This is a genomic window from Blastococcus mobilis (genome assembly GCF_900188025.1).
Taxonomy (GTDB): domain Bacteria; phylum Actinomycetota; class Actinomycetes; order Mycobacteriales; family Geodermatophilaceae; genus Blastococcus_B; species Blastococcus_B mobilis.
Genome location: NZ_FZNO01000002.1, coordinates 114,759 through 170,763, shown reverse-complemented (window position 1 = coordinate 170,763; position 56,005 = coordinate 114,759). Strand labels below are relative to the sequence as shown.

Annotated in this window: 57 protein-coding genes (2 of these 57 only partly in view); 27 read left to right on the top strand and 30 right to left on the bottom strand. The window is 72.8% G+C overall.

Annotated elements, in window-relative coordinates:
* Positions 1–22 carry the end of an inositol monophosphatase family protein gene (locus tag CHB94_RS02580; RefSeq protein ID WP_254920347.1) on the top strand. It extends 809 nt beyond the left edge of the window, so the window shows 22 of its 831 coding nt (coding positions 810–831); the start codon falls outside the window, past its left edge; its stop codon occupies positions 20–22.
* A gap of 24 nt (positions 23–46) precedes the next feature.
* Here CHB94_RS02580 and CHB94_RS02575 read toward each other — a convergent pair whose 3' ends face one another.
* Positions 47–583, bottom strand: coding sequence for a LytR C-terminal domain-containing protein (locus tag CHB94_RS02575; protein ID WP_089335150.1), 537 nt, complete (start codon positions 581–583; stop codon positions 47–49).
* A gap of 122 nt (positions 584–705) precedes the next feature.
* Complete coding sequence (locus CHB94_RS02570; protein ID WP_089335019.1) at positions 706–1,752, bottom strand: phosphotransferase family protein; 1,047 nt, start codon at positions 1,750–1,752, stop codon at positions 706–708.
* A gap of 355 nt (positions 1,753–2,107) precedes the next feature.
* Here CHB94_RS02570 and CHB94_RS02565 point away from each other — a divergent pair, with 355 nt between their 5' ends.
* The 6 genes from CHB94_RS02565 to CHB94_RS02540 all read left to right on the top strand — a co-directional run bounded on the left by CHB94_RS02565 (position 2,108) and on the right by CHB94_RS02540 (position 6,465).
* Complete coding sequence (locus CHB94_RS02565; RefSeq protein WP_089335018.1) at positions 2,108–2,410, top strand: DUF4193 domain-containing protein; 303 nt, start codon at positions 2,108–2,110, stop codon at positions 2,408–2,410.
* A 186-nt stretch (positions 2,411–2,596) separates the two neighbouring features.
* A complete protein-coding gene (locus CHB94_RS02560) occupies positions 2,597–3,502 on the top strand; it encodes a hypothetical protein (protein WP_089335017.1) in 906 nt (301 codons plus the stop codon).
* A gap of 45 nt (positions 3,503–3,547) precedes the next feature.
* Entirely contained in the window at positions 3,548–4,063 is a 516-nt protein-coding gene (gene dut / locus CHB94_RS02555; RefSeq protein ID WP_176445377.1) for a dUTP diphosphatase, read from the top strand.
* A gap of 1 nt (position 4,064) precedes the next feature.
* Positions 4,065–4,787, top strand: a complete 723-nt coding sequence (locus tag CHB94_RS02550) for a DUF3710 domain-containing protein (protein WP_089335016.1) — start codon at positions 4,065–4,067, stop codon at positions 4,785–4,787.
* Positions 4,788–5,160: 373 nt separating this feature from the next.
* The gene (locus CHB94_RS02545; protein ID WP_089335015.1) at positions 5,161–5,538 is read left to right on the top strand and encodes an OB-fold nucleic acid binding domain-containing protein; all 378 of its coding nucleotides are present in this window, start codon (positions 5,161–5,163) and stop codon (positions 5,536–5,538) included.
* 66 nt (positions 5,539–5,604) lie between these two features.
* Positions 5,605–6,465, top strand: coding sequence for a DUF3159 domain-containing protein (locus CHB94_RS02540; protein WP_089335014.1), 861 nt, complete (start codon positions 5,605–5,607; stop codon positions 6,463–6,465).
* Between the two features lie 59 nt (positions 6,466–6,524).
* Here CHB94_RS02540 and CHB94_RS02535 read toward each other — a convergent pair whose 3' ends face one another.
* Together CHB94_RS02535 and CHB94_RS02530 are read right to left on the bottom strand one after the other, a co-directional pair.
* Positions 6,525–7,202: a potassium channel family protein gene (locus CHB94_RS02535; RefSeq protein WP_089335013.1), complete on the bottom strand. Its 678-nt coding sequence runs from the start codon at positions 7,200–7,202 to the stop codon at positions 6,525–6,527.
* Positions 7,203–7,227: 25 nt separating this feature from the next.
* Positions 7,228–7,896, bottom strand: a complete 669-nt coding sequence (locus CHB94_RS02530) for a potassium channel family protein (protein WP_089335012.1) — start codon at positions 7,894–7,896, stop codon at positions 7,228–7,230.
* Positions 7,897–8,067: 171 nt separating this feature from the next.
* Between CHB94_RS02530 and CHB94_RS02525 the strand changes: the two genes are divergently transcribed.
* From CHB94_RS02525 to CHB94_RS02500, 6 genes are all read left to right on the top strand, one after another.
* Positions 8,068–10,110 (top strand): APC family permease, encoded by a 2,043-nt coding sequence (locus CHB94_RS02525; protein ID WP_089335148.1) that lies wholly within the window; start codon positions 8,068–8,070, stop codon positions 10,108–10,110.
* Complete coding sequence (locus CHB94_RS02520) at positions 10,103–11,383, top strand: class I SAM-dependent RNA methyltransferase (protein ID WP_089335011.1); 1,281 nt, start codon at positions 10,103–10,105, stop codon at positions 11,381–11,383. Before CHB94_RS02525 ends, CHB94_RS02520 begins: the two co-directional genes overlap by 8 nt.
* A 73-nt stretch (positions 11,384–11,456) precedes the next feature.
* Positions 11,457–11,687, top strand: coding sequence for a DUF4177 domain-containing protein (locus tag CHB94_RS02515; protein ID WP_089335010.1), 231 nt, complete (start codon positions 11,457–11,459; stop codon positions 11,685–11,687).
* A 48-nt stretch (positions 11,688–11,735) separates the two neighbouring features.
* Complete coding sequence (locus tag CHB94_RS02510; RefSeq protein WP_089335009.1) at positions 11,736–12,104, top strand: hypothetical protein; 369 nt, start codon at positions 11,736–11,738, stop codon at positions 12,102–12,104.
* Positions 12,105–12,210: 106 nt separating this feature from the next.
* Entirely contained in the window at positions 12,211–14,127 is a 1,917-nt protein-coding gene (gene dxs / locus CHB94_RS02505) for a 1-deoxy-D-xylulose-5-phosphate synthase (RefSeq protein ID WP_089335008.1), read from the top strand.
* A gap of 84 nt (positions 14,128–14,211) precedes the next feature.
* Entirely contained in the window at positions 14,212–14,490 is a 279-nt protein-coding gene (locus CHB94_RS02500; protein WP_089335007.1) for a thiamine-binding protein, read from the top strand.
* Positions 14,491–14,661: 171 nt separating this feature from the next.
* On the opposite strand, the gene CHB94_RS02495 is transcribed toward CHB94_RS02500, so the two are convergent.
* The 7 genes from CHB94_RS02495 to CHB94_RS02465 all read right to left on the bottom strand — a co-directional run bounded on the left by CHB94_RS02495 (position 14,662) and on the right by CHB94_RS02465 (position 22,378).
* A complete protein-coding gene (locus CHB94_RS02495; protein ID WP_089335006.1) occupies positions 14,662–16,749 on the bottom strand; it encodes a 3-hydroxyacyl-CoA dehydrogenase NAD-binding domain-containing protein in 2,088 nt (695 codons plus the stop codon).
* Complete coding sequence (locus CHB94_RS02490; RefSeq protein WP_254920346.1) at positions 16,746–18,023, bottom strand: thiolase family protein; 1,278 nt, start codon at positions 18,021–18,023, stop codon at positions 16,746–16,748. Before CHB94_RS02490 ends, CHB94_RS02495 begins: the two co-directional genes overlap by 4 nt.
* A gap of 167 nt (positions 18,024–18,190) precedes the next feature.
* Positions 18,191–18,589, bottom strand: coding sequence for a hypothetical protein (locus CHB94_RS02485; protein ID WP_089335005.1), 399 nt, complete (start codon positions 18,587–18,589; stop codon positions 18,191–18,193).
* Positions 18,586–19,674 carry a hypothetical protein gene (locus CHB94_RS02480; protein ID WP_089335004.1) on the bottom strand — a complete coding sequence of 363 codons (1,089 nt, stop codon included), beginning with the start codon at positions 19,672–19,674 and terminating at the stop codon, positions 18,586–18,588. Before CHB94_RS02480 ends, CHB94_RS02485 begins: the two co-directional genes overlap by 4 nt.
* Positions 19,671–20,240, bottom strand: coding sequence for a SigE family RNA polymerase sigma factor (locus CHB94_RS02475; protein ID WP_089335003.1), 570 nt, complete (start codon positions 20,238–20,240; stop codon positions 19,671–19,673). The genes CHB94_RS02480 and CHB94_RS02475 overlap by 4 nt, the downstream gene beginning before the upstream one ends.
* A gap of 119 nt (positions 20,241–20,359) precedes the next feature.
* On the bottom strand, positions 20,360–21,583 hold the full coding sequence (locus CHB94_RS02470) for a ribonuclease D (RefSeq protein WP_254920345.1): 1,224 nt from the start codon (positions 21,581–21,583) through the stop codon (positions 20,360–20,362).
* Positions 21,584–21,736: 153 nt separating this feature from the next.
* Positions 21,737–22,378 (bottom strand): DUF3000 domain-containing protein, encoded by a 642-nt coding sequence (locus CHB94_RS02465; RefSeq protein ID WP_089335001.1) that lies wholly within the window; start codon positions 22,376–22,378, stop codon positions 21,737–21,739.
* Positions 22,379–22,508: 130 nt separating this feature from the next.
* On the opposite strand from CHB94_RS02465, the gene hemE reads away from it, so the two are divergent.
* The 3 genes from hemE to hemQ all read left to right on the top strand — a co-directional run bounded on the left by hemE (position 22,509) and on the right by hemQ (position 26,072).
* A complete protein-coding gene (gene hemE / locus CHB94_RS02460) occupies positions 22,509–23,612 on the top strand; it encodes a uroporphyrinogen decarboxylase (RefSeq protein WP_089335000.1) in 1,104 nt (367 codons plus the stop codon).
* Positions 23,609–24,982 carry a protoporphyrinogen oxidase gene (hemG, locus tag CHB94_RS02455; protein ID WP_089334999.1) on the top strand — a complete coding sequence of 458 codons (1,374 nt, stop codon included), beginning with the start codon at positions 23,609–23,611 and terminating at the stop codon, positions 24,980–24,982. Before hemE ends, hemG begins: the two co-directional genes overlap by 4 nt.
* A 358-nt stretch (positions 24,983–25,340) precedes the next feature.
* On the top strand, positions 25,341–26,072 hold the full coding sequence (gene hemQ, locus CHB94_RS02450; RefSeq protein ID WP_089334998.1) for a hydrogen peroxide-dependent heme synthase: 732 nt from the start codon (positions 25,341–25,343) through the stop codon (positions 26,070–26,072).
* Positions 26,073–26,227: 155 nt separating this feature from the next.
* Here hemQ and msrB read toward each other — a convergent pair whose 3' ends face one another.
* Entirely contained in the window at positions 26,228–26,647 is a 420-nt protein-coding gene (msrB, locus tag CHB94_RS02445) for a peptide-methionine (R)-S-oxide reductase MsrB (protein ID WP_089334997.1), read from the bottom strand.
* Between the two features lie 64 nt (positions 26,648–26,711).
* Here msrB and CHB94_RS02440 point away from each other — a divergent pair, with 64 nt between their 5' ends.
* Complete coding sequence (locus CHB94_RS02440; protein WP_089334996.1) at positions 26,712–27,191, top strand: hypothetical protein; 480 nt, start codon at positions 26,712–26,714, stop codon at positions 27,189–27,191.
* An 80-nt stretch (positions 27,192–27,271) separates the two neighbouring features.
* Here the strand turns inward: CHB94_RS02440 and CHB94_RS02435 are convergent, their stop codons facing one another.
* Positions 27,272–27,475, bottom strand: a complete 204-nt coding sequence (locus CHB94_RS02435; RefSeq protein ID WP_040339721.1) for a cold-shock protein — start codon at positions 27,473–27,475, stop codon at positions 27,272–27,274.
* Between the two features lie 149 nt (positions 27,476–27,624).
* A complete protein-coding gene (locus tag CHB94_RS02430) occupies positions 27,625–27,906 on the bottom strand; it encodes a YciI family protein (protein WP_254920344.1) in 282 nt (93 codons plus the stop codon).
* A gap of 136 nt (positions 27,907–28,042) precedes the next feature.
* Between CHB94_RS02430 and CHB94_RS02425 the strand changes: the two genes are divergently transcribed.
* Entirely contained in the window at positions 28,043–28,285 is a 243-nt protein-coding gene (locus CHB94_RS02425; RefSeq protein ID WP_089334995.1) for a hypothetical protein, read from the top strand.
* Position 28,286: 1 nt separating this feature from the next.
* Here the strand turns inward: CHB94_RS02425 and CHB94_RS02420 are convergent, their stop codons facing one another.
* Together CHB94_RS02420 and CHB94_RS02415 are read right to left on the bottom strand one after the other, a co-directional pair.
* Positions 28,287–28,682: a hypothetical protein gene (locus tag CHB94_RS02420; RefSeq protein ID WP_089334994.1), complete on the bottom strand. Its 396-nt coding sequence runs from the start codon at positions 28,680–28,682 to the stop codon at positions 28,287–28,289.
* Between the two features lie 89 nt (positions 28,683–28,771).
* Positions 28,772–29,212, bottom strand: a complete 441-nt coding sequence (locus tag CHB94_RS02415; protein WP_176445376.1) for a response regulator — start codon at positions 29,210–29,212, stop codon at positions 28,772–28,774.
* Between the two features lie 267 nt (positions 29,213–29,479).
* Between CHB94_RS02415 and CHB94_RS02410 the strand changes: the two genes are divergently transcribed.
* From CHB94_RS02410 to ftsH, 4 genes are all read left to right on the top strand, one after another.
* On the top strand, positions 29,480–29,647 hold the full coding sequence (locus tag CHB94_RS02410) for a PspC domain-containing protein (RefSeq protein ID WP_254920343.1): 168 nt from the start codon (positions 29,480–29,482) through the stop codon (positions 29,645–29,647).
* Between the two features lie 92 nt (positions 29,648–29,739).
* Positions 29,740–30,921 (top strand): TerC family protein, encoded by a 1,182-nt coding sequence (locus tag CHB94_RS02405; protein WP_089334991.1) that lies wholly within the window; start codon positions 29,740–29,742, stop codon positions 30,919–30,921.
* Between the two features lie 121 nt (positions 30,922–31,042).
* The gene (locus tag CHB94_RS02400) at positions 31,043–32,098 is read left to right on the top strand and encodes a S1C family serine protease (protein ID WP_089334990.1); all 1,056 of its coding nucleotides are present in this window, start codon (positions 31,043–31,045) and stop codon (positions 32,096–32,098) included.
* A gap of 121 nt (positions 32,099–32,219) precedes the next feature.
* The gene (gene ftsH / locus CHB94_RS02395; protein WP_089334989.1) at positions 32,220–34,205 is read left to right on the top strand and encodes an ATP-dependent zinc metalloprotease FtsH; all 1,986 of its coding nucleotides are present in this window, start codon (positions 32,220–32,222) and stop codon (positions 34,203–34,205) included.
* Positions 34,206–34,374: 169 nt separating this feature from the next.
* On the opposite strand, the gene CHB94_RS02390 is transcribed toward ftsH, so the two are convergent.
* Entirely contained in the window at positions 34,375–35,286 is a 912-nt protein-coding gene (locus CHB94_RS02390; protein ID WP_176445375.1) for an LLM class flavin-dependent oxidoreductase, read from the bottom strand.
* 77 nt (positions 35,287–35,363) lie between these two features.
* Between CHB94_RS02390 and CHB94_RS02385 the strand changes: the two genes are divergently transcribed.
* Positions 35,364–36,080 carry an SDR family NAD(P)-dependent oxidoreductase gene (locus CHB94_RS02385; RefSeq protein WP_089335146.1) on the top strand — a complete coding sequence of 239 codons (717 nt, stop codon included), beginning with the start codon at positions 35,364–35,366 and terminating at the stop codon, positions 36,078–36,080.
* 90 nt (positions 36,081–36,170) lie between these two features.
* Here the strand turns inward: CHB94_RS02385 and fdxA are convergent, their stop codons facing one another.
* The 5 genes from fdxA to boxC all read right to left on the bottom strand — a co-directional run bounded on the left by fdxA (position 36,171) and on the right by boxC (position 42,604).
* Entirely contained in the window at positions 36,171–36,503 is a 333-nt protein-coding gene (gene fdxA / locus CHB94_RS02380; protein WP_089334987.1) for a ferredoxin, read from the bottom strand.
* Positions 36,504–36,550: 47 nt separating this feature from the next.
* Positions 36,551–37,615, bottom strand: a complete 1,065-nt coding sequence (locus tag CHB94_RS02375) for an NAD(P)/FAD-dependent oxidoreductase (protein WP_089334986.1) — start codon at positions 37,613–37,615, stop codon at positions 36,551–36,553.
* Entirely contained in the window at positions 37,612–39,297 is a 1,686-nt protein-coding gene (locus CHB94_RS02370; protein WP_254920342.1) for a benzoate-CoA ligase family protein, read from the bottom strand. Before CHB94_RS02370 ends, CHB94_RS02375 begins: the two co-directional genes overlap by 4 nt.
* Positions 39,298–39,383: 86 nt before the next feature.
* Positions 39,384–40,865 carry a benzoyl-CoA 2,3-epoxidase subunit BoxB gene (gene boxB / locus CHB94_RS02365; RefSeq protein WP_217899137.1) on the bottom strand — a complete coding sequence of 494 codons (1,482 nt, stop codon included), beginning with the start codon at positions 40,863–40,865 and terminating at the stop codon, positions 39,384–39,386.
* Between the two features lie 2 nt (positions 40,866–40,867).
* A complete protein-coding gene (gene boxC, locus CHB94_RS02360) occupies positions 40,868–42,604 on the bottom strand; it encodes a 2,3-epoxybenzoyl-CoA dihydrolase (protein ID WP_089334985.1) in 1,737 nt (578 codons plus the stop codon).
* A 164-nt stretch (positions 42,605–42,768) separates the two neighbouring features.
* On the opposite strand from boxC, the gene CHB94_RS02355 reads away from it, so the two are divergent.
* Positions 42,769–43,419 (top strand): GNAT family N-acetyltransferase, encoded by a 651-nt coding sequence (locus CHB94_RS02355; RefSeq protein WP_089334984.1) that lies wholly within the window; start codon positions 42,769–42,771, stop codon positions 43,417–43,419.
* Positions 43,420–43,555: 136 nt separating this feature from the next.
* Here CHB94_RS02355 and CHB94_RS02350 read toward each other — a convergent pair whose 3' ends face one another.
* From CHB94_RS02350 to CHB94_RS02330, 5 genes are all read right to left on the bottom strand, one after another.
* The gene (locus CHB94_RS02350) at positions 43,556–44,257 is read right to left on the bottom strand and encodes an ABC transporter ATP-binding protein (protein WP_089334983.1); all 702 of its coding nucleotides are present in this window, start codon (positions 44,255–44,257) and stop codon (positions 43,556–43,558) included.
* Positions 44,257–45,048 (bottom strand): ABC transporter ATP-binding protein, encoded by a 792-nt coding sequence (locus tag CHB94_RS02345; protein WP_089334982.1) that lies wholly within the window; start codon positions 45,046–45,048, stop codon positions 44,257–44,259. Before CHB94_RS02345 ends, CHB94_RS02350 begins: the two co-directional genes overlap by 1 nt.
* Positions 45,045–46,082, bottom strand: a complete 1,038-nt coding sequence (locus tag CHB94_RS02340; protein ID WP_176445374.1) for a branched-chain amino acid ABC transporter permease — start codon at positions 46,080–46,082, stop codon at positions 45,045–45,047. The genes CHB94_RS02345 and CHB94_RS02340 overlap by 4 nt, the downstream gene beginning before the upstream one ends.
* A gap of 88 nt (positions 46,083–46,170) precedes the next feature.
* Positions 46,171–47,055, bottom strand: a complete 885-nt coding sequence (locus CHB94_RS02335; protein WP_089334980.1) for a branched-chain amino acid ABC transporter permease — start codon at positions 47,053–47,055, stop codon at positions 46,171–46,173.
* 89 nt (positions 47,056–47,144) lie between these two features.
* A complete protein-coding gene (locus tag CHB94_RS02330) occupies positions 47,145–48,308 on the bottom strand; it encodes an ABC transporter substrate-binding protein (RefSeq protein ID WP_176445373.1) in 1,164 nt (387 codons plus the stop codon).
* 256 nt (positions 48,309–48,564) lie between these two features.
* Here CHB94_RS02330 and CHB94_RS02325 point away from each other — a divergent pair, with 256 nt between their 5' ends.
* The gene (locus tag CHB94_RS02325; RefSeq protein ID WP_089334978.1) at positions 48,565–49,410 is read left to right on the top strand and encodes a PaaX family transcriptional regulator; all 846 of its coding nucleotides are present in this window, start codon (positions 48,565–48,567) and stop codon (positions 49,408–49,410) included.
* Between the two features lie 9 nt (positions 49,411–49,419).
* Here CHB94_RS02325 and CHB94_RS24900 read toward each other — a convergent pair whose 3' ends face one another.
* Both CHB94_RS24900 and CHB94_RS02315 read right to left on the bottom strand, forming a co-directional pair.
* Positions 49,420–49,977 (bottom strand): DUF6158 family protein, encoded by a 558-nt coding sequence (locus CHB94_RS24900; RefSeq protein ID WP_176445371.1) that lies wholly within the window; start codon positions 49,975–49,977, stop codon positions 49,420–49,422.
* Positions 49,978–49,987: 10 nt separating this feature from the next.
* Positions 49,988–52,435: a bifunctional salicylyl-CoA 5-hydroxylase/oxidoreductase gene (locus CHB94_RS02315; protein ID WP_254920341.1), complete on the bottom strand. Its 2,448-nt coding sequence runs from the start codon at positions 52,433–52,435 to the stop codon at positions 49,988–49,990.
* A 162-nt stretch (positions 52,436–52,597) separates the two neighbouring features.
* Between CHB94_RS02315 and CHB94_RS02310 the strand changes: the two genes are divergently transcribed.
* Positions 52,598–53,374, top strand: a complete 777-nt coding sequence (locus tag CHB94_RS02310) for a cyclase family protein (RefSeq protein WP_089335143.1) — start codon at positions 52,598–52,600, stop codon at positions 53,372–53,374.
* Positions 53,371–55,008 carry a thiamine pyrophosphate-binding protein gene (locus CHB94_RS02305; RefSeq protein ID WP_089334977.1) on the top strand — a complete coding sequence of 546 codons (1,638 nt, stop codon included), beginning with the start codon at positions 53,371–53,373 and terminating at the stop codon, positions 55,006–55,008. The genes CHB94_RS02310 and CHB94_RS02305 overlap by 4 nt, the downstream gene beginning before the upstream one ends.
* A 3-nt stretch (positions 55,009–55,011) precedes the next feature.
* On the opposite strand, the gene CHB94_RS02300 is transcribed toward CHB94_RS02305, so the two are convergent.
* Positions 55,012–56,005, bottom strand: the 3' portion of a protein-coding gene (locus CHB94_RS02300) for an AMP-binding protein (RefSeq protein ID WP_089334976.1). The gene runs 632 nt beyond the window's last position; only the last 994 of its 1,626 coding nucleotides appear in the window; its start codon lies off the right edge, out of view; its stop codon occupies positions 55,012–55,014.

The following is a 56,005-nucleotide window of genomic DNA, read 5'->3' as shown; positions in this document are numbered from 1 at the left end:
GGAGGAGCTGCACGCCGCCTAGGAGGACCGTTCTGCAGGCGGGTCGTCAGCAGTCGGCTGCTGCGCTGGTCGCCGGGGCCAGCGCGGCAGCCACCTCCTCGGCGGAGGCCAGGGCGGTGAACTCCGGGCCGATGACGACGTCGACCACTGCGGTCGCTCGGGTGTCGAGGTAGTCGCCGGCCTGCGGGAGGAACAGCCGCACGTACTCCGCCGCATCGGATCCGCGGGCGCCGTGCCGGAGTTCGCCGACGCCGGTGACCTCGCGGCCGCTCGTGTCGTTGGCCACCTCCTCGACGACGAAGCCGCGGTTCTTCAGATCGGTGGCCACGGTCTGTGCGAGGCCGGCCGTGTCGGTGGCGTTGAAGACGCGGAGAGTGATCGAGGCCGGGTCCAGGGTGGTGGGGGGTGCCTCCTCGGAGGCCGAGGCGCACGCCTCGGCCTCCCGCTCAACCTGTTGCGTCTCCTGCCGCAGCACGTACCACCAGACGCCGAGAGCGGCCAGGGCGAGCACCAGCAGGAAGATCAGCGGCGGCAGTGGGCGGCGGCCGCTCCGGGGGCGCACCGGGGGGCGGTCGGTACGCATCGTCACGGTCACTCCTCGGCGAGACCCGGCGGTCCGCCTCCGGCCGAGGGGCCCGACAGGGCCGCGGCCGGCGGCGTGCCGGGAGGGGGCGGTCGGCAGGAGTTTAGGGGCGCGAGGGGGTCCTAGATCGCACCGTCGTCCAGCGCGGCGCGTCCCAGTTCGACACACGGGTCGATGCGCTCGGCGTACCCCGAGGTGTCCTTGCCCGCCATGGCACCGGCCGCGGAGCGGGCGACGATGCCGGCGATGATCGCCGCGAACTTGAAGAAGGCGAACCCGACGTACCAGTTGAGGTCGGAGAGGTCCGCGCCGGTGCGTCGCGCGTAGCGCTCCGCGACCTCCGACCGGGTCGGGAAACCGGGCAGCGTGGTCACGGGGCTCAGCGTCGACGGCCGCTCCTCACCGGGCTCCGGCCAGTAGACGAACATCATCCCGATGTCGGTGAGCGGGTCGCCCAGCGTGGACATCTCCCAGTCGAGGACCGCCCGGATCCGACCGGGCTCGGCCGGGTCGAGCAGACAGTTGTCCAGCCGGTAGTCACCGTGGACGATGCTCGACCGCTGCGTGGAGGGCACGGTCTCGGCCAGGCGGGCGGCCAGTGCATCCAGGCCGGGGCGGTCCCGGTCGCGCGTGGCGTCCCACTGCTTGGTCCAGCGCCGGACCTGGCGGGCGGCGAACCCCTCCGGCCGGCCGAAGTCGGCCAGCCCCACCGCCTCGTAGTCGACCGAGTGCAGGTCGGCCAGCACGTCGATGAGCCCTTCGCCGACCGCGCGGCGCTGAGCGGGCTCGTCGGCGTAGCCGGCCGGGAACTCCCGGACCACGTGCACGCCGACCACCCGCTCCATCACGTAGAACGGTGCGCCGAGGACCGAGTCGTCGGTGCACAGGTGCAGCGTGCGGGGGACCGGGACGTCGGTCGAGCCGAGCGCGGAGATGACCCGGTGCTCGCGGGCCATGTCGTGCGCGGTGGCCAGCACCGCCCCCGTCGGCGGCCGCCGCAGGATCACCGCGTCGTCCGCAGTGCCGCCCTCCGGCGTCACCACATAGGTGAGGTTCGACATGCCCGCCGCGATGAGCTCGATGTCCACCGAGCGCCAGCGCTGGTCGTTCAGGGCGGAGGCGAGGTACGGCCCGACGACGGCTGGATCAGCACCCACAGGAGTCGACACGGCGGCAGGGTAACCTCTGGCGCTCCGCGGCCAGGGGGTCCGCACGGAATTCGTTTCCGGAGGCGGGCACAAACCGGGGCCGCGCCGCGTTGGGGGGCTCGCCGGTCCATCCCACCCACCGTCCAATCGACGGTGGGAGGGGGTCCGGCCCGGACAGGAACCGGTCGCCCCCCGTACCCGCGGAAGCCGGCACCGGACCTGTCCCGGAGCAGCACCGGTACCGGGAGCCCAGCAGCGGGCTGCCGGTTCCCGATCCACCGGTCGCCACCGCGACCGGCCAGGACGACGGCGCTCACCCTGCGCCGCGTCAGACGAGCGGGCACGACACCCGCGAGAACAGAGGGAGGGGCACCCCATGGCCACCGACTACGACGCCCCACGCCGCAACGAGGCCGACGAGCTGGGTGAGGACTCGCTCGAGGAGCTCAAGGCGCGACGGGCCGAGGCGCAGTCCGCCTCGGTCGACGTCGACGAGACCGACTTCAACGAGAACCTGGAGCTCCCGGGCGCCGACCTGTCCGGTGAGGAGCTCACCGTGCGCGTCCTGCCCAAGCAGGAGGACGAGTTCACCTGCTCGCGGTGCTTCCTGGTGCAGCACCGCAGCCGGCTCGCGGCGACCAAGGGCGACCAGCTCTACTGCCGGGACTGCGCAGCCTGATAAAGGACCCCCCTGCCCCCCGCCACTCGCAGGCTCGCGGCGGGACCCTGCAGGGGGGCCGCCCCTGCCCCCGCCACGCGGACTGGCGGCGGGACCCTGCAGGGGGCCCCCGTCCTCCCCACCCTTCGCAGGCGCAGGGTGGGCGGACGGGGCCGAGAAAGGGCATCCGACCGAGGAGGGCGACCGATGGCTGATCACTCGGCGCGGACCGGTGCGCCACGGGACGTCCCGCCGCCGCGTCCGGTGGCGTCCCCTCCGCCGGTTGCCGAGGACACCGGCCTCGGCCGGGCGGCGCGTGCCGTCGCCGAGGCGGTCGCCGGCCTGGTCGGCACTGCCGCCGGTCGCCCCGACGAGCCGGTCGGCACGGCGCGTCGGCCGGCGGCATCCGGCCTGCGGGACGTCGTGGGCGCCGTGGCCGGAGCCGTGGGCGCGGCGTTCCGGCCGGAACGGGAGGCCGCGACGCCACCGGCCGGCGCCGCGTCTCCCGGGGACCGGTCTCCGGGGGCGCTCCTCAGCGAGCTGCTGTCGGCCGCAGCTCCGCGGTTGCCCATCCGCGACCGCGCGCGACTCCGGCAGGCTCATCCCGGCGCCTCCGACGCCGAGATCGCCGACGCGCTCGTCGCCCGGGCGGCGCGGTCGACCGCCACGATCGGGGCGGCCGGCGGGGGGCTCTCGGCGGCGCACTGGTTCGCACCGCCGTCGCTGCTCGCGTTGCCGCTCGAGCTCGGGGCCGAGACGGTGCTCGTCGCCGGCGTCGAGATCGTGCTGATCGGCGAGCTGCACGAGCTGTACGGCCGCCCCGCGGCCGGTGACGCACGCGCCCGGGCCGGCGCCTACCTGGCCAGCTGGTCGGCGCAGCGGTCGATCGACCGCGCCGGGGTCGCGGGCATCAGCTCGCTGCTCGGCGGACCGGGGATGCGGGCGCTGCAGCGGAGGATGACCCGCAGGGTGGCCCGCGCCGTCCCGACCGCGGCCCCGTTCCTGGTCGGTGCCGCTTTGGCCGGACGGATCAACCGCCGGGCCACGGAGACCCTCGCCGAGCAGGTGCTGGCCGACCTGCGTGCGACCCCTCCGCTCGACCCGGACGCCTGACCCGGGCGCCGCGCGCCCACCCGGTCCGCGGCTAGGGTCGCCGACGTGCCCGAGTCCCCCCTCCCGCAGCTGGACGTCCCGGTCCGCCTGACCTCGCCGGAGGACGTCCCGCCGCGCTATGCCCTCCCAGGCGACGCGGGCGCCGATCTCTCCCTCGCCGAGGACGTCGACCTGGCTCCCTTCCAGCGCGCGCTCGTCGGCACGGGGGTGGCCGTCGCCATCCCCGAGGGGTACGCCGGATTCGTGCACCCGCGGTCGGGCCTGGCCCATCGGCTCGGCCTCAGCCTCGTCAACGCGCCCGGGACCATCGACGCCGGTTACCGGGGGGAGATCAAGGTCAACTTGATCAATCTCGACCCGACCACCCCACTCCACCTGCGGCGTGGGGACCGCGTCGCGCAGCTCGTCGTCCAGCCGGTGGTGCGGGCCCGTTTCGTGCGGGTCGACGAGCTCCCGGACACCGAGCGGGGCACTGGTGGTCACGGTTCGACCGGGGGTCACGGGGCGACGGTGACAGTGGCTGACGACGGGGCTGCAGCGACTCGGGAAAGGCAGGCCTGACATGCCGTTCGGACGGCGGCGCAACCGGATCGACCGCAGCCTGCGCGAGCGGGGCGTTCCCCCGGAGCCGCAGCACCGGGAGCGGGAGGTGGCGGAGACCACGGGGCCGTGGGACGCCGCGGACGCGCCCCAGGACGGCGTGCCGCGCATCGACCTCGGCTCCATCCGCCTGCCCGCGATCACGGGCACCGACCTGCGGGTCGAGCTGAACCAGCAGCAGAAGGTCATCGGGGCGACGTTGCGCTCGGGTGACTCGCTCCTGCAGGTGTCGGCGTTCGCGGCGCCGCGGGCCGGTGGCATCTGGGACGGCGTCCGCGAGGACCTAGCCAGGAGCGCCTCGGGCCAGGGCGGTTCGCTGCGGGAGGTCGAGGGCCCGTTCGGCCCCGAGCTGGCCGGCACCATCGTCGCGGCCCCCCCCGCGCAGCCCGGCCAGGCCACTGCGCCCCAGCCGGTGCGCCGGCCCGCGCGGTTCCTCGGCGTCGACGGCCCCCGCTGGTTCCTGCGCGGGCTCATCACCGGCCCGGCGGCCGAGAGCCCCGAGGCGGCGGCGGTCCTGGAGGCGGCCTTTCGCGGCATCGTCGTCGTCCGGGGGGCCGACCCCATGCCGGTCCGCGAGCAGCTCCCGCTGACGCTGCCCCCGCAGGCGGCCGCGCAGCTGGCCCAGCAGCAGCAGGCGGCGGTCCGTCCGCCGGCCACCCGGCCGGCGACACCACCGGCAGGGTGACCTCCGCGCCGAGCGCCTGCGAGCTAGGGGACATCGGCACGCCCGCGGTCGCGAACGCCGTACGCTGGGACCGGTGACCGAGCGTGCGAGGTCACGCAGGGGGCACAGCACGTCGGCACGTGCCGACGAGCGCCAGCGAGGAGGGCCCGTGACCGAGCTTGCGAGGTCACGCAGGGGGCACAGCACGTCGGCACGTGCCGACGAGCGCCAGCGAGGAGGGCCCGTGACCGAGCTTGCGAGGTCACGCAGGGGGCACAGCACGTCGGCACGTGCCGACGAGCGCCAGCGAGGAGGGCCCGTGACCGAGCTTGCGAGGTCACGCAGGGGGCACAGCACGTCGGCACGTGCCGACGAGCGCCAGCGAGGAGGGCACGTGACCGAGACCCGATCACCCGGTTGGTTGTCCCGCACCCTGCAGCGGCTCACCGCGGACGACCAGACCATCGACGCGCAGGAGCTGCGTGCCGAGTCGGCCAGCGCCGGTTGCGAGCCGGTGGGGTCCTGCCGCAAGGGCGCCGTCGTGACCGTGACCGGCCGGCTCAAGTCGGTCGTCTACACCCCGCGCGAGACCGTCCCGACGCTGGAGGCCGAGCTCTTCGACGGCTCCGGGTCGGTCACCCTCGTCTGGCTCGGCCGCCGCCGGATCGCCGGCATCGAGCCGGGCCGTACCCTCACCGCCCGTGGCCGGTTCGCCGCCTTCGACGGCAAGCGGGTCATCTACAACCCTTGGTACGAGCTCGGCGCCGGCTGATCCGCCCGACGACATGGACACCGCCCGGGGAAGGTCCCGGCGACCGAAGGACCGGGGGAGTGGGCGATGAGTGCACCGGGGGACCGGGCAGAGGGGCCGGCGCCCACGGCCCCTGATCCCGGCGGGGAACCGGCGGACGCGCCGCTGACCTTCGACCGCCACCTCGTGCTCGAGCAGCTGGGCGGCTGGCGCGGCATGGTGGACGCCTCTCTCCCGACCGTCGCCTTCATCGTGGCGAACTCCCTGGGCGGACTGCGCACCGGCGTCTGGTCGGCGCTCGGCGCGGCGCTCCTGGTGTTCCTGCTCCGGCTCCTCCGCCGCGAGAGCGTGCAGCAGGCGGTCAGCGGGCTGTTCGCCGTCGGCGTCGCGGTCGCCATCGCCGCGGCTTCCGGGCAGGCCCGGGACTACTTCGTGCTGGGCATCGTGCGCAACGCCGCCCTCGGCGGCGTGCTGCTCGCCTCCATCGCGTTCCGGCGCCCCCTGGTGGGGGTCGTGGCGGAGTTCCTGGCCCCCAGCCACCTCGGCGCCATGGCAGGCCACTCGCTGCCGCTGCTGCGTGGGCGGATCGACCGGGCCCGCGCCACCCTGCACCCCGGTGCGGCACAGGACGCCGTCGAGCCGGCCGGCGGCCGCCGCGACCCGGACCCCGAACCCGAACGGCACTGGCGCGACGACCCGCGGATGCTGCGGGCCTACAGCTGGCTGACGGTGCTGTGGGGCGGGGTGTTCGCCATCCGCGCGTTCGTGCAGTGGGTGCTGTACCGGATGTCGGAGGACGACGTCACCGTCCTGGGCACCGTGTCCCTGCTGCTCGGGCTCCCGGTCACCGCCGTCGAGATCGTCATCACGCTCTGGGTGGTCTCCCGGCTGCACCGCCACCGCAGCGCCGACCTGCGCGGAGTGCGGAGGCGGCGCCCCGCGGCGTGACGGCCCCGTCCATGGCACCGCCCCGAGCCTGCGAGGGGCGGGGAGGACGGGGTCCTCTTTCAGGCGGGGCCCATGGCGCTCTCGGGTGCGAGAACCGTCTTCAGCTGCTCCTCCACGTCGGCGTGGGTGACGAACAGCAGCTCGTCCCCGGCCTCGAGGGGTTCATCCGGCGTGGGGGTGATGACCCGGTCCCCGCGGAGGATGGCCGTCAGTACCGTCTCGCGGGGCAGCGGGACCTCGCGCAGCGGGCGGCCCACCCACGGGGTGTCCTCGGCCAGGGTGATCTCGACCAGGTTGGCCGCGCCCTTGCGGAAGCTCATCAGGCGGACGACGTCGCCGACGGTCACGGCTTCCTCGACCAGCGCCGCGAGGACGCGCGGGGTGGAGACGGCGACATCGACCCCCCAGGCCTCGGTGTAGAGCCACTCGTTGCGCGGATCCTTCACCCGGGCCACCACCCGGTTCACCGCGAACTCCGTCTTGGCCAGGAGCGAGACGACCAGGTTGGCCTTGTCGTCGCCGGTCGCGGCGACCACGACGTCGCACGTGGCCAGCTGCGCCTCCTCGAGTGAGGACACCTCGCAGGCGTCGGCCTGGACCCATTCGGCGCCGGGCACCGAGCGGGTGCGCACCTTGCGCCCGTCCTTCTCGATGAGCATCACGGTGTGCCCGTTGCCCAACAGCTCCCCGGCGATGGACCGGCCGACGGCCCCGGCGCCTGCAATGGCGACTCTCATGATCGGTCCCCTCGTGCCGTGCGCATCAGCGCCTGTCTCCCTGATGCCCCTGCTCGACGGCCTCGTGCACGCGGGCGGTGATCTCGTCGGTGACGGCGACGACCAGCTGGTCGCCCTCCTGCAGCACGGTCGCCGACGTCGGCAGCTGCGCCTCACCGAAGCGGACCAGCCAGGCCGCGCGCGCACCCGAGACGCTCTCGAGTTCGTTCAGTTTCCGCCCGACCCAGCCCTCGGTCACGGTGATCCGCATGAGCAGGACCTTGCCGGTGGGCTCGCGCCACAGCTCGCTGACCTTCACGCCGAGGAGTTCCCGGAGCAGGCGATTCACCGTCCACGGGACGGTCGCGACGCTGGGGATGCCCATGCGTTCGTAGACCTCGGCCCGCTTGGAGTCGTAGATGCGGGCGACGACGTGCTGCACGCCGAACGTCTCGCGCGCCACGCGGGCGCTGATGATGTTGGAGTTGTCACCGCTGCTGACCGCGGCGAACGCTCCCGCGGAGTCGACTCCGGCGTCCAGCAGCGTCTGCCGGTCGAAGCCGAGACCGGTGACCTGGCGACCGGCGAATTCGGGACCGAGCCGGCGGAAGGCCGCCGGGTCCTGGTCGATCACGGCCACGCTGTGCCCGACCTCCTCGAGCCGGCGGGCGATGGCGGAGCCGACGCGTCCGCAGCCCATCACGACCACGTGCACGTCGAGCTCCCAGGAATCCGTCGCACCGGCGCCGTCCGCCCGCGCGTCAACGGGCGCGAAGCTACACCCGGTACGGCCGGGACCGGTGCCCGAAGCCCCGACATCCCCTCCCGGGCGGGACGCGCCGAGCGTGGCGGCGCGCGGGCCCCCGGCGTCCGTACCATCGCCGCCGTGCCAAGCCTGTCCGACCTCGGACAATTACCGAAACGACTCGTCCTCGGCCGCCCGGTCCGCAGCGACCGCGCCGGCGAGTCCCTGCTGCCCAAACGGCTGGCCCTGCCGATCTTCGCCAGCGACCCGCTCTCCTCCGTGGCCTACGCCACGCAGGAGATCCTCATCGTGCTCACCCTGGCCGGGACGGCGTTCCTGTACCTGACGCCGTGGCTCGCGGTCGGCGTCGTCTTCCTGCTGGTGACGGTCGTGCTGTCCTACCGCCAGGTGGTGCGGGCCTACCCCTCGGGCGGTGGCGACTACGAGGTCGCGATGAAGAATCACGGGCAGTTCGCCGCACTCGTGGTCGCCAGCGCGCTGCTCACCGACTACGTGCTGACCGTGGCGGTGTCGGTGTCGGCCGGGACCGACAACATCATCTCGGCGTTCCCTCAGCTCCACGAGCACCGCGTGGCGATCGCGGTGGGGCTGGTGGCCCTGCTGGTGGCGATCAACCTGCGCGGCGTCCGGGAGTCGGGCAGGACGTTCGCGGTCCCCACCTACCTGTTCATCTCCGGCATCATGGTGATGATCGTCACCGGCCTCGTCCGGTACTTCTTGACCGACGCCGGGCTGTCCGCGGAGACCTCGCGGTACACGGTGACGCCCGAGCCGGGGTACGAGCAGCTGGCCGGGTTGGCGCTGCTGTTCCTGGCGCTGCGGGCCTTCGCCTCCGGCTGCACCGCGCTCACCGGCGTCGAGGCGATCGCCAACGGCGTCCCGGCGTTCAAGCCGCCGAAGAGCCGCAACGCCGCCACCACCCTCGCCCTCATGGGCGGCATCGCCGCGACGATGTTCTCGGGGGTGACCGCGCTGGCCCTGCTGTCCGGGGTGAAGTACACCGAGAACCCCTGCGACCTGGAGGGGTTCGCCAACTGCGAGAACGAGCCGCAGCGCACCGTCATCGCGCAGCTCGCGGCGGCGACGTTCGGCGGGGACGGCTCGCTGGGGTTCTTCTACATCCAGGGCGCGACCGCCCTCGTGCTCATCCTCGCGGCCAACACCGCCTTCAACGGCTTCCCGCTGCTGGGCTCGGTCCTCGCGCAGGACCGGTTCCTGCCGCGGCAGCTGCACACGCGCGGCGACAAGCTGGTCTACAGCAACGGGATCCTGCTCCTGGCCGGCTTCGCGGTGCTGCTGATCGTCGCGTTCGACGCCGACGTCACCCGGCTGATCCAGCTCTACATCATCGGCGTCTTCACCAGCTTCACCATCGGCCAGTGGGGCATGGTGCGGCACTGGAACCGGGAGTTGCGCCTGGAGACCGATCCGGCCCGCCGCCGGCAGGCCCGCCGCTCGCAGGTCATCAACACCATCGGCGGCACGCTCACCACCGTCGTGCTGGTGATCATCGTGATCACCAAGTTCACCCACGGCGCATGGCTGGTCATCGTCGCGATGCCGGTGATCTTCGCCCTGATGAGGTCGATCCACCGGCACTACGACCACGTCGCCGAGCAGTTGGTCCCCGACACCGATGCCCGCATGCTGCCGAGCAGGGTGCACGCGATCGTCCTGGTGGCCAAGGTGCACAAGCCGACGCTGCGCGCGCTGGCGTTCGCCCGCGCCACCCGGCCCGACGTGCTCACCGCGCTGACGGTCAACGTCGACGACGCGGAGACGCGTGCCCTGCAGAGCGACTGGGAGCGCTACGACATCCCGGTGCCCCTCACGGTGCTCGAGTCGCCCTACCGCGAGATCACCCGCCCGGTCGTGGACTACGTGAAGGACGTGCGGCGGGAGAGCCCCCGCGAGCTGGTGGTCGTCTTCGTGCCGCAGTACGTGGTCGGCCACTGGTGGGAGAACGTGCTGCACAACCAGAGCGCGCTCCGGCTGCGCGCCCGGCTGCAGTTCCAGCCCGGCGTGATGATCACGACCGTGCCGTGGCAGCTGGAGAGCTCGGTCGGGCGCGACGACGGCGACGGACGCCGGGGCGGACCCGCCCCCGGTGACCTGCGCCGCGGGTTGGCCAGTGACGAGGTCGAGGTCACGCCCTATGGCTGAGAGAGAACAGCGGGGCCGGACCAGGGACGGAGCCGCGCGCGGCGGAGGCTGGACCGGGAAAGAGTTCGACGTCACCGTGGGCCCGGTGGCCCACGGCGGTCACTGCGTGGCCCGGCACGAGGGCCGGGTCGTGTTCGTGCGGCACAGCCTGCCGGGGGAGCGGGTGGTCGTCCGGGTGACCGAGGACCGGCACCCGGGGTTCTGCCGCGCCGACGCCATCGAGGTGCTGGAGGCCTCGCCCGCCCGTGTGGAGCGGCCTTGCCCCTACAGCGGCCCCGGGCGCTGCGGGGGGTGCGACTGGCAGCACGTCGACCCGGCCGAGCAGCGTCGGCTCAAGGCCGCGGTGGTCCGGGAACAGTTCACCCGCCTCGCGGGCCTCGACGTCGCCGTCACCGTCGAGGAGCTCCCGGGTGGACCGCTGCGCTGGCGTTCGCGGGCGCGGTTCGCCGTCGACCGCTCCGGGGCGCCCGGGCTGCGCCGCCACCGGTCGCACGACGTCGTCGTCCTCGACGACTGCCCGATCACCGTCGAGCCCGCGGCGCAGGCGGTGCTCGGCCGGCGCTGGCCCGGCGCCGGCGCCGTGGACGTCTCGGTCGACTCCGCCGGCGCGATCACCACGACCCGGCTGGACCGGCAGGGCCGGGCCACGTCGAGCCGGGTTCTGCGGCCCGGGGGAGACCTGCCGGAGGAGCCGTCGGCGCGGGCCGAGCGGCGGGCGGGGGGCCGCGACTGGGAGGTCGAGGGCACCGGGTTCTGGCAGGTGCACCCGGCCGCCGCCGACGCCCTCGTGGCCGCCGTCGCCGGGTACGCGGAGGTGCGGCCGGGGGAGACGGTCCTCGACCTGTACGCCGGGGCCGGGCTGTTCGGCGGCGCCCTGGCCCCGGGCGTGGGCGCCGAGGGCCGCGTCGTCTGCGTGGAGTCGGACCCCGGGGCCTGCGCGGCGGCCGACGCCAACCTCGCCGACTTCCCGCAGGCCGAGGTGTGGGAGGGCGACGTCGACGCCGACGGACTGGCCGGGCTGCTGGGCGAGCTCGGCCGGCCCGACGTGGTCGTCCTCGACCCGCCTCGGGCCGGTGCCGGGCAGGCCGTCAGCCGGCTGCTGGCCGGCACCGGAGCGCGGGCCGTCGTCTACGTCGCCTGTGACCCCGCGGCGCTGGCCCGCGACACCGCGGCCTTCGGCGCGGCCGGATACCGCCTGGCTGGGGTCCGTGGGTTCGACGGCTTCCCGATGACCGCGCATGTGGAGTGCGTCGCGCTGCTGGTGCCCGCCTGAGCGGCTGCGGCGCGGTGGGGCCGGCGCCCGGGCGAGCACGCGGTGGCGTCCGGCCACCGGCTAACGTCTGGGTGTGCCCACGTGGGAATACGCCTCCGTCATCACCGCCAACGACGCCGAGTCCCAGCGCGCCGGCGTCAGCATCAAGCTCCCCGGTGGACAGTCGGAACGTCAGCAGGGTGACACCAGCTCCGTCCTCAACCGGCTCGGTTCGGAGGGGTGGGAGCTGGTGAGCTATCACTCGAGCGGCGCCGGGACCTGGGGCTTCGAGCAGTTCTGGCTGAAGCGCCAGTCCAGCTCCTGACGGCTGGGCCGGTCCGGGACCGTCCCCGGCCCAGGGCAGACTGGCGGCGTGGACGGGACCCTGCCGCCGGGATGGCCGGAGGAGGTGCGGCCGCCGGGTGCCCCGGACTGGGAACGGACGGCGGTGGCCTGGCTCTTCGACCTCGTCCCTCCGGACTACCGGGCGCACGAGGTGCTGCGCCGCTATCCGGTCCTGCTCGCCCGCTTCGCCGACGACCACGTCGCCGCGGGACTCGAGGCCGCGCGCAAGGGCTGGCGCACGGTGCGGGTGGAGCTGGCCGACCAGCTGCCCGCAGAGGCGATCGAGGCCGCCATGACCGCTTACGAACGCGAGGGCGCGCGCCTTGCCGCCGCGGCCCGTGGCGTGGAGGTGGTGGCTGGAGCGTTGCGCGGTGAGCGGTGGGTCCCACGGCTGTGACCTGCATCCAGATGATGCTCAGGATCGGAAGAGCGGAAAGAGCGCAGCTACAGTTGACCGGCGGCTGCCGAGCAGCTGCCGCCGACCGAGAGGACACCGCCGAGCCGTGCCGCTCCTGCGATCGCTCCTGGGTCCTGAGGACCTTCGGGCCCTGCCCGCTGACCAGCTGCCCACCCTGGCGGCCGAGATCCGTGACGCCCTTGTCAACAGCGTCGCGAAGACCGGCGGCCATCTCGGCCCGAACCTGGGCTGTGTCGAACTGACGATCGCCCTGCACCGGGTGTTCGAGTCGCCGCGCGAGCCGATCGTGTTCGACACCGGGCACCAGGCCTACGTGCACAAGATGCTCACCGGCCGGCTCGAGGGCTTCGGGCGGCTGCGCCAGCGCGGCGGTCTCTCCGGCTATCCGAACCGGTCGGAGAGCGAGCACGACTGGGTCGAGAACAGCCACGCCTCCACGTCGCTGTCCTACGCCGACGGGCTGGCCAAGGCCTTCGCCGTCCGTGGCGACACCCGGCCCGTGGTGGCCGTGATCGGTGACGGTGCCCTGACCGGCGGCATGGCCTGGGAGGCGCTGAACAACATCGCCACCGCCGAGGACCGGCCGGTGGTCATCGTCGTCAACGACAACGGGCGGTCCTACTCGCCGACCATCGGTGGGGTCGCCGATGCGCTGGCCACGCTCCGGCTGCGACCCGGCTACGAGGATGCACTCAACGCGGTACGGCAGGCGCTGCACCGGGCGCCGGTCGTCGGCTCGACCCTGTACGACGCGCTGCACGCGATCAAGAAGGGCCTCAAGGACATCCTCTCCCCGCAGGGCATGTTCGAGGACCTCGGTCTGAAGTACGTCGGGCCGGTCGACGGGCACGACATCGAGATGATGGAGTCCGCGCTGCGGCGGGCCCGCTCCTTCGGCGGGCCGGTCATCGTGCACGCCGTCACCACCAAGGGGTTCGGCTACCCACCGGCCGAGACGGACCAGATCGACGCCTGGCACGCGACCGGGATCTTCGACCCCGACAGCGGCACGAGCACCGTGGCAGCCCGCGACTGGACGACGGCGTTCTCCGACGAGTTGGTGCGGATCGGCGCCGAGCGGGCCGACGTCGTCGCGATCACCGCTGCCATGCTCCACCCGACCGGGCTGGCGGCCTTCGCCGAACGGTATCCGGAGCGGACCTTCGACGTCGGCATCGCCGAGCAGCACGCGCTGACCTCGGCCGCCGGGCTGGCGATGGGTGGGCTGCACCCGGTCGTCGCCGTCTACTCGACCTTCCTCAACCGGGCGTTCGACCAACTGCTGATGGACGTCGCGCTCCACCGGCAGCCGGTGACCGTCGTCCTCGACCGGGCCGGCGTGACCGGGACCGACGGCGCCTCGCACAACGGCATGTGGGACATGTCGATCCTGTCGGTGGTTCCGGGTGTGCGGGTGGCGGCGCCGCGGGACGAGTCGACGTTGCGAGAGGCACTGCGTGAGGCGGTCGCCGTCACCGACGGGCCGACGGTGGTGCGCTTCCCGAAGGGGGCGCCACCGGTGGACATCGCTGCGCTGGAGCGGCGGGGGACGGTCGACGTGCTTCGCCGGGGTGGACGGCCGGACGTGCTGCTCGTCGCCGTCGGGGCGATGGTGCCGATGTGCCTGGCCGTCGCCGAGCGCGCCGCCGACCAGGGCATCGAGGTGACGGTCGTCGACCCGCGGTGGATCCTGCCGGTCGCCTCGGAGCTGGTCGACCTGGCTGCCCGCCACAAGCTGGTCGTCACCGTCGAGGACGGCGGCCGGGCCGGCGGGGTGGGGACGACGCTGACCCAGGCGCTGCAGGACCGCGAGTGCGACGTGCCCGTGCGGTCGGTCGGCCTGCCGCAGACGTTCTTCGAGCACGGCAGCCGCGGCCAGGTGCTGGCCGACGCCGGGCTCACCGAGCAGGACGTCGCCCGCCGGATCGCGGAGTGGGCCGCGACGCTGGGCGAGCGGACGGACGACCCCGTGATCGAGCCGGTGGACGGCGGTCGGCAGTAGGAGGACCCCGTCCCCCTCACCCTTCGCACGCTCAGGGCGAGCCGCCGGACGGGGCCATGGGGCCGCCGAGGAAGGGAAAGCACTGTGATAGCCGAGATCCAGGTGGCTCCGTCGCCGCCGGGTACCGCGGACGACCCGCACGCCTACGTGGAGGCCGCGATCGCGGTGCTCCAGGCGTCGGGGCTGCGCTACGAGGTCGGCGCGCTCGGGACCACGCTCGAGGGCGAGGCCGACGAGGTGTGGGCCACTCTCCGTGCGGCGCACGAGGCGATGCTGGCCGCCGGTGCCGCCGGCGGGCTCTCGCACATCAAGGTCGCCTCGGTGAACCGCACGATGGACAGCCTGACCGCGAAGTTCCGCTGACCGGCCCGCTCCGCCACCGTCACCCGAGGCCTGTGGGCGCGACCGCAGCGTCGTGACGCCGGGGTCGCGGCGACAAGGGTGGGAGGACGCTCCGCCCGGCGGCGGCACCTCAGGACGACGAACGGCCCGGCTCCCTCGTCGTCGAGGGGAGCCGGGCCGTCGTCATCGCCCTCAGGCCGGGAGCGAGGCCACGCCCTTCGGCAGGAACCGCTCACCGGTGACCTTCTCCGAGACGCCGGCCCGGTCCAGGTAGGCGGAGATGCCGCCCAGCCAGAACGGCCAGCCGGCGCCCAGGATCATGCACAGGTCGATGTCCTGCACCCCCTGGACGACGCCCTCGTCCAGCATCAGCCGGATCTCCTCGGCCAGCGCTCGCTCGGCCCGCTCGCGGACCTCGTCCTCGGTCAGCGGCGAGTCGCCGGCATCGATGCCCTGGAGCTCGGGGTCGACGACGCCCGGCTCGCTGTACACCGACGACTTGCCCAGCTCGACCATCTTCCGCAGACCCTCGCCGACGTGGAAGCGGTCGGGGAAGGTTTCGTGCATGCGCTCGGCCACGTGCAGCGCCACCGGCGGGCCGACGAGCGTGAGCAGCTCGAACGGCGTCATCGGCAGGCCCAGCGGGTCCAGGGCGCGGTCGGCGACAGCCACCGGGGTGCCCTGCTCCACCGACGCGGTGACCTCACCGAGGAAGCGGGTGAGCAGCCGGTTGACCACGAACGCCGGGGCGTCCGCGACCAGCACGCAGCTCTTCTTCAGCGACTTGCCGACCGAGAACGCGGTGGCCAGCGTGGCGTCGTCGGTCTGCTCGGCGCGCACGACCTCCAGCAGCGGGAGGACCGCCACCGGGTTGAAGAAGTGCAGGCCGACCACGCGCTCCGGGTGCTCGAGCTTCGAGGCCATCTCGGTCACCGAGAGCGCCGAGGTGTTGGTCGCGAGCACGCACTCGGGTGAGACGACCGCCTCGACCTCGGCGAAGACCTGCTGCTTGACCGACATCTCCTCGAAGACGGCCTCGATGACGAGGTCGGCGTCGGCGAAGACGTCCTTGGACAGCGAACCGGTGACCAGCCCCTTGAGCTGGTTGAGCTTGTCCTGGTTCAGCCGGCCGCGCTGGGCCAGCTTGTCCAGCTCGCCGTGCACGTAGGCCACGCCCTTGTCCACGCGGGCCTGGTCGATGTCGGTCAGCACGACCGGCACCTTCAGCTGCCGCACGAACAGCATCGCCAGCTGCGAGGCCATCAGCCCCGCGCCGACGACGCCGACCTTCGTGACCGTGCGGGCCAGCGACTTGTCCGGCGCCCCGGCCGGCCGCTTGGCCCGCTTGTTCACCAGGTCGAAGGAGTAGAGCGAAGCCCGCAGCGGGTCGCTCATCAGCAGCTCGGTCAGCGCGTCGTCCTCGGCCTTCGTGCCGGCCGTGAACGCGTCACCGTCGACGCCGTTGCGGGCCAGGTCGAGCAGCTCGACCGAGCGCACGGCGCCGGGGGATGCGTTGCGGGTGCGCGCGGCCACGACGCCCTTCGCCCGCTCGATGGCGGCGTCCCAGGCCGACCGGTCGACCTCGGGACGGGAGACGGCGACGTCGCCGCCGAGCACGCCGACGGCCCACTCGAGCGACCGCTCGAGGAAGTCCGCCGGCTCCAGGACGGCGTCGGCGATGCCGAGCTTCGCCGCCTTCGGCGCGGGCGTCATCCTGTTCTGCGCCAGGGCGTTCTCGACGATCACCGTGACGGCGGGGTCGATGCCGATCAGGTTCGGCAGCAGCTGCGTGCCGCCCCAGCCAGGGACCAGGCCGAGGAAGGCCTCGGGGAAGGCGACCATCGCCGTCGAGGCGATCGTCCGGTACCGGCAGTGCAGCGCCAGCTCCAGACCGCCGCCGAGCGCGACGCCGTTGACGAAGGCGAACGTCGGAACCGACGAGTCCTTCAGCCGGCGGAACACCCGGTGACCGGTCTCGGCGATCTCCCGCGCCAGGGCGGCGTCGGTGATCGTCGGGACGCCGGAGAGGTCCGCGCCCACGGCGAAGATGAACGGCTTGCCGGTCACGCCGATCGCCACGGGGGCGGGGGAGTGGGTGGCGATCTCGTCCAGTGCGGCGTCCAGCGACGCCAGGCCGCCGGGACCGAAGGTCGACGGACGGGTGTGGTCGTGCCCGTTGTCGATGGTGATCAGGGCGAACTCGCCGGCCAGGCCGGGCAGTCGCAGGAAGCGGACCTTGGCTTCGGTGACGACCTCGTCCTCGAAGACAGTCGCGGTCACTTGTCCTCCTCGCTGACGCTCGTCGGACGCGTTCCGCGTCGCTCCGCCCCGGGTGAGCTCGCGAGCTCGCTCACTGCCGCCCCTTCCCAGTTCGGGTTCTCCCAGATCACGGTGGCGCCCATGCCGAGGCCCACGCACATGGCGGTCAGCCCGTACCGGACGTCGGGCCGTTCGGCGAACTGCCGCGACAGCTGGGTCATCAGCCGGACGCCGGAGGAGGCCAGCGGGTGGCCGACGGCGATCGCGCCGCCCCAGGGGTTGACGCGCTCGTCGTCGTCGGCGATGCCGAAGTGGTCGAGGAAGGCCAGTACCTGGACGGCGAAGGCCTCGTTGAGCTCGAAGAGGCCGATGTCGTCGATGGACAGACCGGTGCGGGCGAACGCCTTCTCGGTCGACGGCACGGGGCCGATCCCCATGACCTCGGGCTCGACGCCGGCGAAGCCGTAGCCGACCAGCCGCATGCCGACGTTCAGGTCCAGCTCCTGGGCGACGTCCTCGGCGGCCAGCAGGCAGCCGGTGGCGCCGTCGTTGAGGCCCGCGGCGTTGCCGGCCGTGACGTGCCCGTGCGGCCGGAACGGCGTCTTCAGGGTGGCGAGCCCGTCGAGGGTGGTCTGCGGCCGCGGGGGCTCGTCGACGGTGGCGACGTCCCAACCCTGCTCGGCCGAGCGGGTGGCCATGGTGACCAGCTCGGGGCCGATCTGCCCGTTGGCGACGGCCTTCGCGTACTTCTGCTGGCTGGCCAGGGCGAACGCGTCGGCGCGCTCCTTGGTCAGGTGCGGGAAGCGGTCGTGCAGGTTCTCCGCGGTCGAGCCCATGACGAGGGCCGACGGGTCGACGATCTTCTCGCTCATGATCCGCGGGTTCGGGTCCACGCCCTCGCCCATCGGGTGGCGGCCCATGTGCTCGACACCGCCGGCGATGGCGACGTCGTACGCGCCGAAGGCGATGCCGCTGGCGGTGGTGGTCACCGCGGTCATCGCGCCGGCGCACATGCGGTCGATCGAGTAGCCGGGCACCGACTTGGGCAGCCCGGCCAGCAGCGCGGCGGTCCGGCCCAGGGTCAGGCCCTGGTCGCCGATCTGGGTCGTGGCGGCGATGGCCACCTCGTCCACGCGATCGGCCGGCAGCGCCGGGTTGCGGCGCAGGAGCTCGCGGATGACCCGGACGACCAGGTCGTCGGCGCGGGTCTCGGCGTAGATGCCCTTCGGACCGGCCTTGCCGAAGGGGGTGCGCACGCCGTCGACGAAGACGACCTCACGCAACGAGCGGGACATGGAACCTCCGCAGAGTTCGGAACCGGCCCAGGGAACAGGGCCGGCACCGTTGAAGTTACCCGTCGGTAACCACATGGCCAAGCCGACCGCACCCCCTGGTGGGGGCTCGGTCGCCGGCCGAGACGCCGTCGGGGCCCTCGAACTCGGTCGACCGGCTCCGCAGCCGGTCAGTCACCGAAGTCCGCCGCGTGCCGGAGCAGGTCGACCCGCCCCAGGATCACTCCGCCGGCGGTGACTGCCTCCACCGTGTCGGTGCCGAGTGGCAGCGGGGCGACGAGGATTCCGTCGACCGCCGAGTGCTCGGCCAGGAACGTCCGGTCGGCCGCGTAGGTGCGGATCAACGCAACCTCCGCAGGGGCGACCACCACCAGGCTGGTGCTCATCGGGGCGCCGGTCGTGTGGTCGATCACCTCGCACGCCATCGCCTGGACCCGGCGCGCTGCGGGTGGACCCGCCGGCAGGATCGCCTGGCCGCAGAGCGTGCCTGTCGTCGCGCCCGCCGGGCGCTGGGGCACCAGCACCTGCCCCGCGACCACCACCGCCCCGCTGGGCAGGGTGATGGTCACGCCGCCGCCTGACCGACGTCGCCGGCGGGGACGCTGCCCACCCACTGGGCGGTGATCTCGACCTCCGCCGGGTGGAGACCGAGCTCGGCGAGCGCGTGCTGCGCGGCGTTGTCGGCGGCCTGCTCGCCGAGGGCGGAGGGCCGGCCGCGCGGGTACTCGACCGGCACGGGGACGGGGGGCTGGTCGGAGTGGAACGACCACGGGCTGTCGCGTGCCTCTGTGCGGCCGTTCCGCAGCACGCGGTAGGACGTCGACGCGTCGTAGGGCTGCACGGACGGCGGCATCCGGGTGATCGCGATGCCGTCGACGGTCTCCACCTCCTGCCATGCGCGGGTGGTGCTGCCGTCGGCGGTGATCTCGGGGCGCTCGGACACCTCCACGACGTCCCCCGGTGCGGCTACCACCACCAGGGCACCGGTGCGTGGATCGATCACCGCCAGCGGCCAGTCCGACACGATGCCGCCCGGACCGCTGCGGAGCCTCATCTCCTCGGGCCCCGCGTCGGCCGGCCCGGTGAACCAGGCGGCCACCAGCTGGGGAGGGCCGGGGACCTGACCCGGCAGTCGCGAGGCGTCGGGCGGGACGTCGGCGAACCGGCCGACGACCAGAGCCCACCGGTTCCCGGACACCTCACCGGCGAAGACCACCGAGCGGGTCTCCACCGGTGGGTCCGGCAGGTGATCCGTGAGCCCCTCCGCTGCCGCGGACGGCGGGTCCGGGGTCCAGGGCAGGGCGCGGACGGCGTCGACGAAGGCACGGTCGTCGGACAGGGACCCGCGGGTGGGCCCGGCGAACATGTCGGCGTCCGGAGTGCCGAAGGCCCCGTCCTCGATCCGGGAGGGCGCTGCCGGGGCGGGGCCCGACGCCGGTACGGCGTCCGGAGCGCCGGTGCCGACGAGCTGGGGTACCGCGATGCCGAGCAGAACCACGCACCCGACGCCGGCCAGCAGGTTCCGGCGTGCGCGCTGCCGGCCGGCGCTGTCCCGGGCGATCCTCCGGGCGAGGCCGGGGCCGTCCGCCGACGGGCGCCCGGCCTGCTCGGCGAGCCCGCCCAACCGGCGGCGCAGTGCGTCCTCGGGGGTCATCGCGGCGGCTCCCGCCGTCGGCTCGGCGGTCCGTGGTCCGCAGTGGGCAGGGGAGCCGGACCGGTGGCCAGCACGGTGCGGAGGCGGGCCAGCCCCCGGGCGGCCTGGGTGTTGACCGTGCTCTCCGAACAGCCCATGAGCTGCGCGGTCTGCAGCTCGTTGAGGTCCTCGTAGTAGCGCAGCACGACGGTGGCGCGCATCCGGGGCGGTAGCGCCGCCAGGGCGCGGCGGAGTTCCTCGTTCCCGTCGAGCCGGTCGTCGGACTCCGTGGTCGCGCCGTCGGGCAGTCGGCCGGTGGGCTGCTCGTGATGCCAGGCCCGGCGCCGCCAGCTGGTGTGCGTGGTGACCAGGACGCGGCGCACGTAGGCCGACGGCTCGCCGCGCCGGGTGATCCGGTCCCAGTGCCGGTAGGTCTTCATCAGCGCCGTCCACACGAGGTCCTCCGCATGGCCGCGGTCGCCGACGAGGAGGAACGCCAGGCGCAGCAGCGACTGCTGCTGGCGGGTGACGAAGTCGGGGAAGGACGTCGGGCCCTCACCCGGGCCCTCGCCGTCCGCGCCGTCCACGCCCGTCCCCTCGCCGCCCGTCGCTGCCTACACGCAGCAGCGTGCCGCGTGGACCCACAGGGAGCCGTCACGATCCCGTAACGACGGTTCCCGGATCGGCGGTCGGGGCGAGGGGCGGGTCAGGCCTTGGCGACGGCGTCGGTGAGGACGTCCAGGGTGAGCTCGATCTGCCACTCGCGTGCCCCGCCGGCGCGCAGCGCCTCGGCGACGGCGCCGGCATCCGGCGGCTCGGGCGGACTCCACATCAGCCGGCGGACCAGGTCGGGGGAGAGGACGTTCTCCACCGGCACCGAGTGCTTCTCCGAGATCTCGGCGAGCCCGGCTCGGGCGGCCTGCAGGCGGGCGGCCGCGACGGGGTCGCGGTCGGCCCACCGGTTGACCGGCGGCGGTCCGTCCCCGGGCCTGCTCTGCAGCGGCAGCTCCGCCTCCGGCAGGGCCCGGCCCCGGGCGATCGCGCCGAACCAGGTGGCGATCAGCCTGCGGTTGGCCCGCCCGCGGAACACCGGGAGCTCCAGCAGGGCCCCCTCGTTGGCGGGGTCCGCCTGGACGGCGGAGACCATGGCGGCGTCGGGGAGCACGCGACCGGGGGCGACGTCCCGGCGGCGGGCCATGTCGTCCCGGGCCTGCCACAGGGAACGGAGCATGCCCAGCTGCCGGCGGCTGCGCAGGCCGTGCACTCCCGACGTCCGCCGCCACGGGTCGGCCTTGGGCGGCGGTGGCCCGGCGGCGAGGATCGCTTCGAACTCCTGGCGCGCCCACTCCGTCTTGCCCTGTTCGGCGAGGATGGCGGCGAGCGCGTCCCGGAGGTCGACGAGGACCTCCACGTCGAGGGCGGCGTAGACCAGCCATTCCTCCGGCAGCGGGCGGGTGCTCCAGTCGGCCGCGGAGTGTCCCTTCTGCAGCGAGAAACCGAGCAGTGACTCGACGACGGCGCCCAGACCGACCCGGGGGAGCCCCGCCAGCCGGGCCGCGAGCTCGGTGTCGAAGATGCGCTTCGGCACCAGGCCGATCTCGGCGAGGCAGGGCAGGTCCTGGTTCGCGGCGTGCAGCACCCACTCCGCGTCGGCGACGGCGTCCTGGATCACCGACAGGTCCGGCAGTGGAACGGGGTCGATCAGTCCCGTTCCGGAGCCGTCGCGGCGCATCTGCACCAGGTAGGCGCGCTGGCCGTAGCGGTAGCCGGACGCCCGCTCGGCGTCCACGGCGACCGGCCCCGTCCCGGCGCCGAGGGCCTCGGCGTACTCCACGAGCTGGGTCGACGTCTCGATGACCGGGGGCAGGCCGTCGCGCGGGGCGAGGAGAGGAACTGCCGGAGGGGACTCCTCCGCAGCAGGGTCCTCCACCGGGGGAGTGGGCTCGGTGCTCAGTTGCCGTCCACCTTCTTGCCGGTCCTCGTCGGTCGGGCCGCCGGCCCTGGCTGCGTCCGTGCGGGATCCACGGACGGGGGGAGAGGGGCGCCGGCACAGCGGGCTGACGCCCGGCTGGCAGCACCGATGTTAGAGAGTCTCGCCACCGGGGCGGTCGGAGGGACCCAGGAGGCGTACTCCGGGCGGGGGCAGCCCCGCGGCGTTCCCGAGGACGTCCAGCCAGGCCTGCAGGTGCCGGTCGAGCCCGGTGTCCTCCGCGGTCCACGACGCGCGCATCTCCACGTCGACGGTGTGCTCCGGGCCGGCGAGGTCCCCGAAGCGGGTGGAGGCGGTGCGCGTCACGGTGCCGCCGACGGCGTGGTGCTCCGCACCGGCCTCGGTCAGGGCATCGGTCAGCCAGCTCCAGGCCACCTCGGAGAACATGGTGTCGTCGACCAGTTCCTCGTCGGTCGCCGCGGACAGGTAACCCACGCAGCGGGTCGTGCCCTTCCAGGCCTCGTGCCCCTCGGGGTCGTACAGGACGATGAAGCGGGCGCTGGCGATCTCGAGATCGTCGTCGGTGCCCTCGGGGTCGGGCTCGGTGACCCTGGCGGCGACGGCGTGGGCGAAGGGAGCCAGCCGCTGCGGCGCCGGGATCTGCTCGAGGACGATCTCGGGGCGGGCGCGGACGGTCGCGAGCGCGTCCAGGGCGGCACGGAACTCGGCCGGGGGTTCGTCCCCGGCCGCATCCCTGCCTCGGGTCCCGGCGCTGGCCAGGCTGGTCGGCTCCACGACTGGCAGGGTAGGCCGCCGGCTAGCACACCGCGCCCGACGCGCCGCAACCGTCCCGCAGCCGTCCCGGAGCCCGGCGATCGCGTCCAGCGCTCCGGCGGTCCGGTTCCGTCTGGGAGGATCGGCGGTCGTGAGTGCCGCTCTCGACCCCGCACGGTCGGTCATCCCGTCCGACTCCGACCTCGTCCGCGCCGCCCGGGGGCTGCCGGTGAGCCGGACGCCGGTCTGGTTCATGCGGCAGGCGGGCCGCTCCCTGCCGGAGTACCGGGCGCTGCGGGCCGGCACCGGGATGCTGGCCGCCTGCCAGGATCCCGACCTGGTCACCGAGATCACCCTGCAACCGGTCCGCCGGCACGGCGTCGACGCAGCCATCCTCTTCTCCGACATCGTGCTGCCGCTGGTGGTCGCCGGCGTCGACATCGACATCAAGCCCGGTGTCGGGCCGGTCGTCGCCACCCCGGTGCGGTCGGTCGCCGACGTCGATGCGCTCCCGCCGCTCGAGCCGGAGCGCCTGGTGTTCCTGCAGACGGCGGTGCGGCAGCTGGTCGCCGAACTGGGGCCGACGCCGCTCATCGGCTTCGCCGGGGCGCCCTTCACGCTCGCCACCTATCTGATCGAGGGCGGCCCCTCGAAGGAGCACGCCCGGACCAAGGCCTTCATGTACGCCGAGCCGGAGGCATGGGGGCGGCTGCTGGACCGGCTGGCGATCTCGGCGGCGACGTTCCTGCGGGCGCAGGTCGACGCCGGGGCGTCCGCGGTGCAGCTCTTCGACTCCTGGGCGGGTGTGCTCTCCGCCGCCGACTACGCCGAGCGCGTGCTGCCGCACTCGCGGGCGGTGTTCGACGGGCTCGGTGGGGGGCGGGCGGGGGAGGACAGAGTGCCGCGGATCCACTTCGGCGTGGGCACCGGCGAGCTGCTCCCGCTGATCGGGGACGCCGGTGCCGATGTCGTCGGCGTCGACTGGCGGGTGCCGCTGGACGAGGCGGCGCGCCGGGTCGGCCCCGACCGCTCCCTGCAGGGCAACCTCGATCCGGCCGTGCTCCTGGCCGACCGGGCGACCGTCGACCGCGAGGTGAGCCGGGTCGTCCAGCAGGGCCGGGCCGCCCGGGGGCACATCTTCAACCTCGGGCACGGTGTCCTGCCCGACACCGATCCGGGCGTGCTCACCCACGTCGTCGAGCTGGTGCACGAGCTCTCGGTGTCTCCGGCCCGCCCCACCACCCCAGCGAGGTGAGCGCGCGTCGCCTGGTCGTCGTGGGGGCCGGGATCACCGGCCTCGCGGCTGCCTTCGAGTGGCGACGCCGCCGTCCCGACGACGAGATCGTGGTCCTGGAGGCCGGTGACCGGATCGGCGGGAAGCTGCACCGGGTGGAGCTGGCCGGGCACTGGTACGACACGGGACCCGAGGCCGTACTCGCGCGGGTGCCCGAGGCGGTCCGTCTGATCGAGGACCTGGGACTCGGCGAACGGCTCGTCGCCCCGGCGACCACGCAGGCGTCGGTGGTCCTGCCCGGCGGCCGGCACCCGCTCCCGGCGGGGACCGTGCTCGGTGTGCCCGCGTCGGCCGACGGCCTGGACGGGATCCTCTCGCCGGAGGGCGTGGCCCGGGTCCGCGCCGAGGCCGAGCTCCCACCCCTCCGCCTGGAGGGGGACCTCGCGGTCGGCGCACTGCTGAGGGATCGGCTCGGCGACGAGATCGTCGACCGGCTGGTCGAGCCGCTGCTCGGCGGCGTCTACGCCGGCCGCGCCGACGAACTGTCGTTGGGGGCGACGATGCCGGCGCTCGCGGCCCAGCTGTCCACGGCCGGGTCGGTGCTCGCCGCCGCGGCGGTCGCCCGCGACGCGGGCGCCCGGACCCGGGGGGACGCCGACGGGCCGGTGTTCGCGACCGTCGCCGACGGCATCGGGGCGCTGCCGGGGGCGCTGACCGCTGCGTCGGGCGCCGTCGTGCGGCTGCGGACACCGGCGCACGGGCTCCGGCGGACGGCGACCGGCTTCGAGCTCTCGATTGGGCCGGCCGCCGCGCCCGAGCTGCTGACCGCGGACGCCGTCCTCCTGACCGCACCGGCCCCGAAGGCCGCGCGGCTGCTGGGCGAGGTGGCGCCGGCCGCCGTCGAGCCGCTGCAGGGGATTCCGTACGCGTCGATGGCCGTCGTGGCGATGGCGTTCCAGCCGCAGGACGTCGACGCGGGCTCCGGGCTGCTCGTCCCGCCGGTGAGCGGCCGTGTGGTGAAGGGCGTGACCGTGTCGTCGGCGAAGTGGCCGCACCTGGCCGGGGGAGGGGCGCTGCTGGTGCGGTCGTCGGTCGGCCGGTTCCGCGACGAGTCGGAGCTGCAGCGCTCCGACGAGGACCTCACCGCGGCCGTCGTCGCCGACGTCGCAGACCTGCTGGAACTCGACCGCCCGGAGCCGGTGGAGACCCGTCTCGTGCGGTGGGGCGGCGGGCTGCCGCAGTACCTGGTGGGGCATCCGGCCCGGGTCGACGCGATCCGTGCGGCCGTGAGCGAGGTGCCTGGCCTGGCGATCGCCGGGGCGGCCTTCCGCGGGGTGGGCGTCCCGGCCTGCATCCGCGACGCCCACCACGCACTCGACGCGCTCCTCTGACCCGTGGTGGAGCCCACGCGGTGGCGGGGCATCGCGGACGGCCTGCCGGTGTTGAGAAGGGCGTGAGAACAGTTCACGACCCGAACGACCGCAACCGCACCCGTTCCCGCTCCAGTTCCCGCTGCTTCCGCCACCACGTGTGGATGGCCTACTGCGGCGACTGCCGCGACGCCCACGCCCCGCTCCTCGAGAGCCGCCGGGCGAGCGCGACCCCGCAGCGCTGACGCTCTCCCTCTCCGACTCCTGGGACTCCGCCACGTGCCCGGTCCCCTCGTCGATCGTCGCGGCGAGGGGACCGCGGTGATCCCGGGTGCGGGCCCGCGGCGGTGTCCGCGTCGGCTCGCGGGACAATGGGGGCATGAGCGAGCAGCACACGGGTGAGCAGGCCGACGAGCGCAGCATCGGGAAGCGGGCGAACGAGCTCAACGCCACCATCCGCTACACGATGTGGTCGGTGTTCCGGCTGGCCCGCCCGCTCGGCGACGACCAGCGGTCCGCCGCGGCCGACGAGGTGACCGCGCTGCTCGACGAGCTGGCCGGCAAGGACGTCGTCGTCCGCGGGGTCTACGACGTGGCGGGTCTGCGGGCCGACGCCGACGTCATGGTCTGGTGGCACTCCGAGACCCCGGAGGCGCTGCAGGAGGCCTACACCCGACTGCGGCGCACCACGCTCGGCCAGCACCTGGACCCGGTGTGGTCCCAGATGGCACTGCACCGGCCCGCGGAGTTCAACCGCAGCCACATCCCCGCGTTCCTGGCCGACGAGGAGCCGCGCCGCTATGTGTGCGTCTACCCGTTCGTGCGGTCCTACGAGTGGTACCTGCTGCCCGACCAGGAGCGGCGGTTCATGCTCGCCGAGCACGGGAAGATGGCGCGTGGTTATCCCGACGTGCGCGCCAACACCGTCGCATCGTTCGCGCTCGGTGACTACGAGTGGATGCTCGCCTTCGAGGCCGACGAGCTGCACCGCATCGTCGACCTCATGCGCGAGCTGCGGGCCTCGACGGCGCGGCGGCACGTCCGCGAGGAGGTGCCGTTCTACACCGGCGTCCGCAAGCCGGTCGCCGAGCTGGTCCGCGACCTCCCCTGACCGTTTCTGGAGTGTTGCTCGCGCTCCTGGAGTCCTGAGGCTAAGGACCCCAGGAGCGCGAGCACGCCCCTCGGGCGGCCTATCCGTCCGCCGGCCGGACGAGGTCGTCAGCGAGCGCGCGCGGGGGAGCGGTCAGCCGCACGTCGGGCGCGGTCTCAGCTCTCCGCCGGCTGGAGCCGGATGCTGACCGAGTTGATGCAGTACCGGTCGCCGGTCGGCGTCTGCGGCGCGTCGTCGAACAGGTGCCCCAGGTGGCTGTGGCAGGTCGCGCACAGCACCTCGGTGCGGATCATCCCGTGGCTGGTGTCCTCGCGGAGGATGACGTTGTCCTCGGCGGAGGCCTCGTAGAAGGACGGCCAGCCGCAGTGCGAGTCGAACTTCGTCTCGGAGCGGAACAGTTCGGCGCCGCACGCGCGGCACTCGTAGACACCGACGGTCTTGGTGTCGACGTACTCGCCGGTCCAGGGCCGCTCGGTGCCGGCCTGGCGGAGCACCGCGTACTCCTCCGGGGACAACTGTGCGCGCCACTCCTCGTCGGTCTTGGTGACCTGGGGCTGCGATGCGGAGGTGGTCATGCCTCCACGGTACGGCGCGGGGGCAGCAGGGGACCGGGGCGAGGGGTGAGGGGAGACTGGAGACGTGACCTCCCCCGATCCCACCGCGCCGGGCGATCTGCTGCCCGACGTCTGGTTCACCCGCGACCTGCCGGTCCTGCGGGCCATCGCTCGCCTCGTGGACGCATCCGAGCACGGCAACTCGCCGTACCTGCTGGGCGCCGTGGTTCCGGCGAGCGGTCTGCCGAAGGCCGAGGTGATCGCGGCGGCGAAGGCCCTGGTGTCGGCGGGCTACGCCGAGGCGCTCACCAACCACGCCGGGGACATCGTGCGGATCACGGGCATCTCCGCCGAGGCCCGGCGGCTCACCGGCCTCTGGCCGACGCCACAGGGAGAGTGGGAGCGGCTCACCGAGCAGCTGACCGCCCGCGCGACGAATGCGCCCACCGACGTCGAGCGGAAGCGCTGGCAGGCTTTCGCCGACGCCGCAGCGGCCATCGGCCCCGACGACGGCGCCCTGCTGATGTCGGCGCTGATCGGCGGATACGTCCCCCGGGTCCGGTGACGCAGCCCCGGTGACGGAGCCTGCAGACGACAGCGCCCCCGCCCGGGAATCCGGACGGGGGCGCTGCGCTGATCAGCAGATCAGAGCGGAGTGACGTTCGCAGCCTGCGGGCCCTTCTGGCCCTGCTCGATGTCGAACGCGATCCGCTGGCCTTCATCGAGCGAGCGGTACCCGCTGGTCTGGATGGCCGAGTAGTGGACGAAGACGTCCGGTCCGCCACCGTCCGGGGTGGCGAAGCCGAACCCCTTCTCAGCGTTGAACCACTTCACTGTTCCTTCGGGCATTGCTCGCTCCTAGCTGTGGTGGTGCATCGGGGTCCTGCCATAGCGCAGGGCCTTCCCGATGACGTCACCCTAACCGGAGAACGCCCGATCGGAACACCTGGACGCCACTCAGTGACCTGCGGTTCCTCGCCGACGTCGTCGACGCAGGCTCAGGCGGGGGCGGGCTGCAGGATCTCGTTCCAGGGACGCAACGTCCATGCGGCGACCACCCCGTTGAGCACGAAGGGGTCTCCGGCGATGAACTCCTCGGCCGCCTCGCGGCTGGTGAAGATGCCCATGGCGTCGCCGTTCATCGGCTCCTCGAACGTCCCCACCATCAGGAGCGCCCCCCGTCCGTGGAAGTCCCGGAGCCGTTCGACGTGGGCCGGCCCGTGCTCGCGAGCCAGCGGCAGGAACTCCTCGACGGCGCGGTAGGTCATCACGTACTTCATGCCCGCATCGTGGCGCAGACCGGCGGCAGGTTCTTGCGGATCTCGTGCGGCTTTCTCCGCAGGGTCCTGCGGCCCGGTGCGCAGAGTGCTCCTCGGCCGGGATCCCCCGGCGCCCGCCGAGCCAGGAGATGCCGTCATGGAGACCGCCGTCGCCACCCCCGCCCGCTTCGCCGCCGAGGCCGCCGTTCCGTTCCCGCTGCGGGACGTGGACGACCTGCACGACGCGGACCTGGACGGCGTGCTGGCCGACCGGCTCGTGGACGCCGGGCTGGCCGCGGCCACCGCGGGCGAGCTGGTGGACCTCCTCGGGCGCTCTGCACCGGCCGCGATGTCCGCGCACACGATGGGCGCACAGGCGCTGCCGCTCGCCGTCCTCTGAATCAGAGGAGCGTGCCCGGGTTCTTCGGGAAACGGTGCCCGGCGAACGAGTACGGGTTGCCGGTGAAGGACGCCTTCCGCGACTCGTCCACCCGCTCGGCGGTGACCGCCAGGGGTGCCGGGCGCCACGAGGCCACGGTGACGGGTTCGTCCCGGATCTCCCCGCGCAGCTCGGCCTGCTGCAGGCGCCACGCCGCCATGGACCGGCGCCATCGCCGGGCGCCGAGGTCGACGGCCACGAGCACCGCTGCGCAGACGGCGACGGCCAGGCAGGCATCGGTGAGGGCGGTGGCCACGTCGAGCGCCGAGATGTCGGTCCAGCCGATCTGTTCGAACCGGTACCCGATCACCTCGACCACGACGTACAGCACGCCGTAGACCAGGAACGAGACCCTCACCTGGCCCCGATCGACCGAAAGCGCACCGTGCTGGAGACATCCCGCGGCCCGTCCCTCCCGGCCTCACCCGTTCGGAGGGGCCCCGGGCCTCAGAGGCAGTGGGGACAGCAGCCGCAGCCGGCGACCAGCGTGCGGAGGCAGCCGAGCAGCTCCTCCGACCGGCCGCTCTTCGACACGAGGGCATGAGCGCCGGCGGCCGCCACCTGGGGCCCTGCGGCGGGGCCTTCCCCGGTCAGCACGACGATCCGGGGCCCCGGCTGGACCGCGGTGAGCGCTCGGGTGGCCGCCAGGCCGTTCATCACCGGCATGGACAGGTCCATGAGCACGACGTCGGGACGGAGACGGGAAGCGGCGTCCACGACCTGCGAGCCGTCCGCGCACTCGCCGACGACGGTGAGGTCGTCCTCGTCGGACAGCAACTCGGTCAGTGACGCCCGAACCCACGGATTGTCATCGACGACGAGCACCCGGATGTCGTCCGAGCGGTTGCCCGCCGGATGCCGGCCGGAGGCGCAGCTGTGTGGGGGCATCGCGTCCTCCTCCCTCACACCGCGCATCCGCACGCGTGACGCTACGCCGACGGGCCGTCGGGATGACCGGTCGCCGGGCGGTGTCCCACTGCGGCCGTGGCCATGTCACTGGTCGGGCTCCGCGGTCACTCGTCGGTATCCGCGCCGGCTGCGGGACGGCGCTCGGCCGGGCAACCGCTCGCGAGCGGCGCGCGAGGCAACGCCGGGCGCGCCGAGGTGTTGGCGCGGCTCCACCACGGGTACGGGCGACGTATGGCATCGACTCTGGTGAGACCCCGCTCCGGAAAGGTCATCGCGGGGGTCTGTGCCGCTCTGGCCGATCGATTCGGCCTCTCCCGTGCGCTGGTGCGCGTGGCCTTCGTACTGTTCGGCCTCTTCGGCGTCGGTGAGGTGGCCTACATCATCCTCTGGATTCTCATCCCCAAGGCACCGTGAGCGACGCCGGCACGTGATTCATCGGTGGATGCGCCGGGCGTCGGTACCTGGTCGTCCGGTTCCACCGCCGTAAGACCCGGATCGGGGGGTGCATGGACGTACCGGGCTGGATCTGGACCCTCACCGTCATAGGCATCGTCGGCCTGCTGGTGTTCGACTACGTGTTCCACGTCCGCAAGGCGCACATCCCGACGCTGAGGGAGGCCGGGACCTGGTCGGCGCTCTACGTGGGCATCGCCGTGCTCTTCGGCATCGGCGTGTGGATCTTCGGCGGGGCGACGATGGGCACGGAGTACTTCGCCGGTTACGTGACGGAGAAGGCGTTGTCGGTCGACAACCTGTTCGTCTTCCTGATCATCATGACCAGCTTCAAGGTGCCCCGCGCCGACCAGCAGAAGGTGCTGTTGTTCGGGATCGTGTTCTCCCTCATCGCCCGGACCGGCTTCATCTTCCTGGGCGCGGCCCTGATCAACGCCTTCGCCTGGGTGTTCTACCTCTTCGGCCTGATCCTGCTCATCACCGCCGGCAACCTGATCAAGCCGGAGGGGGAGGACAGCCACACCGCCGACAACCTCATGGTGCGGCTGGCCCGGCGGTTCCTGCACACCTCGGAGCACTACGACGGCGACAAGCTGTTCACCGTCGTCGACGGCAGGCGCGCGCTGACCCCGATGCTGCTGGTCATGGTCGCCATCGCCGGCACCGACATCCTGTTCGCGCTGGACTCCATCCCCGCGATCTTCGGACTCACCCAGAACGTGTACCTGGTGTTCACCGCGACGGCGTTTTCGCTGCTGGGACTGCGGCAGCTGTACTTCCTCATCGACGGGCTGCTGGACCGGCTGATCTACCTGACCTACGGCCTGGCGACGATCCTGGCCTTCATCGGCGTGAAGCTGATCTTGCACGCGCTGCACGAGAACAACGTGCCGTTCATCAACGACGGGCAGCCGGTGGACGTCACGGAGATCTCCACCGGGCTCTCGCTGACCGTGATACTCGGGGTCCTGGCAGTCACCGTGCTGGCCTCGTTGACCAGTCCGAAGGGCAGGGCGCAGAACACCGTCTCCGCGGCCCGACGCCATGCCAGCCAGTACCTCGACGCCGAGACCGACCCGGCCCACCGGGAGGAGATCTTCCGCAACCTCCTGGTCGAGGAGGAGCAGATGCGCGCCCTGCCGGAGAAGTACCGGAAACGGATCCGCGAGGAGGAGAAACTGATGGCCCTCCTCCGCCGGGCGCACGAGGAGCACGACGCCCTGGTGGCGCGGTGAACGCTGGTGACGGCAGATCGAGCCGTTTCCGCGACCCACGCCTCGGGGTACGGGTCCGGCAGCCGGAAGAAGCCCCGGCCTGCGGCCGTGTCATCACGCACGTGGCGGGCGAGGGGCGCACATGGCGGGACGAGGGCGGGGCCGTCGACGGCTGTGGTTCGTAGTCGTCGCGGCGCTGGCGAGCGGGGCCTGCACCCACTCCGACGACGCGCCCGAGGGCGCCGCGGCAACCCCTGCCCTGCCGTCGGCACCGTCGGCCCAGGCCGACACGCTTGCCGTCGTGCCGGACGTCGCGGCGCGGCTCCAGCCCAGCGTCGTCACCGTCCTGACCGCGATAGGAAGCGGCAGCGGTGTGGTGTACAGCGACGAGGGGTTGATCGTCACCAACGAACACGTGGTGCGTGGTGCATCCGCCGTCGACATCGCCTTCGCGGACGGCCAGCGCGTCCCCGGCAGGGTCCTCGCCGTCGATGTCGTGACCGACCTCGCCCTCGTCGAGTCGGAGCGCACCGGCTTGCCCCCCGCTGACTTCCAATCGGAGCTTCCCGAGATCGGGGAGCTGGCCATCGTCATCGGCAGCCCCCTGGGTTTCCAGAGCACGGTCACGGCGGGAGTCATCTCGGGTCTGCACCGGGACATCCCCGGCAGCGCTGCGCAGAGCGCGTCGCTGGTCGACCTGATCCAGACCGACGCCGCGATCAGTCCGGGGAACAGCGGGGGCGCGGTGGTGGACGGCGACGGGGACGTGATCGGTATCAGTGAGGCCTACATCCCTCCGCAGGCGGGGGCCGTCTCGCTCGGCTTCGCCATCCCCGCGGCCACGGTGATCGACGTGGTCGAGCAGTTGCAGGAGGACGGAACGGCCGACCACGCCTTCCTGGGCATCGAGCCGGCGCCCATCACTCCGCAGATCGCGGAGCAGCTGGATCTGCCCAGCACCGACGGAGTCATCGTGTCGGCTGTCGTGTCCGGTGGTCCCGCGGCCAGCGCGGGCGTACGGCCCGGTGACGTGATCACCGCCGTGGACGGTGAACCGACGGAGAGCCCCGAGGCTCTGCTGGCCGCCCTCCGTGAGCGGGATCCCGGGGAAACCGTCACCCTCAGCGTCCGCGGCGGCGGAGGTCGGGAACAGGACCTCGACGTGGTCCTCACCGAGCGGCCGTCCGTGAGCGAATGAACAGCCCGAGACCGCCCGCTCCCTCGACCCGGGGCAACCCGGCAGGCGCGGTCGGTCTCCCGGGCGGCCGGACGGGTAGCCCGGTCGGCGCCACCCGGCTTCCGCACCATCGGAGTTCGTCATGAGCGATCCGCGGTCCTCGGTCCCGGCGACACAGCAGCGTGAGCAACCCAGTCCGCAACCGCCGGACCAGGCCTCCCAGCGTCCGTGGCGGACCGAGGGGTTGCCGCCGGGGAGGAAGGACGGCGACAAGCCCGACCGCTTCCGCTGGGTACGGGCGCTGCTCGTGGCGCTGCTCGCCTACTGGTTGGTGTTCGGGATGCTCACCTGGGAGGACAGCAACAGGGCTGGGATCTCGATCTCCTACACCGAGTTCACCGACCAGGTCGAGGCCGGCAACGTCGAGGAGATCTTCGCCCGGGGCGAAACGATCCAGGGGACGCTGCGCGAGCCGGCCGAGGCCCCCGGCGAGGCCGAGGGCACCTACCGGCAGTTCGTCACCGAGCGCCCGACGTTCGCCCAGGACGATCCGCTGGCCCAGTTGGAGGAGTCCGGGGCCACGGTCAGCGCCGAGCCGGTCATCGAGCAACGCGGCGCGCTGTGGAACCTGCTGATCTCCCTGGCCCCGTTCCTGCTGCTGATCGCCTTCTACTGGTGGCTGTTCCGTCGCCAGCAACGGCTCATGGGCGGCGGTGGACTGTTCGGCGGTGGCAGCAAGCGCAAGCCGGTCGACCCGGAGGCGCTCCGAGTCACCTTCGACGACGTGGCCGGCATCGACGAGGTCGAGGCCGAGATCGACGAGATCGTCGACTTCCTGCGCCATCCCGACAAGTACCGGCGGCTGGGTGCCCGTGTCCCCAAGGGCGTGCTGCTGGCCGGAGCGCCCGGCACCGGCAAGACGCTGCTGGCCCGGGCCACCGCGGGCGAGGCCGGGGTGCCGTTCTTCTCCGCCGGCGCCTCCGAGTTCATCGAGATGATCGTCGGTGTCGGCGCCCAGCGGGTGCGCGAGCTGTTCGCCGAGGCCCGCAAGGTCGCTCCGGCCATCATCTTCATCGACGAGATCGACACCATCGGGCGCGCTCGGGGCGGCGCGGTCGCTCAAGGCGGACACGACGAGCGCGAGCAGACGCTCAACCAGATCCTCACCGAGATGGACGGCTTCTCCGGCTCGGAGGGGGTCGTGGTCATGGCCGCGACCAACCGGCCCGACGTCCTCGACCCCGCGCTGCTGCGGCCGGGCCGCTTCGACCGGACGATCACCGTCAATCCACCCGACCAGAACGGCCGCTACGAGATCCTGCAGGTGCACGCCCGCACGGTCCCCCTGGCCGACGACGTGGACCTGCGGCACATCGCCGCGATCACCCCGGGGATGACCGGCGCGGACCTGGCAAACCTGGTCAACGAGGCCGCCCTGGCCGCGGCCCGGCGGGGCGCCGACGCGGTCGGCTCCCGCGACTTCGGCGACGCCCTCGAGAAGATCCAGCTCGGCGCCGAACGCGGCGTCGTCATGTCGGCGGAGGAGCGGCGGCGCACCGCCTACCACGAGGCCGGGCACGCCCTGCTCGGCATGCTGCAGCCCGGCGCGGATCCCGTGCGAAAGGTGTCGATCATCCCGCGGGGCCGCGCCCTGGGCGTCACCCTGTCCACGCCCGAGTCCGACCGCTACGGCTATGACCAGCGCTACTTGCGTGGGCGGATCATCACCGCGCTGGGCGGCATGGCCGCCGAGGAGGAGATCTTCGGCGTGATCACCACCGGTGCGGAGAACGACCTGGAGAACAGCACCCGCATCGCCCGGGCGATGGCCGGTCGGTGGGGCATGTCCGAGCGCGTCGGGCCGGTGTCCGTGCTCCCGAGGGACGCCGATCCGCGAATGGCCGGCGTCTCCGACGCGCTGCTCGACGCCGTGGACCAGGAGGCCCGCCGCATCAGTGACGACTGCTACGCCGAGGCCCGTCGGCTGCTGCGGGAGAACCGGGCCAGGCTCGACGCGATCGTCGCCCTGCTCCTCGAGAAGGAGACCCTCGACGAGCCGGAGATCTACGCCGCAGCCGGCATCTCCCGGCCCGCCGGCGGACAACTGGCTCCCGCCGGGCAGGCCTGATCCGGCCGCCACCGGCGAAGTGCGCGCCGTGCTCCAGGCGGACCGACGGCTGCCTCAGTCGTCACCACCGGTGGGTCCACCGTGGTCCATGGACGGGTTCCGTCCTTCCGACGACGGCTGACCGACCGGCCGCGAGACGAGGCGATCTCGGGGCGCAGCGCTGGCGACGTCACCGGTCCGCCGTCAGGCGGGGGAGGACGGCCTCGGTGAACAGGTCGACGATCTCGCGCCGCCGGTCGCCGGCGCCCACCGGAGAGAAGACCAGGGTGTCCGCTCCGGCATCGGCGTACTCGCGAGCCCGGGCGACGAGGCGGTCGGGGTCGCCGTGCAGCAGGTACCGGTCGGCCAGCGGCTCGAAGTCCTGCTGGTAGACCGCGCCGACCGCGTCCACGACCTCTCGCCGCGAGTGGGCCGCGTCGCCGTCCACCCCGCCCCAGCAGAAGACGGCGCCACGGATCCCGGCCGGGTCGCGGCCGGCCTCCTCCGCGGCGGCGCGTACCTCGCCGAGGCTCTTGGTCAACTGCTCGGGCGTGTACATGTAGGGCATCCAGACGTCGCCGAAGCGGCCCGCCCGGCGGATCGCGGCCGGCCTGCGCCCGCCCACCCACAGCGGCGGACCCCCCGGCTGAACGGGACCGGGGGAGAGGGACAGCGCGGGCACACGGGAGAAGCGGCCGGTGAAGTCGACGGGCCCGCCCTGCCACAGCGCCCGCATCAGCTCCAGGGCCTCGTCCGTTCGTGCCCCGCGTTCGCGCACGTCGACGCCCGCCGCCTCGAACTCCGGTGGGTACTCACCGCCCACCCCGACGCCCATGTCGAACCGGCCGCCGGACACCTGATCCAGCGTGGTGGCCAGCTTCGCCGCCAGCGCGGCCGGATACAGCGGCAGAACGGTGAGCGAGCTGAGCAGCCGGATCCTGCTCGTGGCGCCGGCGGCCGCCGCGAGGGCGACGAACCCGTTGGGATGCGGGCCGTGGAAGAAGAGGTGCTCGCCGACGGCCACGCCGTCGTAGCCCGCGTCCTCCGCGGTCCGCGCCTCGGCAGCCACTGCCTGCTGATCGAAACTCAGGGTCAGGATCACGCGCACCGGGCTCCCCTTTCCGTGATGATGTGCTACTGCCAACCTACGGCATGGTGATGCTGAGTAGAATGTCGTGAATGGCGGTGAACGACACGGTGCTGGTGTTCGGCGGCAGTAGCGGGATCGGGCGAGCCACCGTGCGCCGCCTGGTCGCCGGCGGAGCATCGGTCGTGTTCACCCACCACACCGGGGCGGAGCGCGCGGAGTGGCTCTGCGCGGATCTCGCGCCACGGGCGCGGACGGTGCGCTGCGACGTCCGCAGTCCTGCCGATGTCGTCGCGGCATTCGAGGCCGCGGGCGACGGCCTGACCGGCGTCGTCCACTGTGTCGGTGCCTGGACCTATACGCGCCTGGACGATGTCACCGTCGAGGAGCTGGACGAGTCGTGGGCGCTGAACGCCCGCTCCGTGGCCCTGACGCTCCAGGAAGCCGGGCGACGGCTACCCGCTGGTGGCGCAGCGGTGGTGGTGTCCTCGGTTGCCGCGGAACTGGCGCCGGCCCGCCAGACCTCGTACGTGATGGCCAAGGCTGCGGCCGAGGCGGCGATCCGCGTGGCGGCGAAGGAGTTGGGGAGGCAGGGCATCCGGGTCGCGGCCGTGCGTCCGGGGGCGACGGACACGCCCCAGCTGCGCTCGACCACGTCAGAGGGCGCCATCGACGCGATGGCCAAGGCGCCGGCTCTGCGCCGGCTCGGGGAGGCCGACGACATCGCCGCTGTCATCGCCTTCCTGCTGAGCCCGCAGGCCGGATGGGTGACCGGGACGGTCGTGGAGGCGACCGGGGGGCTGCGCTGATCCGGCCACCGGACGCGGGGGAGCTGCTCCCGGTGGACGAGCGTTCGCGACGTGCCCGGGGACGGTGTCGTCGATCGGCGAGGTGACTCCTCAGGAATGCTCGGCGACGAGTTCGGTGTCCACGCCGATCTTCCCCACCTTCGAGGCCCCGCCGGGACTACCGAGGGGGGCGTCGCGGCCGGGGAGCGGCTCGACGAAGAACCGCCGGTTGTCCGCGATGTGCGGCTCGTTCTCGTCGGAGACCCGCCGGTCCTGGGCGATCGCCTCCACCGGACAGACCGGCTCGCACGCCCCGCAGTCGATGCATTCCTTGGGGTTGATGTAGAGCTTCCGGTCGCCCTCGTAGATGCAGTCGACGGGGCACTCATCCACGCAGGACATGTCCGTGGTGTCGATGCACTCGGCGCCGATGACGTAGGGCACGGGATTTCTCCTCGAGTGGGTGGTGGGAGAAGACAGAGCGTGGGTGATCAGTGCGCGGCGGGCGCGCCGATACCGGCGGGGTCGTCGCTGCTGTGGCCCGGGAACAGCGGCTGGTCCGGGTCGAGATAGGTGGCGGCGTTGTTGACCGCGGTTGCCGACTCCCCGAAACCTACGGCGATCAACCGCACCTTGCCCGGGTACTCGGTGATGTCTCCGGCGGAGTAGACCCCGGGCACCGAGGTGCGCATCGCGGTGTCGACCATGATCTTGCGGTCGACGATGTCGATACCCCACGTCTCCAGCGGGCCGATGTCGGCGGTGAACCCGAGGGCGGCGATGACCGACTGCGCCTTGTACGGCGTCACGGCGCCGTCCTTGTGCCTGACGTGCACGGTGTGCAGCCGGTGATCTCCCTCCAGGGAGTCCACCTGCGCGTCGGTGACGACGACGGTCGAGCCCTTCTCCATGTCGGCGACGCTGGCCGCGTGCGCCCGGAAGTGCTTGCGCCGGTGCACGACGGTGACGGAGGCGGCCAGGCCGTCGAGGGCCAGCGCCCAGTCGACCGCGCTGTCGCCTCCGCCGACGATGACGACGTCCTGCCCGGCGTGGGCGGCGAGCTCCTTGACCACGTAGGTCAGGCCGCGGCCCTCCCACTGCGCGCCGCCGGGCAGCGGGCGCGGCGTGAACGTGCCGATGCCCCCGGTGATGACGACGGCACCGGTGCGGATCCGGGTGCCCTTGTCGGTCGTGACCACGAGCCGCTCACCGGCGCGCGGGCGGTGCCCGGCCTCGTTGGTCAGGTGCTCGGCACGCTCACCGAGGACGTAGACCGGGTCGAAGCGCGCGGCCTGCTCGACCAGCCCGGCGACCAGGTCACGGCCCTTGATCCCGGGGAATCCGGCGACGTCGTAGACCATCTTCTCCGGGTAGAGCGCCGTCACCTGGCCACCGGGCTCGGGAAGGCTGTCGACGATCGCGGTGTGCAGCCCCCGGAAGCCGGCGTAGTAGGCGGCGTAGAGGCCGGCCGGGCCGGCCCCGACGACCAGCAGGTCGACATCGACCCGCCGTCCCCCGGCCGCGGTCTCCGGCAGCAGGGTGTCGGTCGCTGTCACGCAGAGCCTCCGGAGATCGGTGTGAGGTCGGGCTTGGCCGCGCCGCCGAGCTGCTCGATGGCCAGTTCCCGGATGCGGAAGCGCTGCAGCTTGCCGGTGGCGGTGGTCGGGAGTTCGTCGAACACCAGGACGTGCCGGGGGCGCTTGAACGCGGCGAGGCCCTCGCGGCAGAACGCGACCAGGTCGTCGGCGGTGGTCGTGGCCCCGGGGGACAGGACCGCGCAGGCGACCGGCTTGTCCAGACCGGCCTCGTCGGGCACCGACACGACGACGACCTGCATCACGTCGGGGTGCTGGCGCAGCCGCTCCTCGACCTCGGTCGGGGAGACCCAGATGCCCCCGGCCTTGATGATGTCGTCGGTCCGCCCCAGCGAGGTGTAGTAGCCGTCGGCGCTGCGGACGTACGTGTCCCCGGTCCGCACCCAGGAACCCTGGAACACCAGTCGGGTGGTCTCCGTGCGGCACCAGTAGCCGGTTGCCGCGGAGCTGCCGCGTACGAAGAGGTTCCCGGGCGTGCCGTCGGGGACCGGGTTCCCGTCGTCGTCGACGATCTTGGCGTCGTAGCCGGCGACGATCTCCCCGGTGGCGCCGGCGCGAGTCCGGCCGGGCCGGCCGCTGATGAAGATGTGCAACATCTCGGTCGATCCGATGCCGTCGAGCATCTCGACGCCGAACCTGGAGGTGAACCGCTCGAAGAGGGGAGCGGGGAACGCCTCACCGGCGGAGACGCAGGCGCGGACGGTCGCGAAGGCGTCCTGCGGCAGGTCGGCCGCCAGCAGTGCGGCGTAGTACGTCGGACCGCCGAAGAACAGGGTGGGCTTCAGGTCCCGCAGCACCTGCAGGGTGCCGGCCGGGCTCGGCCGGGAGCGGTCCAGGATGGTGCTCGCGCCGACGGAGAACGGGAACGTCAGGGTGTTGCCGAGGCCGTAGGCGAAGAAGAACTTGGCCACCGAGAACGTGACGTCGTCCGGCCCGATGGCGAGCACGTCCTGCGCGTAGGTCTCGGCGGTGTCGCGCAGCGACCCGTGCCGGTGCATGGCGCCCTTGGGCGTGCCGGTCGTCCCGGAGGTGTACAGCCAGAAGGCGGGGGAGTCGGCGACCGTCGGATAGGGGCTGGCCACCTGCTCGAGGAAGTCGGACCCGGCCGTCACGAACGACGACCAGTCGCGCACCCGCGTTCCCTCGACCTCGGGCAGCCCGGCCGCGGGTCCGTCGGTGAGGACGACGACGTCGGCGAGGTCGGGCAGCCCGCCGACCGCGGGGGCCAGGTCGGTGAACTCGGAGCTGAGCGCGACGAGCCGCGCGCGGCTGTCCCGCGCCAGCACGGCGATGTCCTTCGGCTTGAGCATGGTGCTCACCGGCACGGGCACGGCGCCGATCCGAAGCCCGGCGAGGAACGCCGTCACCAGCTCGGGGGTGTCCCCCATGCACAGGATGAGCCGCTCCTCGGGCCGGACGCCGGAGGCGACGAGGGCCGCGGCGAAACGGCGGACCTCCTGGTCCAGCTCGCGGTAGGTGAAGGTGCGCACGCCGCCGTCGAGACCGATGGCGGTGATCGCCCGCCGCTCCGGAGTCGCGACGGCATGCCGGGTGACCAGCCAGTCAGCCGCGTTGAAGACCTTCCGGTCCGGCAGCGCGGGCGGAAGTGCGGGTGCTGCGGAAGCGGTGTCGACGGTGGCCACGCTGTCCGTCCCTTCTCGTGCGGGCGGGGCCGCCGGCTGACGGGGACGTCAGCCGGCGGCTCCGGCGGGGGTCAGAACCGAACGGATCAGAAACGGACGTAGTCGTACTCGACCGGCAGGGAGTTGATGCCGACCGACGGAGGGGCGATCCAGCCTGCGAAGTCGCCGGCCTCGTAGTGCGGGACCATCAGCTCGGCGACCTGCGCGCGGTCGTCGGCGGTCGGCAGGTAGTCGCCGACCGTCCGCTCCCAGGTCGCCTCGTCGACGATCTCGCCGGTCGGCGTGACGTGATGCCCGGCGAACGCGCCGACCTTGCGGTTGAAGCCCTGGTGCGGCAGGAACAGCCGCTGCTCGAGGCCGGCGTCCTCCAGCTCCTGGTTCCACCGCTTGACGCCGTTCTCGCAGTCGGCGGCGTACTCGTTGCGCAGGTCGAGGTTCAGTGCGGTGAGCATCGGCACCGTCTTGGTGCTCATCCGGCCACCCTCGATGATCGGGACGTCCATCGTGAGGTCGTGCAGCTGGTGGTCGTCCTTGCGGCGGGTCTCCATCCAGCGGCCCTTGAGACCGGCGGTGTAGTACGACGCCACGTTGGACGAGGTCTCCGAGCCGAAGAGGTCCATCGACACGGAGTACTGGAAGTTCAGGTACTTCTGGATCACCGACAGCGGGATGCCGCCGTACTGCCAGATGTCGTCGGTGCCGTGCTTCTTCATCAGCTCGGCCGTCCGCTGCACCGTGCGCTGCACGCCGGTGGTGCCGACGAACATGTGGTGCGCCTCTTCCTTGAGCATGAACTCGCAGGTGCGCGCCAGCGGGTCGAAGCCGCTCTCCTTCAGCGTCCCGAGCTGGTACTTGCCGTCCCGGTCGGTGAAGTAGGTGAACATGAAGAACGACAGCCAGTCCGTGGTCTCCTCGTTGAAGGCGCCGAGGATCCGCGGCGAGTCGTAGTCGCCGGAGTTGCGCTTGAGCAGCTGCTCGGCCTCCTCGCGGCCGTCCTTGCCGAAGTAGGCGTGCAGCAGGTAGACCATCGCCCAGAGGTGGCGGCCCTCCTCGACGTTGACCTGGAAGAGGTTGCGCATGTCGTACAGCGACGGCGCGGTCATGCCGAGGTGGCGCTGCTGCTCCACCGACGCCGGTTCGGTGTCGCCCTGGACGACGATCAGCCGGCGCAGGTCCGAGCGGTGCTCGCCGGGAACCTCCTGCCAGGCCGGCTCGCCCTTCTTGTCGCCGAAGTTCACCTTGCGGTCCGGGTCGCGCTCGGCCAGGAAGATGCCCCAGCGGTACTCCTCCATCGGCACGCGGTCGAAGTGCGCCCACCCGTCGCGACCGACCGCGATCGCGGTGCGCAGGTAGACGTCGTGGGTCGGGATGGAGGGGCCGAGGTTCTTCCACCAGTCGAGGAACTTGGGCTGCCAGCCCTCCAGAGCACGCTGCAGCTTCCGGTCCCCGGCCAGGTTGACGTTGTTCGGGATGCGCTCGCTGTAGTCGATCTTCGACAGCGGACCGGTGGGCTTCGGGGCCTCGCCGGTGACCGTGCCGTTCTGCGGACTGCTCTCCGTCGTCGTCATCCTCAGACCCGCTTCCTGTCGTAGTCGGCCCGCTGACCGGTGCCGTACCGGCGCAGTGCTCCTTCGGGGCCAGCGGCGTTGGGCCGCTGGAAGATCCAGTTCTGCCAGGCGGTGAGCCGGCCGAAGACCTTGCTCTCGGGGGTCTCCTGACCGGCGAAGCGGAGGTTGGCCTCCATGCCGGTCAGCGCGTCGGGTGAGAAGCTCTTGCGCTCCTCGACGACCAAGCGGATCTCGTCCTCCCAGTCGATGTCGTCCGGGGCGCTGGTCACCAGGCCGAGCTCGAGCGCCTCGGCGGCGAGCAGGTCCCGGCCGACGGCGGCCTGGGCGGCGGCCAGCTCGTCGGCGCTGCCGAGGAAGCGGACCTGCAGCCGGGAGAGGTCGTTGCTCATCGGCAGCAGCCCCAGGTTGAACTCGTCCAGCCGCAGCACTGCGGGTGGCTTGGGGTCGTCGTCGTCCTCGAACTGGCCGTCGAGCATGAACGAGCGGTCGGCAGCGAAGGCGATCTCGGCCAGCAGGCCGGCGAAGCAGCTGCCCGGCTCGATCAGCGCGAACAGGCTGCGGGAGGTGGTGTCCAGCCGCTTCATCGTCCGGCGGTAGAAGCCGATGGTCTCGTTGACCAGCCAGTCGTCGCGGTTGGCCAGGAGGAACCCGTCGTAGGCGACGACGGTCGCCACGTCGCCCTCGGTGCGCAGCAGCCAGGTGCCGATCGCCAGCTCGTTGGTGCGCAGCCGCAGGATCGCGTCGTCGAGCTCGCGGGTGGTGGCCAGCAGCCATGCCTGGTCGCCCTGCTCGTGCAGTTCCTCGACCGACGACGGGACGGCGGTCGGCCCCAGGACGGTGATCGTGGCGGTGCTCTCCTCCCGGTCGATCTCGACGCGCACGTGCCCGTACCGGATGGTGTCGCCGTCGACCTCGCGCGTCAGCGGGGTGAGCTGCACGCCCTTCGCGCCGGCGCCGGGCCGGGTCGACCGTTTCGCGGCCTCGGCCGCACGGCGGGCGATCGCGTCGGAGAAGTCGCGGGCCTTGGCGACGGCGTCCACGAGCCGCCACTGCACGGCGCGGTCTCCGCGGATGCCCTCCGCCGTCGTGGAGAAGACATCAGCGAGGTCGCGGCGCACGCCGCGCTTGTCGACGACACGGGTCAGGCCGCCGGTGCCGGGCAGCACGCCGAGCAACGGCACCTCGGGCAGCGACACGGCCGAGGAGTTGTCGTCGATCAGCACGATCTCGTCGCAGGCCAGTGCGAGCTCGTAGCCGCCGCCGGCGGCGGTGCCGTTGACCGCGGCGATGGACGGCAGACCCGAGTGAGCCGAGGCGTCCTCGATCCCGTTGCGGGTCTCGTTGGTGAACTTGCAGAAGTTGACCTTCCAGCTGTGCGGCGACGCCGCGAGCATCTTGATGTTGGCGCCGGCGCAGAACATGCGGTCCTTGGCGCTGGTGACGACGAGGACCTTGGCCTCGGGGTGCTCGAAGCGGATCCGCTGGACCGCGTCGTGCAGCTCGATGTCGACGCCGAGGTCGTAGCTGTTCATCTTCAGCTCGTAGCCCGGCACGATCCCGCCGTCCTCGGCCACATCGAGCGTGAGCGTCGCCACGTCGCCCTCGACCGACAGCGTCCAGTGCTTGTACCGGTCGGGGGAGGTGTCGAAAGAGACCTCTGTGCGGGCCGGCGGCTGGTCGGGAGCCGGGGCCGTGGCCTCCGCGCCTCCGATGCCCGGACGGTCGTCGAGGGTGGTCACGGTGCCTCCAAGGGGTGCGCTCGCGCGGTGATCCCGCGGGCTTGCAGGACCATCCTGACGTGCTACAGACTGCTGCGCAAGATGCCAATCTTGTGTAGCTTCGGGTCATCCGCCCGCGACGCCGGAGGTGGCGCCCGGGTCCGCCCGAGCGCGAGGAGCCCGGCATGACCGAGACGGAAGCACGAACCGCCCGACTGGCCTGGGTCAAGGACGACGACCCCCGCTGGGACGCCGACCGGGAGCGGATCTTCGCGACCGTGCCGGAGGGCGTCTTCCGCGCCGAGGCCCGGACTCCCGGGGAGCGTCTGTCCAGCGACTGGTGGCGCGTCGAGGACGGCGGCCGGGTGGTCGGCTACGGCTGGCTCGACGACGTCTGGGGCGACGCGGAGATCCTGCTCGCCGTGGAGGAGGCCGCACGCGGGACCGGAGCCGGCGCCTTCGCGCTCGCCCGGCTCGAGGAGGAGGCGGCGGCCCGCGGGCTCAACTACGTGCTCAACGTGGTGCGCGACACACACCCCGACCGGACCGCGGTGACCGAGTGGTTCCTCGCGCACGGGTTCACCGGTACCGAGGACGGCAGACTGCGCAAGCGGGTGGGCGACCGGGCTCGGGACATCGGCCAGCACCAGGCGGGGCGTCCGGGGACCAGCAAGGCCGAGCTGCCGGACCAGGGGCACCAGGCGCGGTACGCCGTCGAGCGCGAGCGGGCGGCAGCGCGTCCCCGGACCGACGTGGAGCACCCCGGCGGCTCCGACCTGGGCCCGGGGGCCGAGGAGAGCGGCGGCTACGTCGACCAGGAGCAGCACCGGTTCTGACGTCGATGACATCGTCGTCCTCCGGACGACACCGCGGCCAGGTGCCGCGCCGGTCGCGATGAGCCGCTTCGTCACGCCTGCGCGCACCCCTCCGGGCCCACTCGGCGCGACCCGGCGGGGCGTCAGGGCTTGCGGGTCACGCCACGCCGAGCAGGGAGTGCGCGACCGAGCTGTCGCTGCGGAACTCGCGCGTGGTGCACCGGTGCACGATCACGCCCTTGTCCATGACGGCGATGTCGTCGGCCACGGCGAACGCCAGGTGCAGGTCCTGCTCGACGACGACGAGGGTGACGCCTTCAGCCTTCATCCCGCCGATGGCCTCGCCGATCAGGTCCACGACCGCCGGGGCGAGGCCGTCGGACGGCTCGTCCATGAGGACCAGGCGCGGGTTGGTCAGCAGGGCGCGCGCGATGGCCAGCATCTGCTGCTCACCGCCCGAGAGCTGGCCGGCGCCGTGCCGGCGGCGCTCCCCGAGGCGGGGCAGCAGCTCCAGCACGCGGTCGATGTCCCAGGGGCCGCGGCCCCGGCCCCGTCGCGCGGCCAGATCCAGGTGCTCGGTCACGCTCAGCGGCGCCCACACCCGCCGCCCCTGGGGCACCAGCGCCACACCGGCCCGGGCGATCACGTCCGGCCGGCGGCCGGCGAGCTCCACGCCGTCGAGCGTGACGGTGCCCTTGGAGGGGTGCACCAGTCCCATCAGCGTGTTGATCAACGTGCTCTTGCCGACGCCGTTGCGGCCGAGGAGCCCGAGCACCTGACCGGCGGCGACGTCGAGGTCGACCCCCTGCAGGACGGCACTGCGCTTGTAGCCGGACTCCAGTCCGCGGACTTCGAGCATCAGCTCACCTCCAGATGGGCCGGCCCGGAGCCGTCGGTGAAGAGGGACTCGCGACCGGTGCCGAGGTAGGCCTCCTGCACCGCCGCGCTGGCGCGCACCTCGTCGGGTGACCCGGTCAGCAGGACCCGGCCCAGGTGCAGCACGGTGACCGAGGTGGCCAGCGCGAACACCACGTCGAGGTCGTGCTCGACGATCACCAGGGTCACCGACGCCGGCAGCGACTTCAGCAGTGCGACCAGCCGGGCGCTCTCGGCCGGTGACATGCCCGCCGCCGGCTCGTCGAGCAGGAGCAGCCGCGGTTCGCAGGCCAGCGCCACCGCGACCTCAACCTGACGGCGTTCGCCGTGGGAGAGCGCCGCGACGGGGGTGCTCGCCCGCTGCTCGAGGCCGACGTCGGCCAGCAGCGCCCGGGCGCGCTCGCGCGCGCCCGCCTGTCGCCGCGGCACGAGGGAGTGCCGGCTGCTGTGCTGACGCTGAGCGGCCAGCAGAACGTTCTGCAGCACCGTCTGGGTCAGGAAGAGACTGGAGTGCTGAAGGGTCTGGCTGATCCCCCGCCGAGCCCGCTGGTGCTCCGGCAGCCGGGTGATGTCGGCGCCGGCGAGGGCGACCCGGCCCGCCGTGACCGGCATCGCGCCGGTGATCAGCTTGAACAGCGTGCTCTTCCCGGCGCCGTTCGGACCGATGAGGGCATGCCGGGCGCCCGCGGGGACGTCCAGGCTGACGTCGTCGACGGCCTTCAGGGCGCCGAAGTGACGGCACACGCCGGACAGGGACAGCAGCGGCTGGCTCATGCCGTACCTCCCGCGGTCCGCTTCCGGCGGGCGAGGACCCCGGTCAGGCCGGCGAACCCGCGGGGCAGTACGTACACGGCGACGACGAAGACGATGCCGAGCAGCAGCGGGCCGTGCCCGTCGAGCTGGGGGCCGAAGGTGTCCCGGACCAGCACCACGACTGCGGCGCCCAGGACCGGCCCCCAGAGCGTCCCGGCCCCGCCGAGGATGACCGCCAGGAGCATGAGCGCGCTCGTGGTGAAGCCGGCGTCGCTCGGGTTCACGATCCGCAGCAGGCCCGCGAAGAGCCCGCCGGCGAGTCCGGCGAAACCGCCGGCGAGGATGAACGCGACGTACTTGTAGCGGAACGGGGAGTACCCCAGGGACCGCATCCGGGGCTCGTTGTCGCGGATCCCGCGCAGGGCGCCGCCGAAGGGGGAGCGCGCCACCAGCCACAGGCCGAGGAAGCCGAGCAACGCCAGGACGAGCACGTACCAGTACACGAGCCCGGCCAGCGTCAGCGGCTGGCCGCCGATCCGCACGCTCGGGATGCCGAACAGGCCGTTGGAGCCACCCGTCACCGACGTCAGGCGCTGGGCGAGCTGGTGGACGAGTTCGCCGATGGCCAGCGTCAGCATCAGGAAGTAGACGCCACCGCTGCGAACGGCCAGCCAACCCGTGGCGGCAGCGGCCACGGCGCCGGCACCCGCGGCCAGGAGCACCGGCACCGGCGCCTCACTGGTCCAGTGGATCGACACCAGCCCGGCCGTGTACGCGCCCACGCCGAAGTAGGCCGCGTGACCCAGCGAGGGGAGTCCGGTGATCCCGACGAGCAGGTCGAGACTGACGGCGAACAGCGCGAAGATCAGGATCCGGGAGATCGTGTTCGTGGTGAAGGGGTCGGCGAACAGCGGCACCGCGGCGAGGAGCACGAGCAGCACGAGCGCCGGCACCCCGCGCCGGAGGAGTGCGTTCCGCCGGGACGCCGGGGAAGTGGCGGCGACCGCGGCGGCGGCGCCTGTGGTCTCGGTCGAGCTGTCGGGGATGACGCTCACGAGTCCTCCTTGCTGGCGCTCGTCGGCCGCGTTCGCGGCGCTGCTGTGCTCATGACTGCTGCGCTCATGCGTGAGCTCGCCAACTCGCTCACGAGTGGGCCACCTTCCCGGCGAAGAGTCCCCGCGGCCGGACGATGAGGACCAGCGCCAGCGTGCCGAACAGGATGAAGGACGCCAGGTCGGGGACCAGTGCCCGGCCCAGCGACTCCACCTGGCCGATGACCAGGGCGCCCACCAGCGCACCGCGGACCGAGCCGCGACCGCCGATGACGATCACGACGAGGGCGAGGAGCAGGATCGTCTCGTCGAGCCCGGGGCGTGCGCCGTAGACAGGGGCGGCCAGGACGCCGGCGACGGTCGCCAGCAGCGAGCCGACACCCAGGACGGCGAACTTCACCTTCCGGTTGTCGACCCCCATGGCCGAGACCATCTCGCGGTCGGCCACGCTGGCCCGCACCAGTGCGCCGATCGAGGTCTTCTCGACCACGAGCCAGACGACCAGGGCGAGCACGAGGCCCACGGCGATGAGCATGAGCCGGTAGGCGGGGTAGGCCCGACCGGCGACGTCGATGCTCTCGGCCAGGCCCGGCGGCGGCGGGACGGAGAACACGTCGTTGCCGTAGATGATCGACAGCACCTCGGCGACGATCAGCGAGATGCCCAGCGTCAGCAGCGCCTGGTCCAGGATCGGGCGGCGCGCCAGTGGCTCGGTCAGGCCGGAGAGCGCCCCTCCGGCCAGCAGGCCGATGAGCGCGGCGACCCCGAGGGCGGTGAGGAACCCGCCCCACGACTCCCCGGCGACGAACGTCACGGCCAGGTAGGAGCCGATCAGGAAGAAGGCGCCGTGGGCCAGGTTCAGCACGTCCATCATCCCGAAGACGATGGACAGTCCCACGGCGAGAATGAAGAGCAGCGAGCCGATCGCGAACCCGTTCAGGATGCTGACCAGGTTGGCGTCGAACCAGCCGAGCATAGAGATCTCCTCTCCGCGCGGAACGGCGGCCGCGGCCGGGGGAGGTCCCCCGGCCGCGATCGCCGCCGCGGCGTCCGGCTCCGGCTGGTCTAGGGCTGCGGCTGGACGCCGAGGTCCTCCACCACCGTGTTGAGCAGTGTGCCGCCCTCGTCGGCGACCTCGCGCAGATAGATGCTCTGCTCCGGGGTCTGATTGGTGAAGCTCCACGGACCACGGGGGCTGTCGTCGATCTCGCCGAGACCGTCCAGCGCCTCGGTGATCGCCGAACCGGACACGTCCCCTGCCTCGGCCAGCGCGCGGCCCAGCACGTTCGCGGCGTCGTAGGCCTGCACCGCGTACGTCGTCGGCAGTTCGTCGTAGGCCGCCTGGTAGGCCTCGACGAACTCGGCGTTGGCCTCGTTGTCGATCTCAGTGGAGTAGTGCAGCGTCGTCCGGACGCCGACGGCCGACTCGCCCTGGGCGTCGAGCACGCTGCCCTCGGTGAGGAAGCCCGAGCCGTAGAGGGGGATGGAGTCCTTGAGGCCGAACTCGTCGTACTGCTGGACGTAGCTCACGGCCTCGCCACCGGCGTAGAAGACGAAGGTGGCCGCCGCGCCGGAGGACTGGACCCCGGACAGGAACGGCTGGAAGTCCTGCGTCGTGCCGAACGGGGTGAGGGCCTGACCGGCGATGGTGCCGCCACCCGCCTCGTAGGCCTCCGTGAACCCGGCCACCACCTCCTGACCGGCCGCGTAGTCAGGGGCCATGACGTACACCGGCCCGATGCCCTCCTCGGCGAGGTGGGTGCCCATCGCCGCGGCGATCTGGGCGTTGGTGAACGACGACCGCCACACGTAGGGGCTGGCGGCGTCCTTCGTGATCGCCTCGGCACCGGCGTTGGCGACGATCAGGGGCACCTCGGCCTCGGTGACCTGCTCGGCCACGCCCAGTGCGGTCGCCGAGTTCACGATGCCGACGAGCGCGTCGACGCTGTCCTCCGTGAGGAGTCGCTGGACGGCCGGGACGCCGGTGTCGGGACCCTCGCCCTCATCTGCGATGACGGTCTCGACGTCGAAGTCGCCCATCATCCCGTCGTTCTGGTCCAGCCAGAGATCCCAGCCCTGCTGCATGTCCTCGCCCAGCGGCGTGTAGACACCGGCCTGAGGGATGACCAGGCCGACGCGGACCGTGCCGCCGCCGTCGCCTCCGCCCTCCGCGCCCCCCTCCTCGCCCCCGAGGCTGCCGCCACCGCAGGCGGCAAGGGTCAAGGCCATGGAACCGGCCCCGAAGAGAGTGATCACACGGCGACGAATGGGGACCGGGGGCGTCATTGCACACTCCAGAAGGTTGGGCGACGTGCTACAGACGCACGTCCGTCGCCGATGAAGCCTGTAGTGGTACGGGGACATGTGTCAAGACTCACATCGGGGTCAGCGTGGTTGTTACACATCGGTGACCTCGCCAGGGGGGTGCTCGGCGCCCTCGGTGGGATTCGGCTGAGCGCTGACGGGGCGTGGAACGATGTGCTCCGTGGAGGTCGTCGAGGGGCCCGTCGTCACCCGGCGTCAGGAGCTCGGTGCGGCCAGTGCCCGAAGCCTGCTGCTCACCGTGCTGGGGGAGTTCGTGCTGCCCGACGAGCGGCCGGTGTGGACCGCCACGCTCATCGATCTGCTCGCCGACGTCGGCGTCGCCGAGAAGGCCGCACGCCAGGCGATCATGCGCACCGCGGACAGCGGCTGGATCGAGGCCAGCCGGGTCGGGCGGGAGACCCGGTGGACCCTCACCGCCGCGGGAACCCGGCTGCTGCGCGAGGGCACCGACAGGATCTACGGCTTCGCCGCCGACGACCGGCCGTGGGACGGTCGCTGGCTGGTGATGACCGTCGGCGTGCCGGAGAACAACCGGGCGCTGCGGCAGCGACTGCGCACCCGGCTGGGCTGGACCGGGCTGGGATCGGTCAACGCCACCACCTGGGTGACGCCGCGCGTCGACCGCGAGCCCGAGGCCTGTCGGGTCCTCGACGAACTCGGACTGACCATCGGCAGCTGGTCCTTCGTGGCGACCGCCGGCCGGCTCGGCGACGAGCGGTCGCTCGCGCGCACGGCGTGGGACCTCGACGCCATCGAGCGCCGCTACGAGGACTTCCTGGAACTGGTCGGTCGGCCCCGTCCGCGCACCGATCGGCAGGCGCTCGTCGCCCAGATCCGCCTGGTGCAGGAATGGCGCCGGTTCCCGTTGCTCGACCCCGGCCTGCCACGCGAGCTCCTGCCGCCGCGGTGGAGCGGCAACCGCGCCGCCGAGGTGTTCCGCGAGCGGCATGCGGCATGGGCCCCCCGCGCCGCAGCCGCGTGGGCGGAGCTGGCCCGCCGCCACTGAACCGTCCGCTCAGGCCGGGACGGAGTACTGCTCGAGCCAGGCCCGGCCGGCGTCGGTGATCACCCGCGTGTCGCGGTCGGCCTGCAGCAGGGGCGGGTCCTGGCGGTACAGCTGGGCGACCAGGTGGCTGTCGGGGGCCAGCTGCCGGGCGATCTGATGCGCCTCCAGCTTGTGCATCCGGCCGTCCGGTGCCTCGGCGAACCGCCGCAGCAGGGCTGCCTGGGCCTGCACCGGGTCGCGCCGCGCGGTGCTCTGGCCGGTGGCGGCCGCCGGCGGCTGCTCGTCCAGGAGCGCGGTGATCGCGCGCGAGAACGTTTGCACCAGGTCGCGGATGCGGTCGTCCCGGGAGGGCGCCTCCGCCTCGCCGCCGGAGCCCTGCCAGGTCCGCTGCGGGTGCCGGCGCAGGTACTCCTGCTCCAGTTCCAACATCCGCTCGGTGTGCGTGCGGAACTGCTCGGCCGTGCCGTGGAGGAAGACCCAGTGCCGCATGGCGTGCGCGTGCACGCCCTGGCGCTCGAGCTCCTCGTCGGACAGTTCGCGGGCCGGGATCCCCGGTCGGTCGGTCATGGCCGCTCCCTCACTCGGTGCCGCTGGACGCGCTCCCGGGCGGCGCGCCCGGGCCGGTGGTGATGGCGCCATCGTGCTGGTCGGGCGGAGTGATGTCATCCGTTGCCGGGCGCCAGCGGGCGTGCCGGGTGCGCGACTCCCCGTGCCGGACGAGTTCCAGGCGCGGGCGGGGGCCCTCGTTGCGACCGGTCTGCGGTCGGCGGCTGCCCGCCGCGAACGGCTTCGGCCAGACCGCGCCGGGGCCGCTGTAGCCCTGGTCGGCGGCGGCGTGCAGCGTCCACTGGGGGTCGTAGAGGTGGGGGCGGCCGAGCGCGCACAGGTCGGCCCGCCCGGCGAGCAGGATGGAGTTGACGTCGTCGTAGCTGGAGATCGCGCCCACCGCGATCACCGCGATCCCGAACTCGCGGCCGACCTCGTTGCGGATCCGGTCGGCGTAGGGCGTCTGGTAGCTGCGGCCGAAGGCGGGGCGCTCGTCCTTCACGACCTGCCCGGTGGAGACGTCGACGGCGTCGGCGCCGTGCTCGGCGAAGGCGCGCGCCACCGCGACGGCGTCGTCGACGTCGGTGCCGCCCTCGTACCAGTCGGTGGCCGAGATGCGCACGGTCATCGGCCGCTCGGCCGGCCACACGGCGCGGACGGCGTCGAACACCTCGAGCGGGAAGCGCAGCCGGTTCTCCAGCGGACCGCCGTACTCGTCGGTGCGCCGGTTGGACAGCGGGGAGATGAAGGAGGACAGCAGGTAGCCGTGCGCGCAGTGCAGCTCCAGGACGTCGAAGCCGGCGCGGGCCGCGGCCTCGGCGTTGCCCACGAACTGGTCGCGGATGTCCGCGAGCTCGGCCTCGGACAGCTCGCGCGGCACCTGGTTGGCGGGGGAGTAGGGCAGGGCCGACGGCGCGACGACCTCCCAGTTGCCCTCCGGCAGCGGGTCGTCGATGCCCTCCCACATCAGCTTGGTGGAGCCCTTGCGGCCGGAGTGGCCGAGCTGGACGCCGATCTTCGCGTCGGTCGCGCCGTGCACGAAGTCCACGACCCGCTTCCAGGCCGCCTCCTGCTCGGGCGTGTAGAGCCCGCTGCAGCCGGGGGTGATCCGGCCCTCGGGCGAGGTGCACACCATCTCGGTCATCACCAGCGCCGCGCCGCCGAGTGCCTTGCTGCCCAGGTGGACGAGGTGGAAGTCGGTCGGCAGGCCGTCGACGGCGGAGTACATGTCCATCGCCGAGACGATGATCCGGTTCTTCAGCTCCAGCTGTCCCAGTCGGAACGAGTGGAACATCGGTGGCCGCGGCGCGACCGGCTCCGGCTGGGACCGGGCGAACCATTCGTCGATGCCGGCGACGAACTCGGGGTCGCGCAGTCGCAGGTTCTCGTAGGTCACCCGGCGGCTGCGGGTGACGATGTTGAAGGCGAACTGCTCGGGCGCCTGGTGCACGTAGTGCCCGATGTCCTCGAACCACTCGAGGCTGGCCTGGGCGGCGCGCTGCGTGGACAGCACGACCGGGCGGCGCTCCGCCTCGTAGGCGGTGAGTGCGGCGTCGAGGTCGGCGTGCTCGTGCAGGCAGGCGGCCAGCGCGAGGGCGTCCTCCATGGCCAGCTTCGTGCCCGACCCGATGGAGAAGTGTGCGGTGTGCGCCGCGTCGCCGATCAGCACCAGGTTGCCGTGCCGCCAGGTCTCGTTGCGCAGCGACAGGAAGTTCAGCCACTTGGAGTTGTTGGCGAAGACCCGGTGGCCGCCGAGGACGTCGGCGAACAGCTGCTCGACGAGCTCGATGGACTTGGTGTCGCTCTCGCCCGGCGGCAGGTCGAGGGTGGCGACGTCCCCGAAGGCCTTCTGCCACACGTCGTCGTGCATCTCGACGATGAACGTGCTGCCCGTGCGGTCGTAGGGGTAGCCGTGGATCTGCATGACGCCGTGCGGCGTCTCCTCGATGTAGAACTTGAAGGCCTCGAAGACCAGGTCGGTGCCCAGCCACATGTACTTGCTGTGCCGGGTCTCGAGCGTCGGTCGGAACACGTCCTCGTAGGCGGCGCGCAGCTGCGACCGGGCGCCGTCGGCAGCGAGGACGAGGTCGTACTCGCTGCGCAGCCGGTCGGGGTCCGGCGCCGGGGCGCGGAAGTGCACGGTGACGCCGAGGTCGGCGCACCGGCGCTGCAGGACGGCGAGGAGCTCCTTGCGGCTCATGGCGGCGAACCCGTGACCGCCGGAGGTGGTCGTCGTCCCGCGGTAGTGGACGTCGATGTCGTCCCAGCGGGCGAAGTGTCGCTGCATCTCGGCGAACACGACGGGATCGGCGTGCTCGATGCCGCCGAGGGTCTCGTCGGAGAACACGACGCCGAAGCCGAAGGTGTCGTCGGGGGCGTTGCGCTCCCACCCCGTCACGTCGTGCGCCGGGTCGAGCTGCTTGACCAGTGCAGAGAAGTACAGGCCTCCGGGGCCTCCGCCGACAACCGCGATGCGCATGGCTCGTCCTCTGCCTCGGGTGGACCGCGCGTCGAGGGTATGCCGCCTTCAGGACGGTCGTCAACATTGCGCTAGATGCAACTCCGACGAGGAGGGCATTCCCCCGCGACGCCTGGTCACGGAATGCTCTGGCGGTCCGCGTTCCCGACCCGAGGGGGCTCCATGTCGCTCCTGGCCACGCTCGCCGACCGGCTCGCGACCGGTGCGGTCGAGGTCGTCGACCTCACCGCGCCGCTGTCCGCCGAGACGCCGGTCATCCAGCTGCCGCCGCAGTTCGCCCAGACCGCGCCGTTCCAGCTGGAGGAGCTGAGCCGGTACGACGACCGTGGCCCGGCCTGGTACTGGAACAACTTCCGGACCGGCGAGCACACCGGCACGCACTTCGACGCGCCCAACCACTGGGTGACGGGGCGGGACCGGGAGGACGTCGCCTCGGTGCCGGCCGCCCGGCTGATCGCCCCCGCCGCCGTCCTGGACTTCTCCGCCCAGGTCGCAGACGACCCGGACTTCCTGCTCGAGGTCCACCACGTCCGGGAGTGGGAGTCGGTCCACGGGCCGCTGCCCGCCGGCGGGTGGCTGCTCTACCGCACCGGCTGGGACGCCCGCTCCGGATCCCAGGAGCAGTTCCTCAACGCCGACGACGCCGGCCCGCACACACCGGGCGTCTCACCGGCCTGCGCCCGCTGGTTGGCCGAGGAGGCTCCGGTCATCGGGCTGGGCGTGGAGACGGTGGGCACCGATGCGGGCGCGGCGCACTCCTTCGACCCGCCCTTCCCGTGCCACGCCGCGCTCATGGGCAGCGGCAAGTACGGCCTGACCCAGCTGCAGAACCTCGCCCTGCTGCCGCCGACCGGCGCGGTGCTGATCGCCGCGCCCCTGCCGATCGTCACCGGCTCCGGAGCGCCGTCGCGGGTGCTGGCGCTGGTCGAGCGCCGATGACCGTCGCGCACGAGGTCGGGCGGGCGCTGGTCCACGCCGGCATCGACACCGCCTTCGGAGTCGTCGGATCGGGCAACTTCGTCGTCACCAACGCGATGGTGGCGGCGGGCGCCCGGTACGTGGCCGCGCGGCACGAGGGTGGCGCGGCCACCATGGCCGACGCCTACGCCCGCATGACCGGCGGCCCGGCGGCGGTCACCGTCCACCAGGGCTGCGGGCTGACCAACGCCCTGACCGGGGTGACCGAGGCGGCCAAGAGCCGCACGGCGCTGGTCGTCGTCGCCGCGGAGGCCACGCAGCCGCGGTCGAACTTCTTCGTCGACCAGGCAGCGCTGGCCGCGGCGGTCGGCGCGGTACCGGTGCGGATCGCGTCCGCAGCCGACGCGGCCGGCCAGGCCGCCGCGGCGGTCGCCCGGGCGGTGGAGGAGCGCCGGGTCGTGCTGCTGAACCTTCCCCTGGACGTGCAGGGGGAGGCAGCCGCGGCCGGGGAGGTGACCGTCCGGCCGGCGCCGTTCCCTCCGGCGCCGGTCGACCTCGACGGCGTCCGACGGCTGGCCGACGCGCTGCGGGTCGCCCGCCGACCGGTGTTCGTGGCCGGCCGGGGCGCCCGCGGGCCGGGCTGCCAGGCCGCGCTCGAGGCGCTCGCCGCCCGCTGCGGCGCCCTGCTGGCGACCTCCGCGGTGGCCAAGGGGCTGTTCGCGGGCGGCCCCTGGTCGCTGGACGTGTCCGGTGGCTTCGCCTCGCCGCTGGCCGCCGAGCTGATCTCCGGCGCGGACCTTGTCGTCGGCTGGGGCTGCGCGCTGAACATGTGGACGACGCGGCACGGGCGGCTGATCGGCGAGGACGCCGTCGTCGCTCAGGTCGACCTCGACGCCGACGCGCTCGGCGCCCACCGGGATGTCGCCGTCGGGGTCGTCGGCGACGTGCGGGCCACGGCGGAGGCGGTGGCGGCCGTCCTCGACGGCCCGGACGCCGCCGGCTACCGGACGGCCGAGGTCGCGACGGCCATCCGCGAGCGCGTGCGCTGGCGGGACGTGCCGTTCTCCGACCGGGGCGGGGAGGGACGGATCGACCCGCGCGCCCTGACGATCGCCCTGGACGACCTGCTGCCCGCCGAGCGCGTGGTGGCGGTCGACTCGGGCAACTTCATGGGGTACCCGAGCATGTTCCTCGACGTCCCGGACGAGTTCGGCTTCTGCTTCACCCAGGCGTTCCAGTCGGTCGGCCTGGGCCTGTCCACCGCGATCGGGGCAGCGCTCGCCCGCCCGGATCGGCTCCCGGTGGCCGCCCTCGGCGACGGCGGGGCGCTGATGGGCGCCTCCGAGCTGGAGACCGTCGTGCGGCTGGGCCTGCCGATGGTGGTCATCGTCTACGACGACGCCGCCTATGGCGCCGAGGTGCACCACTTCGGGCCGGAGGGCCACCCGCTGGACACGGTGCGGTTCCCCGAGACGGACTTCGCCGCCCTCGCCCGCGGGTACGGCTTCGACGCGGTCACCGCGCGCACCGTCGACGACCTCGCGCCGGTGGCCGCCTGGCTGGCCGGCCCGCGCTCGGCGCCGCTGCTGATCGACGCAAAGGTGGCGGCGGGCGAGCCGTCCTGGTGGCTGGAGGAGGCGTTCCGGGGGCACTGACGGTCAGCGCAGCTTGTACCGCTGGAGCTTCCCCGTGCTGGTCCGCGGCAGGGTGTCTACGAACTCGACCACCCGCGGCCGCTTGTAGGGCGCGATCGCCTGCTTGACGAAGTCCTGCAGCTCCTCGGCGGACACGTCGCGACTGCGGTCGGGGTTCAGGACGACGAACGCCTTGACGATCATGCCGCGTTCGGGGTCGGGGGCGCCGACCACGGCGCAGTCGACGACCTCGGGGTGGCCGAGCAGCGCCTGCTCCACCTCGGGCCCGGCGATGTTGTAGCCGGCGGAGACGATCATGTCGTCGGTCCGGGCCTGGTAGTAGAAGTAGCCGTCGGTGTCGCGCACGTAGGTGTCGCCGGTGACGTTCCAGCCGTCGCGCACGTACACCTCCTGCCGGTCGCCGCGCAGGTACCGGCAGCCGGTCGGGCCCCGGACGGCCAGATGGCCGGGGGTCCCGTCGGGCACCGGCCGGCCGTCGTCGCCGAGGACCGTCGCGGTGTAGCCGGGCACGGCGCGGCCGGTGGAGCCCGGGCGGATGTCGTCGTCGGCGGCCGAGATGAAGATGTGCAGCAGCTCGGTGGCGCCGATCCCGTCGATGATCTTCAGCCCGGTCGCGTCGTGGACGGCGTGCCACACGCTGCCCGGCAGCGCCTCGCCGGCCGAGACCGCGCGCCGCAGTCCCGCGAGCTTGTCCGCGTGGCCGCCCGCGATGATCGCCTTGTACGCGGTCGGCGCGGTGAACAGGACCGTCACCCCGTGCCGGGCGACGGCGTCGGCGAGCAGGTCCGGGGTGGCTTTCGGGAGCAGCAGCGTGCTGGCACCCACGCGCAGCGGGAAGACCACGAGACCGCCCAGGCCGTAGGTGAACCCGATCGGCGGCGACCCGGTGAACACGTCGTCCGGCCGGGGGCGCAGCACGTGCGCTGCGAAGGTGTCGGCGATGGCGAGCACGTCCCGGTGGAAGTGCATGGTGGCCTTCGGCCGGCCGGTGGTGCCG

What these genes read in the sequence shown, in the direction of transcription:
- CHB94_RS02575 (WP_089335150.1), bottom strand. Translation starts at nt 583, where the DNA reads ATGCGTACCGACCGCCCCCCGGTGCGCCCCCGGAGCGGCCGCCGCCCA.
- CHB94_RS02565 (WP_089335018.1), top strand. Translation starts at nt 2,108, where the DNA reads ATGGCCACCGACTACGACGCCCCACGCCGCAACGAGGCCGACGAGCTG.
- CHB94_RS02560 (WP_089335017.1), top strand. Translation starts at nt 2,597, where the DNA reads ATGGCTGATCACTCGGCGCGGACCGGTGCGCCACGGGACGTCCCGCCG.
- CHB94_RS02550 (WP_089335016.1), top strand. Translation starts at nt 4,065, where the DNA reads ATGCCGTTCGGACGGCGGCGCAACCGGATCGACCGCAGCCTGCGCGAG.
- CHB94_RS02540 (WP_089335014.1), top strand. Translation starts at nt 5,605, where the DNA reads ATGAGTGCACCGGGGGACCGGGCAGAGGGGCCGGCGCCCACGGCCCCT.
- CHB94_RS02535 (WP_089335013.1), bottom strand. Translation starts at nt 7,202, where the DNA reads ATGAGAGTCGCCATTGCAGGCGCCGGGGCCGTCGGCCGGTCCATCGCC.
- CHB94_RS02520 (WP_089335011.1), top strand. Translation starts at nt 10,103, where the DNA reads ATGGCTGAGAGAGAACAGCGGGGCCGGACCAGGGACGGAGCCGCGCGC.
- CHB94_RS02490 (WP_254920346.1), bottom strand. Translation starts at nt 18,023, where the DNA reads ATGTCCCGCTCGTTGCGTGAGGTCGTCTTCGTCGACGGCGTGCGCACC.
- CHB94_RS02480 (WP_089335004.1), bottom strand. Translation starts at nt 19,674, where the DNA reads ATGACCCCCGAGGACGCACTGCGCCGCCGGTTGGGCGGGCTCGCCGAG.
- hemQ (WP_089334998.1), top strand. Translation starts at nt 25,341, where the DNA reads ATGAGCGAGCAGCACACGGGTGAGCAGGCCGACGAGCGCAGCATCGGG.
- msrB (WP_089334997.1), bottom strand. Translation starts at nt 26,647, where the DNA reads ATGACCACCTCCGCATCGCAGCCCCAGGTCACCAAGACCGACGAGGAG.
- CHB94_RS02435 (WP_040339721.1), bottom strand. Translation starts at nt 27,475, where the DNA reads ATGCCCGAAGGAACAGTGAAGTGGTTCAACGCTGAGAAGGGGTTCGGC.
- CHB94_RS02430 (WP_254920344.1), bottom strand. Translation starts at nt 27,906, where the DNA reads ATGAAGTACGTGATGACCTACCGCGCCGTCGAGGAGTTCCTGCCGCTG.
- CHB94_RS02425 (WP_089334995.1), top strand. Translation starts at nt 28,043, where the DNA reads ATGGAGACCGCCGTCGCCACCCCCGCCCGCTTCGCCGCCGAGGCCGCC.
- CHB94_RS02415 (WP_176445376.1), bottom strand. Translation starts at nt 29,212, where the DNA reads ATGCCCCCACACAGCTGCGCCTCCGGCCGGCATCCGGCGGGCAACCGC.
- CHB94_RS02405 (WP_089334991.1), top strand. Translation starts at nt 29,740, where the DNA reads ATGGACGTACCGGGCTGGATCTGGACCCTCACCGTCATAGGCATCGTC.
- CHB94_RS02400 (WP_089334990.1), top strand. Translation starts at nt 31,043, where the DNA reads ATGGCGGGACGAGGGCGGGGCCGTCGACGGCTGTGGTTCGTAGTCGTC.
- ftsH (WP_089334989.1), top strand. Translation starts at nt 32,220, where the DNA reads ATGAGCGATCCGCGGTCCTCGGTCCCGGCGACACAGCAGCGTGAGCAA.
- CHB94_RS02385 (WP_089335146.1), top strand. Translation starts at nt 35,364, where the DNA reads ATGGCGGTGAACGACACGGTGCTGGTGTTCGGCGGCAGTAGCGGGATC.
- boxB (WP_217899137.1), bottom strand. Translation starts at nt 40,865, where the DNA reads ATGACGACGACGGAGAGCAGTCCGCAGAACGGCACGGTCACCGGCGAG.
- CHB94_RS02355 (WP_089334984.1), top strand. Translation starts at nt 42,769, where the DNA reads ATGACCGAGACGGAAGCACGAACCGCCCGACTGGCCTGGGTCAAGGAC.
- CHB94_RS02350 (WP_089334983.1), bottom strand. Translation starts at nt 44,257, where the DNA reads ATGCTCGAAGTCCGCGGACTGGAGTCCGGCTACAAGCGCAGTGCCGTC.
- CHB94_RS02345 (WP_089334982.1), bottom strand. Translation starts at nt 45,048, where the DNA reads ATGAGCCAGCCGCTGCTGTCCCTGTCCGGCGTGTGCCGTCACTTCGGC.
- CHB94_RS02335 (WP_089334980.1), bottom strand. Translation starts at nt 47,055, where the DNA reads ATGCTCGGCTGGTTCGACGCCAACCTGGTCAGCATCCTGAACGGGTTC.
- CHB94_RS02330 (WP_176445373.1), bottom strand. Translation starts at nt 48,308, where the DNA reads ATGGCCTTGACCCTTGCCGCCTGCGGTGGCGGCAGCCTCGGGGGCGAG.
- CHB94_RS24900 (WP_176445371.1), bottom strand. Translation starts at nt 49,977, where the DNA reads ATGACCGACCGACCGGGGATCCCGGCCCGCGAACTGTCCGACGAGGAG.
- CHB94_RS02315 (WP_254920341.1), bottom strand. Translation starts at nt 52,435, where the DNA reads ATGCGCATCGCGGTTGTCGGCGGAGGCCCCGGAGGCCTGTACTTCTCT.
- CHB94_RS02310 (WP_089335143.1), top strand. Translation starts at nt 52,598, where the DNA reads ATGTCGCTCCTGGCCACGCTCGCCGACCGGCTCGCGACCGGTGCGGTC.
- CHB94_RS02305 (WP_089334977.1), top strand. Translation starts at nt 53,371, where the DNA reads ATGACCGTCGCGCACGAGGTCGGGCGGGCGCTGGTCCACGCCGGCATC.